The organism is Paenibacillus sp. 453mf, from assembly GCF_900116105.1.
GTDB classification, from domain to species: Bacteria; Bacillota; Bacilli; order Paenibacillales; family Paenibacillaceae; genus Paenibacillus; species Paenibacillus provencensis.
Map to the genome: position 1 here is coordinate 1905224 of NZ_FPAC01000001.1, position 57671 is coordinate 1962894.

Genomic DNA, 57671 nt, shown 5'->3' on the forward strand with positions numbered 1-57671 from the left:
TGATGAGGATTTCGGCAAGCCGGTTACGATTGGAGACAATGTCTGGATCGGCGGTCGTGCTATTTTTAATCCGGGGATAGCGATTGGAGATAATGTCGTCGTTGCCAGTGGAGCGGTTGTCACCATGGATGGGCCGGACAATGTCGTAGTTGGAGGCAACCCTGCCCGCATCATTAAGCAGCTTGACGTATAAGTTTAATAGCGACTCATAGATTAGACCCAGGTGCTTTATCAAGCACCTGGGTCTATTTGTATAACAGAATCACTGGGGTAATGGTTCTGATCTTCGATCTAGAAGACGCAGTATCCGAGCCCGGTTATATCGAAGCGAAAATATACAGGGAAGGTTGGCTGCCAGTGCATACAGGATCATCATCCCAACCATAGGTGTATTCCATAGGAAGAACAATGGAGCCGGCAGCGGACCGGCATTTACAATCCTCGCTCCGCGTTTAGCTGCAATTTCAGCTGTACGATCTGTCGATTCGTCATCTACAACAATGATTTCATCGGTTGGATTCACCTGCTCTTGCAAGGACTTCAACAGCCTTCCAATATTCCTCTCTTCATTCCGAGCGGGAATCATCACACGCTTCTGGTCATTGGGTTCGCAGCTTTTGTGGAATGCCCCAGGGATTGCTCTTGATCGTTCAGCCCCTGATGCAGCCCTCTGTTTCTTGGCAACAGTCTAAGCTCTGACCATAGCAAGATGCCGGAAATCAGGCCAGCCAGTATCCAATTTAGTGACACCATATTGTGCCTCCTCCAAGCTCTCGGCAGGAAATCAAACCTCACCTGCTGTTTATTTCATCGCACTTCCGGTAAGTATGGTAATTAAGCATTTTTACTTCAATTATGATCCGTACATCACCCTATGTATACAGTGTGACGAGATCAGATAAGGAGAAGAGGAGAACGTTTATGCGCAAAAAAGTAATTGTCATCGGCGGAGGATTGGGCGGCCTATCAGCGGCAATGAGACTTGCAGCCGATGGTCATGAAGTTACAGTTCTTGAAAAAAACGAACGTGCCGGGGGCAAGCTGAACATCCGATCAGGTGCAGGTTACTCCTTCGATACAGGACCGTCTATTTTGACAATGCCTTGGGTACTGGAACAGCTGTTTGAAAGTACAGGACGCAAGCTGTCGGACTATATGAAGCTCGTACGGATTGAGCCACAGTTGAGAACTTTTTTTGAAGATGGGGTATCCATTGATGTGACCAGTGATTTGCCGGAAATGCTGTCTACGATCAAGGAGATTTCAACAGAAGATGCGGCAGATTTCCTGAAATATCTGCAGTACTGTCAGAAGCTGTACGATATGAATAGACGCAGCAGCTATACGAGAAGTCTCTCGGGTCTTGAAGAGCTTCGCGGCATGCATTCGATCAAAGAGCTGCTCGCGATGGACCCGCTTCGCACGATGGCGCAAAGCACCGACAAATTCCTGAAGGACAAGCATTTAAAACAGCTGTTTAATTTCTTCATTATGTATACCGGCTCTTCCCCTTATCGTGCTCCTGCTGTCCTGTCACAGCTTGTATATGTACAGCTCGGACTCGGGATCTATTATGTGGATGGCGGGATGTTCAACATAGCTAAGGGAATGCTGAAGGTCCTCGATGAGCAAGGTGTAACTATACACACCAATGCCAAAGTAACGAAGATTAACACGAAGGAAAAGGTAGCAACAGGCGTAACACTGCAAGACGGAACCGTGCTGGATGCAGACCTTGTGGTCTCTAATTTGGATGCCATTCCAACCTATCATTCGTTACTGAAGGATCAGAACGGAGCTCTGAATTCAGCTAAAAAGCTGAGTAAATTCGCGCCAACGGTATCTGGGCTTGTTCTGCTCTTAGGGATTAACAAGAAGTATGAGCAGCTGCTCCATCATAACTTTTTCTTCTCCCAGGATCCGGCGAAGGAATTTGACGACATCTTTAACAAGGGGATTCCTTCCGACGATCCAACCGTATATATCGGGGTTTCCAGCAAATCGGATGCCACTCAAGCTCCGGAGGGAAAAGAAAATTTATTCGTCCTCACCCACGTTCCGCCGCTTAAGCCGGGTAAGAGCTTCGAATCCAATACAGAAAGGTACCGGGAGCTGATACTGAATAAGCTTGAACGAATGGGACTTAAGGATATACGTCAGCATATCGAATTCGAGTACACTTTCGTTCCCGATGATCTTCAGCGGTTATATGGTGCAAATGGAGGATCCATATACGGAGTAGTCACCGACCGGAAGATGAACGGAGGATTCAAGGTTCCAAGTCGCAGTGATTTGATTGAGAATCTGTATTTTGTCGGCGGTTCTACACATCCTGGCGGAGGCGTTCCAATGGTTACTTTATCAGGTCAGCTAACAGCAGACCTCATCAAAGAACAATACACGAAAACAACGAAGTCAGGGAAAGCCAAAAAAGCGAACTAACCCTGTATTATGAACATATGATCTGATCCTGTGCAAGATCGTATGTATGCTATAACAAATAAGGCATGAGACTCTTCCCTGAAGGAAGATCACTCATGCCTTGATTTTTGGCGATTTAACTATTCCTTGCCTGTATAACGGAAATAAGAAAAGTCTGCATAGCTTCCCATGAACTGATTCATATCATGAGCTGCAATACCGACGAAGTTCCCAGTGAACCCTCCTGATAAAAATCCGATATGATGCGTCTCACCGAGCTCATTCCATTCGCCTTCACCCGTTCGGTAATAGAACTGTCCATTTACACCAGACACATTGACAGCGAGCTGTACAGCCTCATCTTCTTCCAGCTTTACAATGACTGGCTCCAATGTAAATTCATCTTTTTCACAGCGCATGAGCCGAAGCACCTTGCCATGCTCCAACTCTTTCGTCACATACGCAAACCAATAGTTGTCTTCGTTCAAATACAGCATGAGCCCCGCCATTTGAAGATACATCGCTGGCTCATACTCTACTTCCGTTTCGGCACGAAAATGAGTATCTGCCTGCCGAACAGCCAGGATGTGATGCTCGAACAGACTTTGAGCCGATTCTCCTGCATGAATTCTTAAATAACCCGGTCTCTCTGATAAATTGCACCAGCGATCGTCCGCCACTATACGCAGTGTATTCCACTCGGGTCTCAACTGAGCTCCTGTAAAATCATCCTGGAACTCCGTGCTTCGCTTCCCTCTAACAGCAACACCTTTCGGAACAGGAACCTCTGTCTGGGGAGAATGACCGCCAGTAGTTAATCGAAGCCAACCCTCCGAGTCCCAATACACTTGCTGTAATGCCGTTTCTCTGCCCAGAATGGGGAACTTTCCTTCAATCGGCCGAGTGCATAGATGAGCCATATACCACTCGCCTTCGGGTGTCTCAACCAGGCTCCCGTGCCCTGCACATTGCAGCTCAAGCTCTGGGTTATCACTTGAAGTCAGCATTGGATAGTGAGGATCAACTTCGTAAGAACCAAGCAGCTCCGTAGACCGGGCTACAGTAACTGCATGTCCGCTGCCCGTCCCACCTTCTGCTGTGATTAAGTAATAATATCCGTTTCGTTTATAGATATGAGGTGCTTCCGTTTTCTTAAGCGGAGTACAGTCAAAGAGCTTAACAGGATCACCAATCAGTTTCTCCTGCTTCGGATCATATTCTTGAATGACAATCCCGCTTGATTTGTTCCCCTCGGTAATTCGATAATCCCACAAGCAGTTTAACAGCCATTTTCGCCCGTCGTCATCGTGATATAGGGACGGATCAAAACCACTGCTGTTTAAATAGATGGGCTCCGACCAAGGTCCGCTGATAGACTTGGATGTAATGAGGTAATTATGGCTGTCTTTAAAGGGACGTTTCGTGCTCTTCACATCGGTATACATCAGATAAAATAGGCCGTCATGGTAGCTAAGCTGTGGAGCCCAGATACTGCAGTTCTTGGGATTACCCTTGAGATTCACCTGATTTGTTAAGACATCTGTGCAGAATTCCCATTCCGCCAAATTATCGGATTGATAGATCCGAACACCCGGAAGCCATTCGAAGGAAGATACCGCAATGTAATAAATATCGTCGACACGGATCATACACGGGTCCGGATTAAATCCGGGAAGTATCGGGTTCTGAATGGTCTTGGTATTCATTTCTTTCGTATTGTTTGTAATCAAGCTGCCGCCTCCCTATACAAAAATGTTTGTAGACTACAAGTGCTTGAGTAAAAATTCCTTCCAGTAATAGCGCATCTCTGCCGTTTCCATATGTCCCGATCCCGTCTCCATATGCTGCCAATGCTCAGGATACCCTGCCTTCTCATATGCTTCATGCAGGCCTTCAGCCAGCAGCATCACTCCTTCGTACGGGCATAGACGATCATCCCTCCCATTCAAGCTCAGTCTGGGGCGCGGGACGATCCTTTCCTGAATGGAAAGTGTTGTGAAATGCTTAAGCAGCCCGGGAACATAGGAGTAAAATCCGTGATGATCAAGGCCCCTCTTCTGAATCAAGGTATGGGCATCCACCTGACCACAAATATCGACGATCACCTTGATTCGAACATCCAGTGCCGCAAGCCACCACGCCATAAGGGCTCCCATAGACATGCCGATGGTACCGATGCGGCTTGCGTCTACATCCACTCGTGTGCAAATATAGTCAATCAAGCATTGATTATCACGAAGCATTCTGCCCCACAGCACTTCTCCCCGCCACAGCATTTCTTTGACAAGCTCGCTTTCTGTTCTGCCTGAGCGCTCATTGAATCCGCGCATATCCATACAGCAGGCGGCATATCCCATAGAGGTCAGTGTCTTGGCAAAGGAAGGCTGCTGCAGATAATGGCTGCTCGTTACAAATTCCTTGCGCCCTCCAGCATAGTTGCCGCCATGGGAATGGTTGAATATAACCATAGGAAACGGGCCTTCCTGTAGTAGCGGCAAGGCGAAGGATACAGCGACCTGCTCCATTCCATACAGCTCTAATCCTACCGTCTGCAGTAGATAGCCTTCCTTCTCTTCTTCTGCCAGCAGGCGCGAATTCGTTACTCCCCCTTCAGGCAAGTCGCCCAACAGCTGCCACAGTGGATCCACTGGTGATGACTTCATACCGGATTCTCCTGTGAAGGTAATACTGTTACTTCCTGAATGAGTTCTTCGGTTCTGCCCACATTCCTGGACTCACAGCCCTCAAGTTTAACGGCTTCTCCATTCTCAACGTAAAAAGCCGGTCCTTGATGATTCTCGATGGTCACATGCCGGAACCGAACATCCCTTACGTTCCCGAGGAAGAACCCGCGATTGTTCATTTCCTCAACACCTGCCATCATGGCAGGGACAGCCGGTGCTGCATTTTCAGCCATGGAAATATCAATCTGATCAAATGTAATTTCAGAGACATACTGCTCTGCCAGACCATAGATAAATCCGGCTGCTGCGTGAACGTTACGGGCGGTAATCCCTGAGAAATGAATCCGTCGAAATCGTGGAGTTTCCATCGTTACAGGATAGGGATTTTTGTCCCAAACATATTTGTCTGTGCCGCGAGGACCGCAGAAGTAATACAGATTTAATATGAATGGACAGATCACATCCTCCATAACGATATTGCTTACGCGAATATCTTCAACTGTACCGCCCCGCCCCCGTCTTGACTTGAGACGAATTCCCCGATCCGTATGCTTGAATACACAGTTTGTAATCACCACATTACGCACATCACCGCTCATCTCGCTGCCAATAACGACAGCTCCATGTCCGTGCACCATGGTACAGTTCGTGATTGTGATGTTCTCGCATGGAAATCTGTCTGCGGTATCCTCCGTGCCTGCTTTGATGGCAATACAATCATCGCCTACATCGATGTGGCAATTGCTGATTCTGACGTTCGAACAGGATTCGGGATTAATGCCGTCCGTATTCGGTGAATCGGCTGGATTAAGAATGGAGAGATTATCGATGGTTACGTCATGACATAGGATCGGATTCACGGTCCAGCTTGGCGAGTTGATTAGCTGCACATCCTTGATCGTTACTCGGTGGCAGCTGTCAAAGCTGATCAGCTTCGGTCTTGGATACGTCAGCTCTTCCGGACGATTCCTTTGCTTATCCCACCATTCCGCACCATTTCCTTCGATCCGGCCTGTGCCCGAGATCATTACATTCTCCAGCTGCTCACCATAAATACAGGAAGCGTGTACCTTCCGTTTAACACCTTCCCAGCGGGAGGTAACCACCGGATAATCCTCCGGTTTATCACTGAAGGATAGTTCAGCACCTGGACTTAAATACAAATGGATATTGCTTCTTAGAATGACTGCTCCAGTAGCATAGGTACCCGCAGGAATTACTACCGTTCCCCCACCTGCTGCTTCTGCAGCAGCTATAGCAGCAGCAATGGCCTTCGTTGACAGCTCACTGCTGTTTTTTCTTGCTCCGTAATTATCAATGTTATAGATGGTCATTGCTGGGCTCCTCTCGTTACAGACATACTTGACTCTCCTGTCTGTGCCAGCTCTTCATATTCAGCACAAGCTAAGAGGAATGCACCAAGTCCCTTCTGATCATTCGTAATAATGGGCTCGCTAATGTAATAAGCATAGGTGCCGTCACGACGGTCTGCGCCTCCGAGGCCTGCCACTTGACAAGTCTTGTTGAGGTTCAGCCAGCCTTCCTTGGTTTCTAATATAAATTCAGTAATGAGTCCCTTAAGAGCCCGGTGCAGCGGGTTGTTCCATTCGGAACCGAGAATCTCCAATCGTATTCCCTTCGCCATCGCGTAGGTGAACATGCTGGAAGCCGAGGCTTCCAAATAATTGCCTTTACGATCAGACTCATTAAGAACCTGGTACCATACTCCGGATGCATCGTCCTGAAAGTCTGCAACTGCCGTAAGCGTATCCTTGAATATCCGTTCAAGCTCGTTATAATCAGCATGATCCCTAGGCAAAATTTCAAGAACATCTGCTATAGCCATGAGGAACCAGCCTAGTGATCTGCCCCAGAAATTCGGTGATAATCCGGTATCAGGATCGCACCATGGCTGTACACGTTTCTCATCCCAAGCGTGAAATAATAACCCGGTTCTTTCGTCTCTCGTGTGCTTCTCGCATAGAATGAACTGCTTCGTTACATCACTAAGATCCCCCTCAGACTCGAAAGTGAGCAAATATTCCAAGTAGAACGGGGACCCCATATATAAGCCATCCAGCCAGATTTGATAAGGATATATTTCTTTATGCCAAAAAGCCCCCTCGGAAGTCCGGGGATGCGTCAGCAGCTGGTTCCGTAATGTTGAGGCGGCATGTTTGTATTTATCATCACCCGTCTCCTTATATAGGACATAAAGAAGCTTGCCGTTATTCAAGTGATCAATGTTATGCTCGTCTTGTCGATAGCCCCGAATCGATCCATCCTCCTGAATGAAGTGATCCATATTGCTCTTAATGTAGTTGAAATACTGCTGATCACCTGTAGTTCGCCACAAATGTTCAAAGCCTTTGAGAATAACTCCGTAATCATAGGACCACTTCTCGTTGTATCCTTTATCTTCATACAGCCTTGGTGTCCGTTCCATAATGGACTGTGCCATTCTCACTGCCCAGCTGATCTCGCTCATGCGCTGTCATCCTCCTATAAAAGTAGATTCCTTCATGATAGATAAGCCGCTCCGAGAATCAAATCGACCCTGTTGAAGAACGGAGCGGCCTTAATTAGTTAGTGAGTCATAAATCTAGTAAGATTAGCCCCTTAATGAGCATCTTGATTGATGGTCGTATAATCCCTCTGAGATTTTAGCGAGCTATTATTGACCGTGAACTGCCTGGTAAGCAGCTTCGTATTCAGTAATAATTTGATCACCGCCTGCTTTTCTCCAGCTGCTGACAGCTTCATTAAACTGATCAAGGTTAATTTTGCCTAGAATATATTTGTAAGTCGCATCCGTAATCGTTTTTTGCAGCTCAGATCCTTGTGATGAGAAGGTAGCTGATTCGAGCGAATACAGAGGGTTCAGCACCGCAAACGTTGAATTCTCCTCGATCAAACGGTCCGATTCCTTCTTCAGTGGATCGTTGTCATGGATTTCATAGCCTGTTTCGTTAGGACGGGAGGATGCGAATGGCTGAACCTCTTGCTGCCACAATTCGGTGTTGGTAATCGTTACCGCTTTTTCTTCGTTCACCGTGTAATGCGTTCCTTCAATACCGTAGGTCATCAGCGTGTATACTTCCTCGGACATGAGATCATCCATAAACTGCAGGAGACGTTTGAGCTCAGCTTCGTCCTTGACTTCCGATTTAGGAAATGCCAGCAATCCTCCAACCCCATTGGATATAGACCAGATTGCCCGATCGGCTTCATTGCCTGTCGATGTAATGTCATTTACAAGCGTAAGCTCCATATCGTCCTGAACGCCCTTGGCCATATTGAGCAGGTTCTTACTGTCAAATAGAGCACCTACATAAATACCGGCTTTACCTTGAGCAAAATTTTGCTGCTGATCTGTCTTCGCTGTTACAGCGAAGTCTTGATTGATGTAACCGTTCTCATAAAGCTCTTTCATGTAATCCATCGTTTTCACATAGCCCTCAGTTTCGAACTCAGGAGTTACCTTGCCATCCTCCCCTACACTCCATACACTTGGTGTGCCAAAATAGGAGCTCAAGGTCTTGAATGCGCCATAGATAAGATCACTGCGGTCCATAAAGCCAGTAGTATCCTTCACTCCATTCCCGTCGGGATCCTGCTCTGTGAAGGCTTTTGCCACCTCCATTAATTCATCCGTCGTCTTAGGAACCTCTAGTCCTAATTTATCCAGCCAATCCTTCCGAATAACGACACCATTTCTAGCTACTTGCTTCTGCATTGGAATTCCGTAGAGCTTGCCTTCAATGGATGCAGAATTGCGCATATCTTCTGAAATGGTGGCTAAATTCGGATATTCATCCAGGTAAGGACCGACTTCCCAGAACACATTCGCTTTGAGCGCGTTGCGAACAGCCGAGTTCTCCATGAGTGTAATCGTTACAATATCAGCCAGGGAATCGGAAGCAAGCGATGTATTAAGACGCTCTTCCTTCGATGCATCCGGAATCCAGGAGAATTCAATGTTGGCATTCGTTGCCTCTTCAATTTTGTTCAGTACGGTATCGGTTGGTGGAGAAGCCGTATGCAGAATATTCAGCCATGTAATATTTGTTTTGCCATCTGCATCAACGGACGGCTCTGAAGAACCGGACGTGTCTCCTCCGCAAGCACTAAGCACAAGTCCACCCGCAAGAGTAAGCGCTAACAATTTAGATAATTGTTTTTGTTTCATGTACATATCCCCTTTTTATATATGATAAAAAAAGATTAATACACACCGTCTTCTCCAAACTTTTTGGCCAGCTTGTTGGCAATGATGACGAGAATGAGTCCTACCAGCCCTTTAAACAAACCTACTGTGGTACTAAAGCTGAGTTGTCCATTCTTTAGACCGGCAGTATAAACATAGGTATCAAAGATTTCTCCGACTTCCCGATTAAGGGAGTTCAGGAGCAGAAACATATGCTCAAATCCCAGCTCAAGCGTGTTGCCGATCTTAAGAATGAGCAGTGTAATAATGACGGGGCGAATAGCCGGCAATGTAACGTGCCAAATTTTGCGAAGCCTGCTCGCGCCATCCATCTCAGCCGCTTCATAGAGCTGAGTATCCACTACTGTAATGGCTGCCAGATAGATAATTGTAGACCAACCGATCTCTTTCCAGATGATTTGACCGATGTACATGGGTCGAAGCCATTCCGGTGAAGTCAAGAAACTAATCTTCTGACCGCCTAGTGCAGCAATGATCTCATTCACAACTCCGCCGTCCACATTAAGAAATACATATGTAATGGAGACGATGATCACCCATGACATGAAATGCGGAATGTAAATAATCGTTTGGATGGAGCTCTTAAACAGCTTGTGTCTGACTTCGTTCAGCATAAGTGCAAGTATAATAGGTAATGGAAAGAAGACGACAAGCTCAAGTGCAAATAGAATTAATGTGTTGCTGAGGAGCATGGCGAATGTCGGTTCAGTGAACAACCTGATGAAATGCTTGAATCCGACCCATGGACTCCCTTGAATGCCAAGATAGGGCTGATAATCCTGGAAGGAAATAATGAGCCCGCCCATTGGCAAGTACTTGAATACAACAAAGAACAAAAATCCGGGTAAAATCATTAAATACAGCAGTTTGTATTTCTTCAAAAAATGAAAGGGTTGAAACATCTCTTTTTTCTTACGTGTGCCCACCTGATATGAAACGGCCGGGGTATCTGCTTCCTTCAATCGCTGTCGACCTCCTTGAAAAGTACTTCTTCAACATTCATGATGCTTGAATCGGTTGTTCGAAGCCAAGCATACCCTCTTATGATCCGTTACGTATATAATCATCAGCTATATTCGCCGCTGGAATGCAGGTTTATCAGGGATCAATGTAGCTCATGATCATTATTTAATATCAGGATTATCGGTGTGCGGAATGTCTTTTTACCGTGAAATTAAAGCCGTAGGACATGATTATATACGGAATTTTATCTCCTTGATAAGGTGTATATATCTCAATATTACTTACACCCGAAATAGAAGGAGGTCCTCATCCTATGGCTGCAACTGCCAAGAAACCCGCCTATAAAAAAGAGTCGCTTGGAAACCGAATATTCAATGTAGTCAATTACACGCTGCTTGCACTGATCGCTCTGGCTTGTCTGCTTCCCTTCATTAATGTACTCGCAAGCTCATTTGCATCTACGCAGGAGTTGGTTGAGAAGAAGATCGTATTATTCCCAACGACGTTTTCCTTGGATGCATACAAGTACATCTTCTCGACCTCGACGATCTTCCAAGGTCTTGCGGTATCGATCGGTACAACGATCGTGGGAACGGCTGTGAGTATGCTCCTGACTGCACTGATGGCTTATGGCTTGTCCCGAAAATATTTATATGGAAGAAGCTTCATCAACTTTATTGTTGTGTTCTCCATGCTGTTTAGCGGCGGGATGATCCCTACCTTTCTGGTCGTCAAAGCGGTCGGCCTGATTGATTCGTATTGGTCGTTGATCCTGCCAGTCGCTATCAATGCTTTCAACCTGATCATTATGAGAAACTTCTTCCAAGCACTGCCGGATAGTCTTGAAGAGTCTGCCAAGATTGACGGAGCGAATGATTTCCGAATTCTTGGGAGCATTATGCTGCCGCTCGCCCTTCCGTCGATTGCTACACTGTCCTTGTTCTATGGGGTTACGTACTGGAATACTTATACGAATGCTATTTTATACCTGACAGATTCGGACAAATGGCCTTTGCAGGTCCTTCTGAGACAAATCGTTATCGTCTCCAGCGGCATGGAAGGCGACAGCTCTGCAGTGGATATTATCCCGCCTGCACAGACCATCAAGATGGCCGTCATTGTAGTTGCTACACTTCCTATGCTGATTGCCTATCCGTTCGTACAGAAGCATTTTACAAAAGGGGCATTGCTTGGGGCGGTAAAAGGATAGATAAAGTAAAAGCAAAGAAGTTCGGCTTATGCGCATCATTTTCATGCTCGCGCTCTCCGAACTTCTTTTGTTTGACACAAGCCTAAATAGTCATGCCTGTAGCTTCATTTTTCGATAAGCCCCGGGTGTCACATGCTCTTTCTTGCGAAAGGATCTAATAAAATTTTGAGGGTTCTGATACTGTAACCGCTCGGCAATATCCTTAATGGTCATGTCCGTATCCACCAGCCATTTTCTTGCGATATCCAATCGATAGTTCATCAGGTATTCCGTAAATGTCATGCCGTATTCCTTCTTGAAGATGCTGCTTAGATAGTTAGGACTGTAGTGCAGTCTTTCACTGATGGATTCCAGCGACAGTTCCTGGTCGTATTCAGCCCGGATGATGGATGCTATACGATCGGCGATCGACCTGAATTGGTGGTTTGTCTTCTCCTTCATGCATTTAGCCATGGGCAGTATTACTTCATCCACCAGAATGCGTTCAATCTCCTCCGGATTGCGTATATTCAATAAGCGGTGGTACAAATCAGCGTTATCCGGCGTTAGCAATACTTCAGCGCCTATGTGCTGTTCAAGTTGAATCAAGTTATTTACGAAACGCATCAATGTTACTTCCAGATTCATCGGGTTCTTGCTGTGCTTCATCATATCAGCGAGCAGTGGATACAGTGCACGAAGAACGGCTCCTTCATCACCCAGCCGAATTGCATCAAATAGCTGCGTCTCATGCACTGCTGGATAATGAAGAACCATAGGGCCTGAGATGACCGTCGAAATATCATCAAAGAAGATAATGGACTCTTTTCCTAAATTAAGTCTCTGATGAAGGGCCTCTATGCTCATCTCACAAGCTTCACAGCTCTTTAGGAGGTCGTTATAACACTGACTTACACCGATACTGACAGGCAGTCTCAAATATTCCCTTGAGGATCGTATAATCTGCTTGGCATATGTCATGATTTTTTTACGGATCTCCTGATCGCTATCACCCTCGAACATTAGAATCGTTGCTTGAGTTCGCTCATTCTTAACAACAGGAAGCAGTCTCCCTTCCTGAGGGACAATATCCTGCACCAGATTGTTCACCGCGAGCAGCAACACGTCTTTATCAGAGAGCTGTTTGTCATGGTAACGGTCCATTTGAACAAGCATGGTCACAAATACGGTGTTTTCTTGGATTCGATACCCGAAACGTAACAGACTGCGCCAAGCCTCTTCAGATGTTAGACGGTTATGCAGCAAATTAAGAACAAACTGTGTTTGCAGCTTCGGTTTCTCAGCCTCCATTAAATGCTCCAGACTTTCCTTCTCTGACACGATCGAATCAATTGATCTGATGATCCAGTCTACCTCATCCTTCATCATTGGTTCAGAGCTATTAGCTAAGCTGCGCTGAATCTTGCGAATCGGCTTAGACAAATATACGGACAAGAAGTAAGCGATGATAAAAATTAGTATCATAATGATTAAACCCATGACAACGATACCGATTCGTGTAGCAGACATCGCTTCACTAACCGCCTTATCATCCAGCAGCGTAACAAAAGTCCAGTTATTATACGAGGATTTCGCATAAATCACATTCACTTCTGCCTCCCCCGGGATCGCTAACTTCCCTGTTTGCGGCCGATTGGCGGTTGAATCCATGATCTGTCTGATTTGGGAATCACTCAGCTGAGGGTGTTCCGTGTCCGCAGAATACAGAAGCTCGCCTTGCTTGTTCAGGATATAAACAGGTGTATTGGGTTGTGACTGGAGCGTGTTATTGAGCGTCTTTAACGATATCGATGAGAGTGCGATCGCTTGCTTGTTGTTCGAGAATACAGGCAGGGTATGTACAAATTGCATTCCGTCCTCAGTTTTTACCCAGAACAGATCCTCGCTTTGTTCGTTTATATATTTATTGTACAGTTCATTTTTTTCTTCTTCTGTTAATCGAGATAAGGAACCATTCGTAATGCTCCAGTCTTGCTTAAGGCTGATTAGAGAGTACTGAACCCCATCCAGCCCGAGTGAGGCGATGTAATTAAGCTGGGAGTTTACCTCCTGATAGGTTTGGAATTCCTGCTCTGTGAGCGGGTTGTTGATAACATCTGTGAAGGATTTGGTTGTACTGTACGTGTTAAAAGCATATTCAATCGTCTGGATCTTCTGTTCAAGTGTATTACGAATTTGTGATATCAGGCTCTGCTGACTGTCTCCGATCCGATCAACGACTGAATTTGTAGTCGACACATAAATATAACTGCCAAAGGATATCACGAGTCCCAAGCTCAGGATGAGAATAGGAATGAATATATTATAGAATGTCTTGCTCTTTCCCATTATTTCCTCTCCCTTAACCCCAGAGATTCTTTTTACATTAATTTCAATTATAGCGCTTTCATATCAATTTCGACAAACCTTTTTCCTCGGACTGCTGAAAATTAAGACTTCCAGGAGCAAAATCTATGATCTAGGCATATGCTGAAAAAAATATGTTAGCGAAATGAATGGGAGGAACAGCAGCTTATGAAGACCAATCCAGTCTTGCAATCTCCATCCCTCAATTTAAGCGGGGATTCCAATGCCGTCACTACTTACAAGAGAGATGCGCATAATTACATTACACAGATGTTTGCAGAGCAAATGCCTGCCATCGAAACCGGTTTTTTCAGTGCACATATGAGTAAGAATATTATAATTCAGCCGCACTGGCACACGAACGTAAATGAACTGGTGTATGTCATTAGCGGAGAAGTCGTAACCTCCGTGTTCGACCCTTTCACCCAAAAACTTATGTCTTATCGGCTAAAGCCCGGTCAAGTCTCCATGTTTCCTAAAGGATGGTTCCACTGGATCGTGTCCATGAAGGATAATACACATATCCTTACGATATTTGATGAACCTACACCTGACATCGTATACGGTTCTGATTTCCTACGGTTCACACCCAAAGAGATTATGAAGCTCGCTTACTGTGTGAATGAAGAAGAATATGCGGAAGCTGTCGCACCTATTCAAGAATCGGTTATTCTCGGTCCACCACCTGGCTGTAAAAAAACAAAGAGCAGCACACAAGGAAAGAACATCACCCATCGTACTGTGAATCAATCACAAGAAATGCTTGCACAGGGGAATAACATTCCTGCCCAAGGTGTTTTTCATCAAACAAGTTATGGTCCTCAGGGGTATTCGGACGATGATTACGAATGGGTAAAGGCCAGTCCATATCATTATTATTATCCACATGGTTCTTCGCACTATCAGCCGTAATCATTCGTAATCATCCAGAACCTTCACAACCGACATCAACCGCTCTTTCATTACCCGTAATACGGTGTGAAGCTGCGGTTTTTATAATTCCATTTGCACTGAGTCCAAGGTAATAAATAATTATAATGAGCTTATAGTCTAGATTCTTTCATCTAAATTCAGTAGAGTATTGATGTTGATACTACTGGAGAAGGAGCATCCCATCCCATTATGAAGCAAAATAAGTATGATGAATCGTCTTTTTTCAACGAATACAGCCGTATGCCCCGCTCTACAGGCGGATTGGAGGCAGCTGGGGAATGGCCTGAACTCAGAAGAATGCTGCCGAACCTTAAGGATAAATCAGTGCTTGATCTCGGTTGTGGTTATGGCTGGCACTGCCGCTATGCAGTGGAGCAAGGAGCTAAATCTGTGCTTGGCATTGATATCTCGGAGAAGATGCTGGAACGTGCAAGAGGTCTGACAGATCATCAGCATATTGAATATAGAAGAGTTGCGATCGAAGATCTGAATGTGGATGACGAATCTTTTGAAGTGGTGATCAGCTCGCTGGCCATACACTATATTGGAGACTTTGAATCCCTAGGCCATAAAGTACATAGAATCCTGACTCCCGGTGGCCATTTTGTTTTCTCCGTGGAGCATCCGATGTTTACAGCACTGGAAGCACAAGATTTCTATTACGATACCACAGGCACTAAATTACACTGGCCTGTAGACAACTACCACCTGGAGGGTGTACGTGAAGCTGATTTTCTAGGTCATGCCGTTATGAAATATCACCGCACCGTTTCCACCTACGTAAATGGACTCTTGTCTGCAGGTTTTCGGCTGACTCAAATATCTGAGCTGAAGCCGACAGCAGAGATGCTAAGCTCCAATCCAGCATATGAAGAAGAGCTACGAAGACCAATGTTTATGTTGATCTCTGCAGTTAAGGAATGGTGAAAATACATAGGAAAGGACCTCATATCTTCAATTAAAGTAAGAAATGAGGTCCTGATGTGTAAGTTGAATTATACTTTAAGTATTCCCGTACAAATTAATTTAAATGAACTTTAATAACACTTCCGGATTGTGCAGTTACGCTTCCAGCGGCTTCGTTTGGTTCTACACTCTTCACTGCATCAATACCAGCCGGAATCAATACAGGAGTAATCACCGGGTATCCTGCAGCCTGAATTGCGGCCATGTCAAACTCGATCAGAAGCTGACCTGCTTTTACTTCATCCCCTGTGCTGACATGAGCTTTGAAGCCTTCACCCTTCATTGAAACGGTGTTTACACCGATGTGGATAAGCACTTGTACTCCCGTTGTGTGCTCCAGAATAACGGCATGCTTGCTCTTCTCAATCAAATGAGCTACTTTGCCGTCAAACGGTGCTACAACCTTACCTTCTGTCGGCTCAATGGCTACACCTTCACCCATGGCCTTCGAAGCAAATGCTTCGTCTGGAACATTCGCAAGTGGAACTACCGTTCCTGTCAGCGGGGCTGCAATATCAAGAACATCCATTTTTTCTGCGGCCTTGCCTTTTAACCATTTAAACATCGAATCTCCTCCAATAACAAAACATTCATTTGTATATATTATATTTAGGTAAAAATCTCTCCGTCATTCATCATAACATAATTCCGAAAAACGTTCGAAAACAAATCCTGTCTTTATCATGAATTTTTCTTATAGTCATTGTAATCATTTCCAGATCAAGTGTAATGATTTCATTTACGGCTATCTCATACTCAAGCTGTGCTTGTTATTTGTGATAAGGAGCATAGTTCACCTTGTCTGCTAGGAAGCGACCGTCCTTATATTTGTACTCAATCTTTACATCTCCCGAAAAAGTAACGGTACTTGCCGAAGCCCCAAGACGAGCGGTAAGCTTTCCATTTTCGATGAAATAATAGACGACTGCACCGAAGCCAAGCTTAGAATAGAAATAATCCGGAGGATGTCCTGTATATTCCTCAAGTGTGTGCTTTATTTCCTCTTGTCCGTTTATTTTCACAGACACAGTGACCTGTCCATCCTGCGTTGTAATAGAGGAATCAATCCATTCGTTAGTAATTTCCTCGTAGGACTGAATAGAAATTTCCTTCAGTGTTTCCAGATCTACAGTATGGACTTCCTGCTGCATGAGTCCTGTCCCGTATCCCAATGTATTGATGACTGCAAATTCTGCCCGCTCGTCATTCGTGAGATCTTCTACATGAATAACAGGCTTGTAGCTCCAGTCCCACATTCCTTCCCATTCCATAAAAGGATGAGACTTTCCATTAACTATAAGGTTCATTCCTTCAACGTGATCATACTTATTCACCTGTGCCGCTTGTAATTGAATTTCTTCATGCCGGGGAGCAGTCATTGTGTAGTATTGGTTCGTGGTGAGATATAAGATTCGGTCCATCTTATCAAACCGCATTTCTGTGTCTGAGATCTCGCTCAGGAATGCAGCAGGCACCATTACGCGATGATTGATTAATTGAACCTCTTCTTTTAGATGGTACACATCCCCTGCATATGAAATCTTCGTTACACCCGGCTCGAGGGAAAGGAATTGTCCGTTCATCTGCACTGTAGCTGTCTTGTTTGTATTATTCCACTTGATTTGAACTTCCGACAGCTTATGAAGCATGGTGATTGGAACCATAATCGTACCCTGCTCAACATAAGAAGAAGTTGCCAAGCTTACTGGTTCGTCATCAATAAACACTTGTATCGAATTGTTAGCCTCTGCTAATGCCTCATGATGGGGAAATACGTGAACAGTAGACAGTAATGCAGTGATCATTCCCGTTAGGGTGATCCGTTTCCAGTTCATCAGTCCGCCTTCTTTCATTATAGAGGTACGGGGCTTCGACATATATGGATCATATTCTCTTCCCTCTAATTAAACCATTTTAGGAAAAGCTATTCTGTTGGTCAATGCTCATTGTAGAATTACCACCGATTCAAGGCTCGCATAAGCTTGAGAGCATGATAATTATGGATTTAAACATATTAAGTGTTATGTTAACTGAATCAATTTCATACTACCTTTAGTTGCTTAAATCAAGAGTATATATAGTTTCATATCCATAAAAAAATCAGCCGACCTGGTCAAGGCTGCACTCCTCCTTAGTCTTCTTTATCCAGGAGTAAGCCGTCAACGGTTCGACTGAAATTATGTTTCGACTGCTGTGTTGTCCCTCACTGATCTGCTTCTGCAGGCTCCTCATCACTTCGATACTCCAAAATATCTCCTGGCTGACACTCTAACGCCTTACATATCGCCTCCAGCGTCGTTAGTCGAATCGCCTTGGCCTTTCCATTTTTTAATATGGAAAGATTGGCCATCGTTATCCCGATTCGCTCGGAGAGCTCGGTAACACTCATTTTTCTCTTCGCCAGCATTACATCAATATTTATTATTATGGCCATGATATTCCACCTCAGATGATTAGGTCATTTTCAGATTTGATCTCGATCGCCTCTTGCATAAGCTTCTGAAGAACTGCGGCGAATACGGCAACCACCAGGGAAGCAAAAATTAATACCAAACCAATGATGATCACACCTGGCGCGTCGTCTTTCTCAGCCAACAGATAGATGAATGGCAAATTGATCACATATAGAATGCTTATTGAGAAAGCACAGATTTTTATCAACTTTAATGCATTAACTGCTATTATCGAGAATGCCTTGTTCTTGTCAATGTAGCTAAGCAGCCGCATCGCTTGATAGAGCCCAATACAGAAAGGGATCACTGACACATACATAATAATCACGATCGGATATAGAATATGTGCAAATTCTGGATTCACTGGATTACTTACCAACCAAGGCAGACCAACAATACATAATGCAAGCACTGGGATTCCGATAAGAAAAACAGCTGCTTTTAAAAATAATGTTGAACCTCGTTTCATACAAACACCTCACCAAATTTTTATCTTATTGAATCTAACATAACATTTATCGTTTTACAATAAATTTTTATCCTAATTTATTATATAATTATCGTAAATGAATTATTGTTTAATTTTAACCCGTCCTTATTCCGTATTTTAATTATTGATACATGTACATGTTGATTTGGTTGGAATGTGCTAGATACGAATTTTTTATTGTTATGAATTTTTCATATGTTGAAATAAATAGATTATGAAATTCAGAGGTTGTTCTATTGGGAAGTCATTCTGTTATTGAACCTTTTCACACAAAAAAACCGCTCCTCTATGCAAGGAAACGGTTTAGTTAAATATCATTTATTTTGATTTGTAATGATCTCCCAACGATTCTCGTACTTCTCCAAATTTGGATGCAGCTCTCTTGGCGTATCATTCAAGATTAATCGAACCTTCTTTATCCATTCTTCGAAGAAGGAATAAGAAGCAAACAGGTTGGCATAGAGTGGCGAGATGTACAGAAAATATGGTGCAGGATAATGCTCCGTTAAATGCCGCAGTGCAGCCTCCATCGGTGTATACTTTTTACGCTTGCCCTCCCAGCCTTCAACCATTATGAGTCTGTGATTTGACTGCTCACGCTTCCAATCATGCAGCCGATCCTCTCTCTTATAGAAGGGCTGTGTACTGTGCTTCAGCATGCGCTTAATGGTGGCATCGTGAAGGGGATAGAGAACCAGCTTCTTGAACTTTTTGGCTTCTGTTATATCTAACGCGTTTACCAGCTCCCTGTCCTCTATTCCGTCAAAGTCATCATAATAGATCAGGGTTCCTTTGGTCTCGTCCTCCTTTGGTTCATATCCGTATGGAACGGAATAGACTTCCCTTGCCATTGCTTCCCCTCCCTTCTACAGTTATATCGTTATTTTAAACCAATATCGAGCAGCTCAGTCATGTAGTGAAGAATAGTCTATACATGGATCGTTCCTCTCCATTTCTCGATCAGCTTGGCCATCCGAAACAGCAGTGCTATGAACAAAAGATAGAATACAAGCTGGATTAAAGTAAATATGAATATAACCGTTAACATCGTGTCATTCATATTAAATGCCAAGGGATACATAATCATGAGAAGGGCTTGAAGGCCGAGCAATCAGAGTCATTGATGTAAGGAACAGCATGAATAGCAATAAGATCGTGCTGTTTAACGAGGGAACGAGTTGTTAATATTGTGTGGCATGGTGCATTTGATATAAGACCTTTCCCCATATTGAAAAAAGGCCCGCTGACAGTCAGCGGGCCTTATCTATTCTACCAGATCGATATGATTTTAGTATGCCATCCATCCAGCATCTGCACTAATTACAGTTCCGTTCACGAAGCTGGCATCATCGGATGCGAGGAACAACGCGACTTGTGCGATCTCTGCTGGTTTACCGATACGTGGATTGATTGCCAGTCCCGCTTGGGAGCGACCCATGCCATACTGACTAACGCCCGTCATGGAAGCGCTGATATTCGTTTCTACTCCACCTGGAGCAATAGCCACACATCTGATTCCTTCTTTGGCATACATGAAGCCTGTATTCTTCGTGATGCCAACAACGGCATGCTTGGAAGCCGTATATGCAGCACCTGCACGAGCACCTTGAAGTCCGCCAGCTGATGCGATGTTGATGATAACACCACTTTGCTTCTCCATGAAGATTGGTAACACTTTGCGTGTCGCACGCATTACGCTCGTTGTGTTAATAGCGAAGATACGCTCCCATCTCTCATCTTCAACCTCACCAGCCGGTTCAAAGTTGTCCATAATTCCGGCATTGTTCACCAGAATATCTACAGTACCGTATTTCTCAACCGTTGTATCAATCAGTGTATTAATATCTTCTAGAGAAGCGACGTTCGTCTTGATCGCGAAAGCCTCTCCACCTGCAGCTTTAATCGCTTCAACCGTTGCATTCGCACCTTCTAGATTCAAGTCGGACACGACTACTTTTGCCCCTTCTTGAGCATACAGGATCGCCGTTTCTTTCCCCATACCGGAAGCTGCTCCCGTAATAATAGCTACTTTGTTTTGAAGTTTCATATTGAATTACCTCCTGTATTTTAGAATGCGTTTACATGAATATAACGAACAATTGTTCATTAACTTGTTACAATTATAGTATAATAAATGTGTAAACGATTATTCAATCATCAAAAAATCATTGATTTGTATACTAACATACAATTACATAGCTAGATGTCTATTTACACAATCTATATCTCGCAAGGAGGACAGCAAGATGAACGATAAGCATGATTCTATTGATCGTAGAATTATTAAATCCAAGCAAGCACTGAAGGATGCACTCATTCAACTGATGAAGAGAAAAGAGTTTAAAGAGATTTCGATCACAGACTTGGTACAGGTTGCTAATCTTAACCGGGGCACTTTCTACAAGCATTTTCAGTATAAGGAGGATATATTAGACGAAATATTAGATGACGTCATTCAAGACTTGATTGAATCTTATCGCGATCCCTACTTGCATGTTGAAGTACTGGAAGTGAGAAATATGACATCTGCTGCCGTAAAAGTATTTGATCATGTTTATAAATTCGCTGATTTCTACGTTTTAATCGTTAAGTCAGATAAATTATCGGGATTTCAAAATCGCATATGCAATGTGCTGAAGAATTTAGCTCTGGAAAGCATAGCAGAGCAAAGGCCTCATGCGAAGATTAATCCCGATATCCATGCCAGCTATATTGCTTATTCCATCTTCGGGATCATCATTGAATGGATTAATGGAGGACTTTCATTCAGCCCCGAATATATGTCCGAGCAGCTGCTTGAGATTGTAAGCTTGAGATAAGCAATGACTGGGGTTAATGACAGTAATGGAGCTCAAATAGAAGCTCACACGTTCCACATTTCTTGGACGGGGCTTCTGTTTCAACATGCTATATCAGAGGTAATGACGTACATATTTACGCTGACCAGCGTGCATACTATGTCAAGAATGGAAAGGGTGATTATTGTGACTCACGATAAAACCGATCGCGGAGCTGGCGTGGAACCGATCCCGGATTCTGACGAGAACCATAAGCCTTTTGACGTGCTTGATCAATCCGGTTCCATTACCAAGGCCAACTTGACCGAAGATATACTGGAGGCGCCGGATGAGGAACAAGAAACAAAAAAGCGATAAGCAGGAAGCGCGGGATATATGGCTCTCATCCGCTTATCGACGCAGCTATTCCGCGCTTCATCATTCTCATAAGACACACAAGCCTGCTGACGAATAGCAGGCTTGTGTGTTTTTTTAATATTATGAATATTTATAGCTGAACTCATACTCCCCTGAACCCGCTCTAAGCTCTACCCCTTCAGATGTACTTATGATCTCAAATATCCCTTCCACTTCCTCTACGGAAAGAACGCTCTCCATAAGCTGAGCGAGATTTGCTCCTTCAAGAATAATCTTAGCTTCTGTATTCACAGGGATCTGAATTCGGACTGTTCTATGGCCCTGATCCTCTTGCCATGAGGATTCAATAATTCCATAAGAAGAATCCAGCTTAGCTGAAGCATAATTCAGCTGTCCTGCTGCAAATCGAGGGTTGATCCGTATCTTCTTGTAAGCGATATCCGTATCCTCCATATCCAGACCCGCAAGATACCGATACATCCAATCGCCGATCGCACCATAAGCATAATGATTATAGGAGTTCATGTCATCACTCCAGAACGTGCCGTCGGACTTAATCCCATCCCAATGCTCCCATATCGTTGTGGCCCCTTGCGCAATGGAATACAGCCAAGATGGATAACTGTCCTGCAACAGTAATTTGACCGCTGTCTCATGGTAACCATTTTCAGACAACACAAAGCACAGATAAGGAGTCCCTACAAATCCTGTCGTTAAATGATAATCGTTCTGTACAACCATTCGGTTGAGTTCACTTGCCGTTCTTCTCTTCGTGTCTCCCTCAACGAGGCCAAACATCAGAGCAAGTACATGGGCAGTCTGCATTGGAGCAGCCAGCCGGCCTGCAGGAGTGACAAATTCATTCTGATAAGCTCTTCGCACCTGATACAGCAAATCACTGAATTCCTTCACGTCTTCTGTTCTGCCCAGAACAACAGCCGCGTTCCTAACAAGATCAACAGAATACGCGTAGAAGGATGTTGCAATCAGATCGAGCGGCGTTGCACCCACATAGCTGTTCTCCTTCGCATCAAGAGCAAGCCAGTCGCCGAAATGATGACCTGTATTCCACAAATATTCGTATTCACCTTCACCTCGAATATAATTCACCCAGGCTTTCATACTGTCATACTGCTCTGACAGGAGCCTGATGTCTCCATAGCATTGATATTGGGTCCAAGGACAGATGACAGCCGCATCTCCCCAAGCTGCCGAAGTATCTTGATTCCATTTCAGAATATTCGGAATCGTAAAGGGTACACTTCCGTCTTCCCGCTGATCCGCCGCCAGATCTCGCAGCCATTTCGCGAAGAAGGGGGCCACCTGATAATTAAATGCTGCTGTACGTATAAATACCTGCGCATCACCCGTCCAGCCGAGACGCTCATCCCGCTGTGGACAATCGGTTGGAATATCGACAAAGTTGCCCCGTTGTCCCCAAACGATATTTTGCTGAAGCCGATTCACCCGTTCGTCAGAACAGACGAATTGTCCCGTCTGAACCATATCAGAATGCATAACTTCCCCAGTGAAGCCCTTTATAAGCACCGAATCAGCAAGCTCCTCAAGTCCTAGAATTCGGACATATCTGAATCCCATGAAAGTAAAGGCCGGTGCGTAGTTGTCTTCGCCCTTCCCCCGTGCAGTATATTCTACTAATTGCTTGGCACTACGCAAATTGCCGGTGTAGAAATTCCCTTCCCGATCCAGCACCTCCGCATGATACAGGGTAATCTTTGTTCCTGCATCCAGGTTCATATTAATCCGGATCCGTCCAACCATGTTCTGCCCCATATCAAGCACCGTTTCACCACGGGGAGTATGCAGAACCGACACAGGACGAATCGTTTCCGTTACCTTCACAGGCCAATTTTCTTGTGCTATCAGCGGATTATAAGGCAAATCTATTGGAAAAGCATTCTCCCAAGCGCTATCGTCATATTCATATTTGCTCCACCCCGCGTCTTCAAGTCTTGCATCATAGATTTCCCCATCATATATGCTCGTGTAGCGAATAGGTCCTTCCGATGTCTTCCATGTCTCATCAGTCAGAACAACCTCCTCGCTGCCATCGGCATATTGAACATGCAGCTCAAGAAGTGCTGCGCGATGCGCTCCATAAGCGCTCCGAAATCCCTTCTCCCAGGAGATACGTCCCGAATACCATCCATCGGCTACGCGAATACCGATCCCATTCCCACCTGCATGCAGATAACGGGTCACATCGTATGTTTGGTACTGATGCCGATGATGATAGCTGGTCCAGCCCGGCGCGAGCAGCTCCTCCCCCACTCTTTCACCATTCAAATGCAAGTCGTATAACCCTGCTGCCGTAGCATATACTCGGGCTGATACGATATTTCCCTTCAGCTGGACTGTTTTCCGAAGCAGCGTAACAGGTGGCGAATCAGGCCACTCCTCACTCTGCGGGACAGTCGACCGCTGCATCGGCATAATCCAATCTGCCTGCCATTCATCAAAGTGAAGAAATGCCGTCTCCCACCATCCTATACTGCTCCAATCGGAACAATTGTCTTCCTGATCCCATACCTGAACTCGGTAATAGTAGCGTGTTCTGGACTGGAGAGTGGGACCGGCATATTCAATGTGAAGGGATTGATCCGATTCGACTCTCCCCGTGTCCCATAAAGATAAGCTGAAATCAGCCACATCTGAAACGACAAGCTGATACGCCTGCTGCTTGATCCCTCTTCTCTTTGAAATCAGCTTCCAGCCAAAACGGGGAACGAACTGATCGGCTCCGAGCAAATGCTCACGATACTCACAGGTCACTTGGCTCACTGAGAGTGCTGCTTGTTGATTCATCATGCTCTCCTGCCTTTCTTCTATTTAATCGTAGCTACTTCTAATCCCTTCCCTTGTGTTTTTCCCTCTTTCATTTTACGATGAATGATAGCGCTTTATATAGTGTAATCAGACAAATCATCCTGGCTGATCGGACATTATTGGAGGAGAGTCGATAAGATGAGTGCCAAACGGAGAATTGATTTGATGAGAGGCGAATCTTTTTTTTCACAGGGTTTACCGTTATATCTTAATCGCAGTGTAGAATCTTATGAGTTATCCGAGCATCAGCATGATTTTTTTGAAATCAGCTATGTTGCTGAAGGCAGCGGCACGCATATGCTGAGTGGCATCAGCCTTCCGGTTAAGCAAGGTGATCTCTTTCTCCTGCCTCAAGGTACGTCACATGTCTTCAGACCTCAGGGCATAACAGGCAGACAGCCGCTCATTGTCTACAACTGTATATTGGCAATTGATGAATTTAGACACACGGTGGCTCCCATTCCTGGAAGTGATATGCTGGACTCCCTGTTAACGATGGATGAGTATCGTCAATATTCTGATAAATATGGGGAAGTTCTAATTCTTTTCCAGCAATTACACCGAGAGTATCAAGTAAACCGACTTGGAAGAGAACTTGCCCTGTACAGCGGCATTTTACAGCTGCTCCTACTGATCCATCGAATGGAAACGGCAGAGAATCTTAGAGAAGGTGAAAATTCCATACATCTGGAAGCCGTGCTGAGTGAGCTGCATGAGAGATATAGCTGCCGAATAACCGTGCAGGAGATGGCTCATAAAATGGGGCTCAGCGAGCGGCAATTTCACCGGGTGTTTAAACGCCATATGGGGACGAACATGACCGATTATTTACAAAATGTAAGAATCCATGCGGCAAGGCGCTTGCTTCGTACAACCTCGCAAAAAGTCAGCAACATCGCAGCTGCTGTAAGTTATCAGGATGTGTCTTATTTCAATGCTCTATTTAAGCAAAAGACAGGCTGCACTCCACTTGAGTACCGTCGGATGATCTGAAATCCATCTTAAGCGAAATACAAATACAATCTAGCCGCAAAAAAACAGTGCTTGTACGGACAAAGGTGTCTTCATCCAAGCACTGTTTTATAAGGATCTTCGTTTGCGAAGCAGCTCGCGATAGGTCTAATTCATTCGGTCTCAAGGCTGACTAGTTCAGACTTGCTTGAAGTTCACCGAGGACTTGCTTTAATCGCTCCGGGTAATCCGTAATAATACCGCTTACTCCAAGCTCTACCATACGTTTCATATCCTCTGTCTCATTTACTGTCCAAGGATACACCGCAAGTCCTTTTTCCAGAGTCACTGCCAGTTGGTTGTCTGTGAGCTGCTTGTAGTAAGGATGAAGGGAATACGTATTCACTCCAACGGCATTCGGCAAATATTCAGGATGCTGAAAATCCTGATGATATAGAAGTCCAAGCTTAATTGAAGAATCAAGAGCTTGAAGTTTCTGCAAAGCGCCAAAGTGGAAGGAAGAAACAACGACCTGCTCGGTCCGGTCATATTCCCGCAGGAGGGTTACGAGCTTCTGCTCGATCCCCTGTTCCAGTCCCCCTTTAATTTCCACATTAATCATCAGATCCTTAGGTGCTAGTTCAAAAACTTCTCTGAGCGTAAGGATCTTCTGCCCTTGAAACTTTGCATCGTACCAGCTCCCAGCATCGAAGCTTCTCAGTTCATCCAGGGTCATATCCTGAACCGCTCCCGTACCATCTGTCGTGCGGTCAATCGTGTAATCATGAATCACCATGATTTCCCCATCCTTGGAGAGATGAATGTCCAGTTCAAATGCATTACAGCCTTGCGTAAGAGCAAGCTCGAAAGAAGCCAGTGTATTTTCCGGTGCAACTCCCGCCGCTCCCCTGTGTGCGATAATGATTGGCATTGTAGAATTCATTGGTCACACTCCCTGATTGTCATTGGATAAATTGGTTTATTGCTTAATTACAGACCTATGCGGACATGTAGTTCATGTTAAGTATATGGAGTTCAGGAGATGAGTTCTACCTTTTTGTGTTAAAAGACATTGGTACCTTCGGAGCAAACTTTACATTTCATCGATGTTATAGAACCGGGCACAATTCCCTCCCAGGATGCGGCTCCTCCATGAGTCAAGCTGCCCAAAATCCGGCTTCCATATCCGTAAAGGCTGATGGATGTCCATAAAGTCTTTAATCTCATGTTCCTCGAGCATGGAGCTTATATTTCCTCCATTCCGTTCATCCCAGCCCATTTCCCACATCTTCTGAGTGATACCTGACTAATATCCGTTAAAACAACACAAACAAATATTATTAATCTGTAAATTTCTTTACTCAGTAAATGACATTCAGAAAAAATAAACGTAAGACAGACTCATGTACTCCTGCAGTCCGTCTTACGTTATCTATTTTTTAAACCAGCTGTATTTTTTCAAACTTGAATTTATTCCAATATACCTTTAGGCTATTAAATTTAATTACCCTATTCCTGCTTCTTGCTTCGTGAGCCGATCCTGTGCAAAATTCCAATTCTTAATGCGTTCATACTCCTCCATGGTGATTGGCAGCACGGTCCCGTGCTTGAAGCCATATGGGAAGCTGAAGCTTTCATCGGAGCGAATAAACCTCCCGCTGTCGATATCATCCGCTAGAAAAGGAACATAACCTTGTCCTTCGCCTTCTACACCGAAAAAGTCTAGCAGCAGGCACCATCTGCCGTCCTTTACCTTAAATGCCGTTGGCGCTTCATAGGCATGATGCCCCAGCTTCGCCATTTCTTCATCAAACGCTTCAATACGGGTATGTTCACCAGTAAGCGTATTGCCCTTCTGCAGAATGATCCCCTCGGGATCCTTCTCGCTTTTTAGAAAACGATAAAAGGTCCCGTTCTCCTCATAAATTGCAGAATCAATAATCCCGCTGCCGTCTTTGCGGCACAGCATCTCCGGCTTCGAGAAGTTTACGAAATCTTTCGTTCGGGAGTAATAAATCGCCTTATGCCCGAAATTATTAGAGGCATGTGCAGAAGACCAGTGCAGAACATAGTCATCGTTCTTGTGGTCATAAATGACATCGGGTGCCCACAGACAACCAAAGTCCTCATCTCCAAGCTCAATCATTCTCTGTTCGGACCAGTTCACCAAATCCACCGATTCCCATAGAGACAAGCACTTGCTCCCTTCTCTTGAAATGCTGGCCCAGCTGCTCTTGTACTTCGTATTAAAGCCATTAGCAAGACTTAAATCCGTTGCAATAATGAAGAACTTCCCTTCTCTTGTCCTTACAATGGTATGATCTCTAACCCCTTTATCTCCCAGTTCGCTCCACAGCACAGGGTTACCATCGTTGACTTGCTCCCAGTTCAGGCCATCCGTACTCAGGCCAAAATAAATCTGTTCACCGTCCGGTGTTTTCTTCTCTTTGAAATGTACGAATAGATAAGCATCCATTATAATTTCCTCCTCTAGTGATTTAATAGAATGACCCAAATCGTTATTCTTAGAATAATTATTCCATGCTTAATTTCTAATCGGCCTCATCGTTCGAAGTACACCATAAATACCATTCAAATCTGCTTCTGGCTTAAACATAACGACAACTTGACTGCTCTTATTGATCATGCCTTGCGGAATCTGATATTCCTTGGTCACAAACTCTCTTCTACGTTCATAGCCGGTTTCTTCTCGCGCGAGAAGCTGATCGTTCACATAAATATTCATGGCACGATTATGGTTGATGAGGAAGTACATCACCTGAAGCACATTCACATCATCTGGATCGACAGCCAGCGTATAACTGAACCAGCCCTCCCCGTTTGCAAGTCTGCCATTCTGACCATCCCAAGCTCCGCTGAATGTATTCACGCCCTTGATCTCATGCTGGAGTTCATACTGATCATTACCTACCTGAACGCTATCAATGGTTGCCTCCTTCGTCAGGACCTCAAGCCTGCCAAGCTCCAAATGGCGTCTCAGCTCCTCCGAGTCTGATTCAACAATGTTCCAGTAGATGCCGTATCGTTCCTTATGCTGCTTATAATGAGGTGTAAAAATTAACCGTTCATCCTCATCAGTGTTCTTTAAACGAAATTCCATTCGATTCTCATCTTTAACAACATGCTCTTCGATGGATTGTATCCATTCTTTAGGAGTAATCCCGTTAGGAATGATAAAGTCCTTAACCCGCATTCGCTTCGTCGGCACTTGCACCATGATGCCCGTGCTTGACAGCGTCATATCTTCAATGCCTAGAGCTGCGCTAAGCACAAACGGACCATACTGGAAGCCCACCGCTGCCGGATTGTCAGGGAGTCTGCAGGCAAGCACCTTCATGGGTAGAACTAAATCCAGGACATCTCCACTGTGCCAGACCCGTTCTACCTCAAGATAATCATTACTAATCTGAGGTTCAAGCCGCTTGCCATTTAATAGAACAGATATTTCACCCTGAATCCAGTGGGGCACTCGAATATAAAGCTTCATCGCCTGGTCTCGTCCATCTGTCGTTTCAATGATAAACTGTACATCATCACGCTCAGGAATACTGGCGGTTTGCGTAATTCGAATATTCTTCTGTACATAATCCAGCCTGGAACTAATAAATTGATTCACGTACAGCTCATTGTCATTGTAAAAATAGATGCTGTCATTCAGCTTCGTAAAGCTCTCCATCCCCGTACCTGTGCAGCACCAGAAGTGCTCAAACGGAGAGCTGTATATTTTGAAATAACCGGTAGCCATCGGCTGAAAATACATTGTCATTCCCGTCTCGGGATTTTGTGAGGATAGAATCGCATTGAAGTAGCTCGTTTCATAATAATCGGCATACTTCTTTTCCCGGGTAAGTTTGAACAGCTCACGAGTCAGCTTCAGCATGTTGTAGCTATTACACGTCTCGCAAGTGATATCCGTCCGTCTTGCATCCAGGATATCTGGCTCTCCAAAATGCTCCGATTCACTGTTGCCGCCCGTCATATACGTGTGATGATATACTACGATATCCCAGAATTTCTTGGCTGCCTCAAGATAAAATTTCTCACTTTCACCCAGCGTACGATAACGGTTAAGCGCTCCCAGGAATTTAGGGATCGTTGTATTTGCATGCTTGCCTTTTAATATATCTACACCCTGAGCGATGGCTTCGAACAATGGAATTTCATCAAATTTATGTGCTGCCTCCAGGTGCTGTGGATCTGCTGATATTTTATAAAGATCATACAAGCAATCATTCATTCCACCGTATTCAACCGCAAGCACTGTCGTTTGCAGCTCCTGAGACCAGCGGGAAGTACGTGCTGCAACCCAGTCACCTAATTTACAGACAACCTCTTTGGCATCTGCCGACTCTGTTGCGTGGTAAACGGCTATGAGCCCGGCAATCAGCTTATGTATGGTGTACCATGGAACCCAGGCGGGCTGTCTCTTCTCTACGTTATCGATCAAGCTCTCCGGAAATGCAGACAAATAACCGCTTTCAAATTGACACACCTTAAGTTCTGATATGATGTAAGTCAATTTCTCAAGCATCGCCGGATTGCTTGTTTGCTCATAGGCCTGAGCACATGCACTCATGTAATGCCCGAGGGTATGTCCCCGAATCTCGGTATTCTCCCAGCCCGGATATTTGGCAGCCTTGGGAGTAAGGCCGCAGGTTTCGCGAAATCCAGCAAGCAGTCGGTCCAAGTCATAGCTATGTAAATAGTGGAGCTCCTTCGCAAATGCATTGGCATAATACTCCCCCGTCAAGCAAACCTGATCTAAGCGAAAATCCTGCAATACATGACTCTTCACTGCTTCTTCCCTCGTAGACATTCTCTTATCCACCTTCCACACTCTACTTAAATGGTTCAAGCTTGCTATTTCAGAATAGCCTGTTAAGCTGCAGGAGTGAAGTGGAGAAACGTTCGAATTCGTGTACAAAAGTCAGGTGATTGCGTATTGACGCAGATGAAACGTAAGTGATAAAAAATAGTATCAATCAACGAGTAGTAACTACTCTTGAAAATAATCTATAATAGGAATGTCAGATTTAAGGTGTTAAAAGGTTAGATATAGTCGGTCGGAGGATATACATCGATGGTTGGATACGCTTTTAATATAGAGAAACCCTTAATTTTGCAAATGACAGGAAAATTCGTCTCTCCTTCTCCAGACTGGATTCATATGAGCAGGATACTAATGGATTACGAGCTGTTCGTTCAGACCAAAGGCGAGCTGTATATCGCAGATGATCAGGAGAAGCATGTACTGCAAGAGGGAGATTTTCTGCTCATGCCGCCAAGAACGAAGCAATTCGGCTATAAGAAGTCCGACTGCAGCTTCTACTGGCTTCATTTTACTGCAGACCATCCGTCTTTCAATGCGATACCTGTTCGTGATTATCAGCCTGCCCAGAACCATATATTTATCCCGTCTAAAGGGCATTTGCGAGGCATGGACAAGATCGTCATTATGATGAAACAGCTGCAGGATTCTATGCGTAGTTATCAGAATACGACACTTGGCAATTACATGGCAACTACTATACTGTGTGAACTATACCATCAATCCTATGCTGCAGAGAATGTGCTCGGCAAGAAGCTCAAGCAGCTGCAGCTCTATAATGATGTTGTGGATTATATTAGCTGGAATCGGTTTGAGCCGCTCAAGGTATCTGAAATTGCCGATCATTTTGGATATAACTCCAAATATCTGTCTCATCTGTTCGCTTCTATTGCCGGAGTTACGCTCAAGCAGTATATCGTGCAGCAGAAGATGGAAGCAGCAGCCTTTCTCCTGACCGATACGAATCAAACGGTACAAGAAATTGCAATGCAGCTGGGGTACCATGACAGCCAGCATTTTATGAAGTCCTTCAAACAGATGACGCATCTAACACCAACGGACTTCCGAAACGCCGCTGCCAACCGGCTGTTGTATTACAGATGAATTAGTAGAGCTTGTCCCTTGAATCTATACACCCAGTTCAAATCCACGTACATGAGATGTTTAATCAGCTGGGCAGCACTATTATAGTAATTACTCGGCCCCCTGTAATCCAGCTCGTCTAGCGTCATACCCTGTGAAATCTGCCGAAGTCGCTCACAATTTTCTTCCACAGCCAAATACAACATACCTACGATCGGAGACATATCAAGGTCACTTTTTAAATCTTATAACATTGAATTATTCCTCCATTTCCAGTGATCATTAATATTTTTAAAAATTCCATTTCTCTAAAAAGCTCATATCAAAAAACACCTCCAAGATTGTCTCCGACCTAACGAAGTCGTTGAATGTTCTTGAAGGTGTTTTCATTTTATGCTAATCTTCTTATTCTTTCGTTGTCAATTTCAGTGGTGCCGCAATCACTTCTTCCACTTCATTGCCTTGAAGCACATCCGCTGCGGCTCGAACAGCGAGTTCACCTATAAGTGCCGGCTGTTGTGCCACCGTAGCGGTCAGCCCCCCAGCATTAATGGACTTGATCGCGTCCTCATTACCATCAAAACCAACAATGATTACATCTCGGCCTGAGCTTTGAATCGCTTCTAGTGCTCCGAGCGCCATCTCGTCATTATGGGCGAATACAGCCTCCACATCCGGGTTCCCCTGAATTAGATTCTCCATAACGTTGAGGCCTTTGGTCCGATCAAAATCGGCGGGCTGCTTAGCCACCACATCGAGCTGCTCATCGGCAATATTGTGGAAGCCCTGTCCACGCTCACGCGTCGCCGATGCACCTGCCACGCCTTCCAGCTCAATGACTTTCGCGCCTTCGCCCAGCTGCTCAATAATATACTGAGCAGCCATTTCTCCGCCCTTCACGTTATCCGAAGCTACGAGTGCTTCAACATCCCCTTGGTCTGCAGAACGATCCAGAGTAATGACCGGAATGCCAAGCGAATTCGCTGTTTGCACTACATTTGAAATCGCCGCTGAATCGGTCGGGTTAATGAGCAGTGCATTCACGCCTTGCTGAATCAGATCATCTACGTCATTGGATTGCTTCGCAGAATCATCCTGGGCATCTACAATTACAACCTCAATGCCTTGCTTCTCTGCTTCAGCTACGACACCGTCTTTTAAGGCAACGAAGAATGGATTATTTAAAGTAGAAATGGATAATCCGATTTTTATTTCATCTGTATTGCCGTTGTTATTCGGTTTAGCCCACTCCGGCGGCTGCATGGAACAGCCTGTCATAATGATCATGAGCACGGCGGTGAACAATAAGGTTAGTTTTTTCATCATGTCTCTACTCCTCTTATGCAGATTTCTTACGGTCAATCAGTACCGCAATGACGATCACGACACCTTTGACAACCATTTGATAGAATGAGGATACGCCAAGCAGGTTCAAACCGTTGTTAAGCACACCAATTATCAATGCCCCAATGAGTGTTCCTACAATGAGACCGCGTCCGCCAGTCAGACTTGTACCACCTAAGACGACAGCTGCGATCGCATCGAGCTCGTAAGATTCACCTGCTGTAGGCTGTGCTGAGTTAAGACGGGAAGTCAGAATGGCACCAGCTAGTGCAGCCATCATACCTGCAAGAGAATAGATCATTATTTTGACACGGTCGACTTTAATACCTGAGACAAGTGCAGCCTTCTCATTACCACCGATGGCATACGTTTTGCGTCCAAATGATGTTTTATGGAGAATGACCCACAGAATAGCAAATGTAATCATCATGGTGATTGCCGGAACGGGAATACCAAGGAAATATCCACGTCCAAACAATTGGAAAGCCATGCTGTCACCCAGTCCAGTAATTGGATTCCCGTTCGTGTATACAAGCGTTAAGCCCCGGAAGATCGTCATGCTGGCAAGTGTTGCAATGAAGGGTGCCATCTTACCCTTCGTAATCATGAGACCGTTCATCATTCCCATGATTCCGCCCAGCAGCACCCCGACAATGATGGCAAGGATCGGATCCAGACCCGACAACATTAGATTAGCGACTATTGCACTGGACAACGCAAGGATCGAGCCAACAGACAGATCGATACCACCAGTGAGAATAACAAAGGTCATACCAAATGCAAGCAGTGCATTAATCGATACCTGTCTGAGCAAATTCAATATGTTAAGCGGTTCCAAAAATCCCGGATTCATGATCGTCACGATGACGATGAGTAAGATTAGACCGAGCAGAGGCCCTAGCTTACCAGCAAGCTGAGACAACTGTAATCCTTTTTTATTACTCGTTTCGTTTGCACTTGTCATGTTATTGCCCTCCTGTTGCTAACGTCATAATTTTCTCTTGTGTAGCTTCATTGCGACTGAGTTCTCCACTGATATGTCCCTCGTGGACTACGATAATCCGATCACTCATACCGATTACTTCTGGCAATTCAGAAGATACCATGATAATGGCAACCCCGCGGTCAGTCAGCTCATTCATCAGCTGGTAGATTTCCCGCTTCGCGCCTACATCGACGCCGCGTGTCGGCTCGTCAAGGATCAGTACACTCGGTCCGATACCTACCCATTTAGCAATAACAACCTTCTGCTGGTTACCACCCGACAGATTTCTGGCCGCCGTTTCTGATGATTCTGTCTTGATCAGAAGCCGTTTGATGAGTGTATCCACAAATTCCTTCTCTTTCTTGCTGGAGATTAGACCTGCTTTGCCACTGAAGCTGAATAGATTAGGGAGCACCATATTTTCACGAATAGAAAAATCAAGCACCAGACCTTCATCCTTACGATCCTCCGTTATAAAGCCAATACCGTGCTTCACTGCATCATCAGGCTTACGGATATTCACCTTCTTGCCCCGGACCAACATCTCTCCACTATGAAGGGAATCAAGTCCAAACAGGGCACGCATGATTTCAGTTCTTCCTGCCCCCATCAGCCCTGAGAAGCCCACAATCTCACCAGATCTAACGCTGAAGCTTACATTGTCGAAAGCATCTTTGCGACCAATGTTTTTCACTTCCAACACGACCTCACCCGGCTTCGGGCTTCTAGCAGGATAACGTTCGGTGAGTTCACGGCCAACCATCTTCCGGACGACTTCTTCAAAGCTTGTTTCCGGTATTGGCTTGGTGTCCACGGTCTTCCCGTCACGCATCACCGTAATTCGATCGCAGATCGCAAAGATCTCCTCCATCCGGTGAGAGATATAAACAATGGAAACACCTTGTTTGCGAAGGGAGTTAATGACAGCAAACAGCTTCTCAATCTCACGTTCTGTCAGTGCGGCTGTCGGCTCGTCCATTACAATAACCTTGGCATTGGTCATAAGCGCTTTGGCGATCTCAATCATTTGCTGCTGTCCTACCGAGCACTCTCCCGCTTCCTGATCCAGTGGTATGCTGACAGCAAGCTTTTCAAACTGTGATTTTGCCAGCGTTTTCATTTGTTTCGTATTTAAAAATCCTACTTTACTGGTCAGCTCCTTGCCGATAAACAAATTCTCAAGAACTGTCATATCTGGCCAAATGTTCAGCTCCTGATGGATAAAGGCGATACCGAACTGCTCTGCTTCTCTAGGATTAGAAAAATAAGTTTCCTTCCCATCAATCAGAATCGTTCCTTCGTTCCGCTCATGTAAACCGATCAGGATATTCATCAGTGTAGATTTACCTGCCCCATTCTCCCCCATGAGCGCATGAACCTCACCTTCAACCAGATCAAAATCCACACCAGTCAGCACATTATTCGTGCCGAATGACTTATGAATTCCTTTCATTTGAATATGCATGTATGATTCCCTCCTCGATGTGGATCTGTCAGAAGTAAACACCGGACTGTAAAATGCAATTGGCATAAGGCTTTGCCTCACCTGTCCGAATAATAACCTTAGCATCCTGTGTCAGCTGCTTGAACAACTCATGCGAATGATATTCCACCAGCTGATTAGTAAACTTCTCTTCTATATATTGCAGTGCTTCCTTATTTTCAGATTTAATCTCTTCAGCCAGAATTACCTTCTCAATCTCCATATCTTCCGCAATGGCTTCAACCACTTCCATAAAACTAGGCGTACCCAGCTTTATGGAAAGGTCAATCTTGTGAACACCCTCTGGAACAGGAAGTCCAATATCGGCAATGACGATTTGATCGGTGTGTCCGAGATCTGCAAGCACTTTAGTAATATGGCTATTTATTATTCCTTGCTTCTTCATTTACAAGCTCGCCTCCACTTCCTCACGTGTCGGCATTCCGCCTTGAGCACCAAACTTCATGACAGAAAGGGATGCCGCACGATTAGCGAATTTAATACTATCTTGCAGGGATTGCCCTTCAGCCAGAGCAACAGCAAAGGCCGCATTGAAGGTATCTCCTGCACCGGTTGTATCGACAGCTTCCACAATATAACTCGGAACTACAATCTCCTCTGTTCCGTCGAAGAAACGAACTCCGTTCTTCCCTTCAGTGACAAACAGCTTGTTCGGATACTTGCGAAGCGAATCATGCAAGCTTGCTCCATCAAAAATGATTTTGGCTTCATGCTCATTAGGTGTAATATATGCTGCCTTCTCTATCAGTTCATCGCTCACAGGCCGGGCAGGTGCCGGATTTAATAAGAGTGGCACGCCAAGCTCAATGCACAGCGCTGCAACATGCTCCACCGTTTCTTCGGGAATTTCCTGTTGAATGAGCACGATGTCCGAGTTCCTGATTACTTCAACCGTCTGATCCACATAAGCGGGTGTCACCTCATCGTTCGCTGCTTTTACAAAGACGATACTGTTGTCACCTTCTGCCAAAATAATATGAGCCGTTCCACTTTCCATATCTGTAACCGGTTCCACATAGTCGACGATAACACCATTTTGTTTAAAATTGTTCAGGATGATTTCGCCGTAATGGTCATCACCCACACGCCCGATCATCGTAACCTCAGCACCGAGTCTGGCTGCAGCGACAGCCTGGTTAGCCCCTTTGCCTCCCGGCACGGTCTTGAAAGATTCTCCAAGCACCGTTTCTCCTGCACCAGGGCGTTTATTAGATGTCACGACGAGATCCATCGAGGAGCTGCCAATGACCGTTACTTTTGCTTGTTTACTCATTAGTTTCGTGCCACCTTTCGGGTTGTATTCCGTTCTATATACTCAACTGGAAACTGAATATAGTTCTCCATATTATGTTTGTTATCAATTAAATGGATTAACAGCCGGGCAGCTGCTCTTCCCATCTCATATGCAGGCTGTCTAATGGTTGACAGTGCCGGTGATAACAATCCGCTGATTGGAATATCATCAAACCCGACGATCTGCACATCATCTGGTACTCTCCTGCCTTGCTTTACGGCTTCATGAATCACTGCTATCGCTGCCAGGTCATTACTCGCAATAACCCCGTCCGTAGAAGGATAAGTATCAAATAGGTTCTTCGCCAGCACATCTACATTGTGAAAAGAAAAGGTGGAAGTCTGGATGACATGATAATCCATTCCTGCTTCTTCGAGAGCCTCTACTGCTCCCTGATATCGATCTTGAGCCGGTTTGACATGAGCAGGACCTTGCATGATCGTAACTTCTTTGCTGCCTCCGGCAATAATCGCTTCTGCTGCAAGTCTGCCTCCCTGTCTTCCATCTGCATATACCGAAGGTTTATCATGTGATGTCCTGTCAAGAAATACGACAGGCAGGCTGAAGGATGTGTACGTATTTGTATCCGGATTATTCGTCAGGGTAATCACACCGACCACATTATTTTGGGTAAACGTTTGCAAATAATCCAGTTCCTTCTGCTCATTCTCATCACTGTTTCCGATAATGATACGGTAATCATTCTCCCGCATTTCATCTTCAACACCTCTGGCTACCTGTGGGAAGTAAGGATTCGTAATGTCCGGAATCAGCAGTCCGATAAGCTTGGACTTTCGTTTATATAAAGATCGCGCTACTTCATTGGGAGAATAATTCAATGCCAGAATGGCATCCTCCACTTTCTTGCGTGTATCCTCATGAACATAGCCTGCGCTATTAAGTACCCGGGACACCGTGGCCACTGATACACCTGCTTGACGTGCTACATCTTTAATTGTTGCCATTTCTGTCACCTCGACTCTGTGTAACCGGTTACAGGTCTAAGATAACATAGATTATCTCATGTTGCAAGCTCAAAAATCTCCATCTATATTCTGTCATATTATTTCATGGTAAGATGGAGATAAGCTTTAAGTTTATGGATAGGAGGTTCTACGCCATGGGATTATTTAGAAAGATCACTTCCCTATTTGGTACGAATGAACACAAGCCTAATCGGAATAAGAGAATTGAAGCACCTGAATTTGTATACTCCCCCAACTTACCCGAACAATTAGGAATCGTCATGTCTGTTCATTCGTTGAACAGATTAGCTGCTCGTCTCGAAGAAGCATTAGATGATACATATATGAATCAGGTGAGAGATAGAGTTATGTCCAAGCATCGCTATACCGCTGAGAAATATAACTGGATGCTGCTTGAACTGAAGCGTTACTTTCTTCTCTGCTCTGTGCTCAAAAATGTGCCTATGTACAGTAATGATACAGACGTCATATGGCATGAAATGCTGATGTTTACACGAGACTATGAGGATTTCTGCCGGAAATTCACCGGTGATTTCATCCATCATCAGCCGCATACTGTACAGTCAAGCGAAGCCGAGCGTGAGAGTGAAAGAGCTTGGTATGATCTCATATACAGTCGTCTTTTCATAATTCATCCGGAGAATGAGCAGTTATCCAGACCTTTCTTCAAGCATCCTATGGAGGATAAGGTCCTTAAGAGACTAGAATATGATGCGAACGACGAAGTGATCACTTCCAGACTGCGAGTAACGAATGACCTGGATGTGAAGCAGCTTCAGGAGGAGCTGCTGCTTACGCTCAGCCACCAGATCAGAGAAGCCCATTTGCACATGGATGACTTGTTAAGACAAGATTCGCTGTCCGCAAAAAACAAACAGAATACCTCACCGAATTTGTTAAGAAACAATGCGGCGATGGACCCTATCCTCTCGATCTTGCTCGTATCTGCTGCTGCTTCTTATTTGTTCGAGGAAGCTCCGCCTTCTGAGGAAGAGCTTCGCAAAGCGCAGGATACCAGCGGTGGCGGAGGATATTACGGCTCCCATTCGAATGAGCATGAACGCTCTGACTCCGGTCACTCGAATGACACATCACCAAGCGATACCTCGGGAGGCGATTCGTCTTGTGGAGGTTCATCCTGCGGCGGGGGATGCAGCAGCTGAGTGCGTAGAAACACTCTTCTGTATTAGATGTAATATAGAGTTCTGTGTCTAAACAGTTATGTGCTTGTATAAAGGAGTGATGAGATGATTGGAAACAAAGATCAATTCATCTTTGTTCTGTTACGAAGAATTTTTTCTCGATACAAGGTTAGTATCTACATGTCACATAAACAAGAACATTTCTATTCAATCATTCACAAGCTAAACAGCCATCATGTTGATTTTAGAACACAAATAACGGATACCGGTTCCTCTGGAGTCAGTTTGGGCGGATTATCCGCACAGTATGAAATTTTCGTTAAGAGTAGCGACAAGCATTTAGCTGAAAAAGTGATTAATAATAAAATATAACTTCCGCATCAAAGCTTTTCTCTCGAATCAAAGGCTCCTCTCAGCTAAGTGCTGAAAGGAGCCTTTTGTATTTTTATTTAACATTAATAACTCATTTCAATTCGCACCGCTGTCGTTTTGAATCCCGGCATTTTACAGAAGGGGTCCAGTTCGCCGCGTGTGGCACGGTTCACATTTTGAACGCCTCCCCAGTGCATAGGCACAAACAGGGTGTCCTTTCGGATCTGTTCATTGAAACGGCACCGTACCTGGAATTCACCATATCGAGAAGTGATTCTTACCCAGTTCTGTTCTTTGATTATATAATGACGTGCCGTATCTGGATGAATTTCTACGAAATTTTCTACCTGTCGCGATGCAAGTCCCGGACTCAGCCTTGTTTGTACTCCTGTCAGATAATGAGACAGCACCCGGCCATTGGTCAGCATAAGAGGGTATTCCTTTGACAAACTTTCTTTGATCATTTTACTTTCTTCCGCTGTAAACACCGCTCTGCCATCGGCATGTGCAAATCGTTCTTCGAAAATTCTACCTATTCCCTCTTCGTCTACCTCAGGACAAGGCCAGTACACTCCTTCCTCCTTCCGCAGTCGATCATAAGTGATGCCGTAGTAATCGGCGATACCACCCCGGCTGGCGACTCTAAGTTCATTGAAAATTTCTTCTGCCGAAGTATAGTCGAAGTATTTGCCTTTACCCAGAGCCTTTGCGAGCTCCCGAAGAATCTCCCAATCATGTCTGCAATCTCCTGGGGGCTTCGTGACTGCTTCACGCAGGAGTACCCGTCCTTCCAGATTCGTGAGGGTACCTGTGTTCTCTATATAGGAGCTAACCGGAAGAACGACATCGGCCAAGCGCGCCGTTTCAGATAGAAACATATCCGCTACGGCCAAGAATGGTACCTTCTCCAGTGCTTCCTCAACGAGTGTTGCGTTAGGGTTCGAAACAATCGGATTTGAACCCATCACGAACAGCGCTTCAATGTCTCCCGAATGAACGAGCTCCATCATTTCATAGGCGGATACGCCTTTTCTAGGAATTTCACCTTCTTCAACACCCCATACGGAAGCAATGTAATTCCGATCCTGCTCATCCTCAATGGAGCGGTATCCAGGAAGCTGATCCGCCTTCTGACCATGCTCCCGGCCACCCTGTCCGTTCCCTTGACCTGTAATCGCTCCGTATCCGCAGCCTTGTCGGCCGATCTTCCCTGTAACGAGCAGCAAATTAATAAAATGTCTGACCGCGAGGTGCCCATCTGTCTGCTGTTCCACTCCTCTGGCCGTCAGCACCATACCTGTCTTCGCCTTGCCAAACATGTCAGCGGCAAGCTTCAGATTTTCTACGGATACTCCGGTGTTTTCCGTGATATACTCCCAATCGAGTTTATCAAGATAAGCCGTCAATTGTTCATAGCCGTTCGTTCTATTTGCAATAAATGCTTCATCCAACAGCCGCTGCTCCCTCAGCCATTTCAGCATTCCGTCTGCAAGCAGCATATCCATGCCCGGACGAACGGCAAGATGGAGGTTTGCCATAGCTGCTGTCGATGTTCTGCGCGGATCAATGACAATAATCACCGCACCCTTTTCTTGAGCTCTAGTAAAATACGGCATAAGTGTAGGCTGGCATTCCGCAATGTTGGTTCCCGCGAGTATGATACATTTTGCATGCTCAATATCGGCCAAAGGGAAGGTTAGACCCCGATCCATTCCAAACACCTTAGCACCTGCCGATGCAGCAGCAGACATACAAAATCGTCCATTGTAATCAATATACTTGGTGCCGATGCCAATCCGCGCAAATTTGCCGAGCATATATGCCGTTTCATTTGTCAGTGATCCACCACCGTATACGCCGACCGCATTCTTAGGAATAGACCTTATCTTGTCCGCAATACACTGAATCGCTTCATCCCAGGAAGCTTCCGTAAGTTTACCGTCCTTTTTGATTAGCGGAGCCGTAATTCGTCTTGCGCTTGTCGTATGCTGGTGAGCATTCATGCCTTTGACACAAATTCTTCCTTCGGAAGCTTTGTTCAGGGTCCCTTTGGATTCCGTCACATACTGCAGTACACGTGTTGTCGACTTAGAGACAAGCTCGCGAGATTCAATCGTCACCTCCGCTTTACACTGTACGCTGCAGAATGGACACTGCGTCGTTGCATGATGAACTGCACCTTGCAGCACCGAAGCTGTTTCTTGCTTAGAATTCGATACTCCTGATGAGCTAGCCATTGTCATGCTGACTCCCACTCCTTTTTTATCTGAACATCCAGATTCGTCGTTTATGCATATTCCAGCTGCTTATGTTCCATCTCCATGACCCGTTCTCGAATGCTCCCGATCCCTGTCCGCTCAACCCATTCCCACATTTTCTCGTTAAACCAGCCCTCTGTGCTATAGAGCTCCACTGTGAATTGAGCAGCACGTATGGCCCCTTCTCTGGTGTCCGTCAGGCATAACAGCTGTCCCTCCGCTACCGGATGCCGTGCATGACCTCCCACGTAAATCTCGTATCCAGCGGGACACGCTTGAATGGCAATATCATGAAGCTTTATCCCGAATACGGACTCCGCTTCCTCTGAGGCAGCAGCATATATTGAAGCAGGAACCCGCTGCTTAGAACACCAGCTTAGAAATTCCTCAAATGTATCTAACGGTAAGGAGCAATGCTGAGCTTCTTGAGATCGGTTTCGCTCTATGTAGTATGAAATCGTATCTTCACAGGTGCGGCATCCATCTATATGATCTGCAGTTAAATCAAGTGACTCACGCACTTCTGTAGATGATATAGCTCCTATAGTACTAATGAGTTGTATCAACTCCTCGTGTCCGGCTGACATGCAGGAGCAGATGCTATGATCTGTGACTGATTCGTGTTCTGCACCGCTGATTGGCATCGAAGCACCTGACAGCGTAACCTTCACAATCGCCTCCAGCATGGGCCTGCACCCACCGCATGATCCAGATGCCTTCGTCTTCTGCTTGATTTCATCCGCAGTCGTTAGACCTTCTTTTCCCATCACCTTCACGATCGCTGATTTGGATACTTGGTTGCAGGCACATACCGTCTCTCCTCCCGGCATCGAAGCAACAAGAGCCTCCATCCGGTTTTCGCCTGCAGGTGCAGATTGCATTGCCGTCAGCTCATGGACATCCGCTTGATGTTTAATGTATCCGAGCAAGGTCTGGGATTCGGTCGTATCTCCATATAAAATAGCTCCAATAAGTTTACCGTTACGCATCGTCACTTTTTTATATTTAAATTGCAGACGATCATATTCCTGAACTGCTACACTGATGTCTGGTCCAATCTCACCAACAGAGAATAGATCAACACCGGAGACCTTCAGCTTGGAGTAAGGAATCGAGCCCTGATAAGCTTCGGTTGTCATATGACATAGCTTACGTGAAAGGACTCTTGCCTGATCATATAGAGGCGCTACCAGTCCATAACAGATCCCCTGATGCTCGGCACATTCTCCGACGGCATAGATGTGCTTATCACTTGTCTGCATGTAGTCATCGACGATAATCCCCCGGCTCACTGCAAGTCCGCTATCTCTCCCGATGTCCACATTAGGACTGATCCCTACAGCAAAAACAATGAGATCCGCCGTCAGCTTACTTCCACTGGCAAGCCGAATTCCCTTGGCCCTGCCGTCTCCGATAATTTGAACGGTTTGTTGTCCAAGGCGGAATTTCATTCCTTGTGCTTCCAGCTCTGTCTGCAGCAGTCCTGCGGACATCGGATCCAGCTGTCTATTCATCAGATACGCAGCATTGTGAATAACTTCCGTTTCCATACCAAGGTTCAGCAGCCCTCTTGCAGCTTCCAGCCCAAGTAACCCCCCGCCAATCACAATGGCTTTCTTGAATTCCCTTGCGTAATCCATCATCAGGAGACAATCATCCATACTTCGAAAAGCAATAACGCCCTCCTGATCACTTCCCGGTATAGGCGGTATGAAGGCTGATGACCCCGTTGCAATCAGCAGATCATCATAAGTCAACTTCATTCCAGAAGAGGTTTCTATCTTTTTTTTCTTCCGATGAATCCGTGTGACCTTCTCTCCCGTGTAAAGTTTGATTCCGTTCTGTTCGTACCAAGTCCAGTCATGAATAATTATATCTTCAAATGAAGTTCCACCTTGCAGCACTTTGGACAATTCGATCCGATTATAGTTCGGTCTCGGCTCTGCACCAATCACCGTAATTTCATAAAGCTCATGATTTAGTTGAATGATCTCCTCTATGCATTTCATGCCTGCCATTCCGTTTCCAACGACAACCAACTGTTTCTTCATCTAGTAAGCCTCCATCCCTTGCCTATCTCTGTAAAGAAACCACGATATTGAATTCTGTTTCACGAAAATGAACAAAAAAGCCCCTTTTCCATGGTAAGAAAAAGGGGCTGCGCTGCCTCACGAAACAGCACTCCGTTGTGCTGAACTTATATATAAGAGAATATAGGACACCTGATCTCGTGTCAATATATTTAACACAAAATACTTTCAAATGATTACATTCATCTTTTTCAGGAAATTGCGTTAAGTATCTTGACATAATCAAAAGCAATTTCTATAATTCAGTGTACAGTCATTCAAACAGAGTACATATGTGATTCACAATGAAGTGAATCATGTGTCACGGCAATGAGGCCGCAACTCGAACCCTTGATTAGGGGCGAATTGCGGCTTTTTTTGATGTGGTTGAGTTTCGAGATTCAGAGCGGGTCTTAACAGCCTGCTGTTAAGATCCAACACTTTAATGGAACTTAACAGCCTGCTGTTAAACTCCAAACTTTAATGGAACTTAACAGCTACCATAATAGATCGATCCGGATAATTATACTGTTTATCCCCGATTTGATCTAAAAGAAAAAAAGGAGAGATTAGGATGGAGAAAAAAAGTTTCTGGAAAAGCGGGCATAACCCCACACTCTTCGGCGCATTTTTTTATTTTGACATCAGCTTCATGATCTGGGGTTTGATCGGCCCGCTTAGTGTTGTCATTGCAGGAGATTACCCCATGGATGCGGCTCAAAAAGCGAATCTGGTTGCACTTCCGGTATTAAGCGGCTCCATACTCAGACTGCTCTTCGGGTATCTGACCGACCACATTGGTCCTAAACTTACGGCGCAGATTGGAATGATCGTTACCTTAATCCCCTTGGTTCTCGGCTGGCAATGGGTCAGCTCACTGGATCAGCTGTATGTTGTTGCCCTGCTCCTTGGTGTGGCTGGCGCTTCCTTCGCTGCAGCGCTCCCGCTTGCAAGTCAGTGGTATCCAAAAGAGCATCAAGGCCTAGCAATGGGAATTGCCGGAGCAGGTAACAGCGGAACTGTACTCGCAACACTATTTGCGAATCGGCTTGCTACACATTTTGGAAGCTGGGAAGTCGTATTCGGACTCGCCATAATTCCCATCGTCATCGTATTTATCATCTTCACCATCTTCGCCAAGAACAGCCCGAATCGTCCTGCACCAAAAACCTTTGCTCAATATGCTAATGTCTTAAAACAAAAAGATGCAGTCATTCTCTGTTTATTTTATTGTGTTACCTTCGGCGGCTTTGTTGGTCTGTCCAATTACTTAACGATCTTCTTCAATACTCAATATGGTCTGTCTGCTGTACAGGCAGCCGATATTGCAACATTCTGTATTATTGCAGGCAGCTTCTTCCGGCCTGTTGGAGGCATGCTCTCTGACCGCTTCGGAGGTACTCGAATTCTGACATTCCTCTATGCAGGTGCTGCTCTAATGCTGGCAGGCGTTTCATTCCTGCCCCCGCTTCCGGTCGTTGTCGTACTCATGTTTATCGGCATGATGTGCCTTGGAGCCGGTAACGGTTCGGTGTTCCAGCTTGTTCCGCTAAGGTTCGGCTCCGAGATTGGTCTCATGACAGGAATTGTCGGTGCAGCCGGAGGACTAGGAGGTTATGCTCTACCGCTTCTTCTCGGAAACCTATACAAATCTGTCGGAAGCTACACTCCTGGATTCTTGATTCTAAGCATCGTCGCTGCAGCTGCTTGTATTCTTGTCGTTGCCATGAGCCTGCAATGGAGAAAAACATGGCTGCAAAAACAAGGCAAGAAGTCTGCTGCCATAGCTGCAGAAGTAAACGCATAGATTTCAAAGTTACGAATTAATTTCATAACTTATCAAATATTTTGTACTCAACAAGTAAATCATCATAAACATAATCAGCTGCAGAAAAAAGAAGCAGTAATCTTATCCTAAACAATAAGATACTGCTTCTCGCTTTTGTCATTTAACAGTCAACGTTCCAAAGGTCATATACATTCCGCAATTGAAATTGTAAGTCCCCGGCTCAAGTGTTGTATCAACGGTATAATAATTATCGCCTTTTTCCAAATATTGCAGCATATCAAAATCCTCAGAGACAAGGCTGGTAATATGAGTAAGGTTCGTTACCTTCTTAAAATTAATCTTCGTTGGTACCCCCTGCTTCACTTCAATGTGACTTGGAGAGAACCCCTGATCATTGATTTCAACAGTTACGACCTCATAATTGCTTAGATCCTCTTCTTCTTGTACAGTCTGTCCTCTGTCTAATGCAGACGGCACCATGCTGTTACCTTGGAAGAATATGATCAAACCACCTATAACAAGAACGGCTGCAAGCCCAATTGCCAAAAACGGCCACCATTTCACTAGCTTTTTGTTCATACGTAAACAAATCCTCTCGAAAAACATCTGATGTAATATGTCCTATATCTTAAGGATAAACCATATCTTCAATGATCTAAATAACCCTTTGTAGCTATTTCATTACATTCTTTTGTCTAAAATAAAAACATTATGTGAATGAAGCCTTAACATGAGGAAAAGAGAAGCGTCATCTAAGGACAGCTCCTCTTCTTCCTATTCCATATTATACACGTAAGTATTAAGGCTTAACCTAACTGATGCCAATCTGCGCTTCTTGTCACTGTTCGTTATTGTCAGTAATCCGCTTAGGGCCAGGTAGTCTCCCCGCATCTCTTAGAGCTTCTCTTAACAGAAACTCAATATGACCATTTACGCTTCGGAATTCATCAGCTGCCCAGCGCTCCAAAGCCTCATACGTAGCCTGGTCGAGGCGGAGAGGGAAGCTCTTCTTCTTACCTGCCATTAATGCGGCTCTCTCTCATTAATAGAGTGTGCTGGTGTTAATGACCGGCTGGGCAGAACGATCAGAAACGACAGCAACAAGCAGATTATTAATCATCGCAGCTTTGCGTTCCTCGTCAAGTTCAACAGCTCCTTCTTTCTCAAGCCGTTGAATCGCAAGCTGAACCATCGTTACTGCACCTTCCACAATTTTCTCCCGAGCAGAAATAATGGCAGATGCCTGCTGTCTTTGCAGCATCGCGCTTGCAATCTCTGTAGAGTATGCCAAATGTGTCAAGCGGGATTCACGTACATTAACTCCTGCAATCTCCAGCCGAGCCTGCAGCTCATTCGTTAACTCCATGGCGATCTCTTCCGCATTGCTTCTTAGAGAGAAGCCAGCTCCATCGAGATTATCATAAGCATATTTACTTGCCACATGGCGCAGAGCGGTCTCGCTCTGAATTTCTACAAAGGATTCATAATCATCCACTTCAAACAACGCCTTCGCTGAGTCCACTACGGAGAAGACAACAACGGCTTCGATCTCGATTGGGTTCCCTTCCACGTCGTTCACCTTCAGCATCGAGCTGTTGAAGTTACGGATACGAAGCGAAACCTTCTTCTGTACCAAGAGCGGAATTGTCATATAAAACCCACTATCGCGGATAACTCCCATATACTTACCGAAAAATGTAAGCACCATCGCTTGATTCGGCTGGACAACCGTCATTCCCGTAGCCAGCAAGACAGCAACTGCAGCAAGAATGGAGCCGTTAATATATCCGGCGGTTTCACCAGTAGCAAACGCATAAACTCCTGCAGCAATTAACACAAGAACAACAAGTAGGCCTACAAATCCATTTATACGAAATGCTTTTCTCTCCTGGAACAATAAACATCACCACATCTTTCCGCAATATTATTTTGATATATTTATGATATCACTTTTTACTTTAATTGTATACAAAACTTTATAAATTAATACTTTCGTAAAAACAAAAAAGCCCATCTCATTGATGGACTCAATATGTTATACTCGTTCCCCCAAAAATAAAACATCCAAGACTTGCTCATCCACTTCTTGCTGGTCGTTTATGGACACATAGTGGGACTTTGCTCCAGGCCTTGAACTGACTGTCCTTAATAACACGCCGTCTGCAAAGTGCAGCGCAGCTCCGTCATCCACACCATACCCCGGCTTCATCACTCCTTCAGATATGAGCTTGTGGTAGCCTGGTCTTCTGTGGACCTCCCCATCGTAGTGCGGACAGTGGCTTCCTTCTATGAAGCCCAAGCCATTCAGCTTATATACCGAAGCATGTAACGGATCTGTCGGACCCTCTTCAAACCAGCACATGGATCCTGCACTGAGCCCAGCGAGAATTAATCGATTTCAGCTCCCAAGTGCCGCACTAAAATAAGGAAACGCCCTTAGAAAAGCTTCTAGAGGCGTTTTTGATTGTCTGAGGACATGTTAATTTTCTATCAAAACTGAATTCAAGAAATTCATTTAGTAATGTAAATATGTTACAATAAATAGTATAAAATACATTAAATAGAATTTTAGGTCTTTTTATTCTTCAAAAATTTGGCATGAAGAAGCTATGAGTGGGAATACTAATTATTGAAAGGTGGTATTTTAATGATAAAAAAAATAGTTTTGACAACCTTTGTAATAACGATGATTTCTGGAGCGTTCATAACTATAAATTCAAAAAATTCAAATTCTGCAATCAATGCGGATAGTTCCTCCAGTTCAAAACCAACTGCTACAAATGAGACGATAACTACTACTGTTTCCTCGGGTACAGAACTAAAAACTCCAGAAGAGACTAAAGATTTTTATCCCTTAGATCTTAGTGACGTAGGTAAAATTACTACGCACCATGGTAGGTTTACCCGAGTAGTAGAGCAAACTATCTTCGATGAGTCTCAAATTGCACGAGAGATGAAGGAAATTGGTCCAAAGACAATGCAAATCATTCTTGATTACGGAATCTTTTTACGAGAAGAAGAATCAGAATACCGATCTAAATAAAGATTAAAGAAGGAGCAGTTGTCCTCGACAACTGCTCCTTCTTTTTTAGACTATTGTTACTCAACATATCCATTTCCAGATATAGGATCCGCACCTATAACATATAATAAAACAAACATATATGAACCATTTTCGTGGAAAAATAAAGTAAAAAGAGTGAATGATAAGCTCACTCTTCTGGTCGTATTATAACTGAATAATCATATGAATATCTTTGGGTTCCTTGCTGAACAGCTCGGCATCAACATTCTTCGTTAATTCACTCCCATTGCTTCGATAGAATGAAACGGCAGATCTTGTCTCTGTCGACGAGATGTACAGAGCTTTGGCACCTCTACGCTTAGCCTCTTCCCCCAGTCTGTTTAACAGCTCGGTTCCAATCCCTTGTCTTCTATATTCTCTGGTCACATACATCAGATCTACTTGCAGCTGATCCAGCTGTTCTCCTCTAGGTTTATGAGCAAGCACTCCGAACCCGACCAATATATCGTCAACAAATGCACCAACCGCCATCCCGCCTTGTTCAAGCTCGTAGAGGAATCTCTCCTCCATTTCTCGCAGTAATATATCGTCCCAATCAGGACACTCATGATCCGTCTTGATCTCAATCATATTATCATCGTCCATTTCATAGATGAGTTCAATATGTTCAGATCGATCAATTTCCTTCAATTGATGCACATCTTGGCATGTAAGAGCACGATAAGAGATCATGATTAATAGCCTCCGCATTTCCAGGATTAATAGTAACAGTAAATTGACCATACTGATTATATGATTCCAGCCTTTTAGACTGGTTGTATATGATCTAAGGTTAAAAAGTGGTTCAGTTCTTCAACGCTGTTCACGATATGAGTTGGCTCCGCTAGCCTCAACTCCTCTTCACTTCCATATCCAAATCCCACAGCAATGGAGTCGATCTTTGCTGAGCACCGATGATGTCATGTTTACGATCCCCGATCATTACCGTTTGTTCAGGTTGCAGATCGTAAGTCTCCATGAGATATCCGATAATTTCAGCTTTGGCAGATCGGGCTCCGTCCAGTTCGCTTCCACATATGTATTCGAAATATGAGCTAAGCTCGTAATGATCTAATATTTGCTTCGCATAAATTTCCGGCTTGGATGTGGCAATAAACAACCGCATCCGAGGATCATGGCTTAAACGATCGAGTATCTCTCTAACTCCAGGAAACACAGCGTTCTCGAAGAGTCCGGTAACACTAAAATATTCTCGATAATAATCTACAGCAGCTTCGATCTTCGCCTCATCAAATTGATAATAATCTTTGAAGGAAACACGCAGCGGCGGTCCAATAAATATGTCGAGATCATCTAAGCTATCCACGACAATGTTCATTTTGGCAAGCGCGTATTGAACCGACTTTGTAATGCCAAGCTTTGGATCGGTTAATGTTCCATCCAAGTCAAACAATAGATTGGTGTATGACATCTCTAATCTCCTTTTTCACACTCAAGTGTTAAACTCGCGTTGCAACCATTTCTCTAAGGTAGGAATTAATTCAATAAAGTTCTGGATTTCTTTAAGCGTTATAAGAACCTGCTCTTCTCCTCGCTGTTGTCCATGAGCATCCTTACATTCCATATACAAAGATCTTTTCAAGTTATACTCCAGCCAATCTAGCTTCCCTATCAATCCATTATACAGCACAGCACGCCAGTCTATCTCAGTTGAAACTGGGTGCTTTTTGTATCCTCTCATGAATGCTGTGAATTTCTCGGGTATCATTCTACCATTTGCATCTACAGACCAATAGAGTAACGTCTCCGTCATATCCTGCCATTGATTTATGTAACCTGCCGCTTCCCAATCAATTATTACAGGTATATTATGATTCCACATTATATTTTTTGGATCCAAATCTCGATGACTTATAACCCGATCCTTTGCACTTAACATCTTAAATGCAGCCGTTGCTAGAGCGTTCCACTCAAGAAGTAGATCCAAATTCTCTTCTAACATGTTGGCCCAAACTGCGCCAGTGGCCTTTCCTTTATCTGAATAGTAGCTCCAGTTAATAATGGAAACATCGGCAGAAGCAGGATCAACAATACCTATAACCGTAAAATCAACAGCATGAATCCTTGCCAGAAGATCCCCTACTATCTCACAATGACTCGGACGAATTTGAGCCAGGCTCAAACTTTTACCTTCAATCCAATTAAATACGAGCCAAAAGTTGGATCCAATTTGATGTACAGACTCGTCATCGACTGATATCACTGGCAATGCAGGTATTTCCTTAGCGGCAACCATCATAGCAATACGTTCAGAGTTTTTGTAATTCTGAAGTGCTGTAGGCCTCCGCATAATTTCAGGATTTAACATTTTTATAGCATACGTTCCACGGTCAGCCGCGACAGAATACATCTGATGCAGCAAACCGCCTGTAACCTGTCGTGGTTTCCCCTCAACTTTACCTAGTCGTAGACTATTGCATAGCTCCTGGATTTGAGAAAATATTTGTGCATCAATCATCGTCAAAAATTCTCCTGAGTTATATTAAAGTTTTGCAATACTTCGATCTGCTTTGGAGGAAACACTTTGCCTCTATGTAGATATTTTTCAAGAAACAATTGAACTTGAGTCAAGTGTTTGTTCATATCCTTTGTACAGATTAGACCTTGGCTAACCGCATCTGCATATTCTTCCAGGTCAATCAATCTGTAAGTCGGTCCATTGCCTTCAATAACTATATCTATGTATAAATCAGTTAACACGATCTCAGCGTCATTATTCATTTTGATATCAACTAAATCAACATACCATTCGTTTGTCCATCCCCAAGGTTCGTGAATTATTTTGACACCTTCATGGATAAGAATATAATGGCGAATGACTTTATTGGATAGTTCATCAAAGCGATCAAAGAATGCAACCTCGCTTGTTCCGTATCCTTGAAACTCACCTAATCGTGAAGTGACAGTGAGTGGTTTCAATATTGCCCCTCCTTATAATTTAGTGTAATCCAACTTGCTCATTATGTACTGTGTTATTTCTTCTGCATTGAGTGTTTCTGAATCAATATGTTCTGCGAACTCACTGGCTTTAAGGGCACTCAAGCATTTATCTGTCTGCTGAAACTGCCATCCGCCTACAGTATCTCCTCGAATCGTTAGCCTCTCATGTATCGATGCTTTAGAGGCCATTAGCGTGAAATGATATACTTTATCCAGCTTTTCAAACTCTTGTCTAATGTAATTGTAATTTTGCGGCTTGTATAACGTCATAGGAACAATGAGGTTTCTATCATACTTTAACTTGACCTGCTTCGTGACCTCCACCACGAGCACTCTCCACAAGTCCAAATCTTGAAAATCTCCGCTTCGCTCATGCTCCTGTCTCATAGAATCGGGTATTAACTCCCTCAGCAGATATCCAGACAACTCCGGATCGACAATCATGCTGTTAGGAATAAGCCTTGCTAAATTCTCTGCTTGTGTCGTCTTTCCTGCCCCGAATGCCCCATTGATCATGACGATCATTGCTTTTTCCTCCTGTTGATTATTTCAAAATTTAAGAGCTTATGATTTAGCTCTATTGTTAACGCTATTAATATCATCCCTTAAAATGGCATACATTTTTTGATCCACGAACTCCCCCTTTATTTTCAGCTGACCTCGTAATATCCCTTCCATTTTCATACCCAGCTTTTCCATCGCCCGTGCTGATCCAGCATTATTATCGCTGCACCTGCCCTCAATACGATTAAAACCGAGATGCGAAAAACCATATTCGATAATCAGACGCGTTGCTCCTGTAATTATGCCTTGATTCCAATATGGACGCGAAAGGGCAAACCCAATTTCGGTTCTCTCGTGAGTCAGGTCCCACTGTATAAATCCTGTTCTGCCGATCAGTTTATTCGCGTTCTTATCGATAACGCCCCAGTGATACGCTTCTTGAACATCATATTTGTATATTAATCTCTCTATAAATATCTTGGAGTCTGTAAAGGATCGATGCGTATCCCACAAGGTAAAAGTAGTCACAGCTGGATCAGAAGCCAGCTCATAGTATGCATCCACATCCGCCAGTGTTATTTTTCTTAATAACAATGTGCTCGTTTCAAACTCCGGTTCAGTCATAAATAGCTGATCTATGTTCAAGTTTGGTTCCCTCCGCTTCCCCGATCTGCAAAGATATTAACCTTCATATCATTCAATACTTCGATCGCCTCTTCTACAGGCAGCTTGGGTAATCGAAATTCCTCTTCGATTACTTGCCTTATCTGTTGCAAGGAACTTAAGAAATGAACTTCGATTTCTCCACTGCTATATTGAATACTAAATTTATTGTTCACTATAGAGACGCATCTCTTCTGATCCGTTTGATACAATTGACACCTGAATATGGATATGAATGGGGCAGCAGACATGTACGATTTTTTTATGACTTTACGAAAATCATTAATCGTTACTGCTTGGTTTGCATTAAAATGCCATGTCTTCCCATTTTGCTTCCCGTTCGTATAACGAATATATTTGAATTCATTATTATTCAGGTCCACCGGTAATAAGCATACTTCATCCTTACCAAAATGTGCTCCATTATCGTGTTTAGACTCAAAACGCACCGGTTTGAAAAAGGGAGCAGCAGCCCCGACATCCACATAATAGCGATGTTCATCAAGATCCACGATAATGCCGATGTGCTCTTTTCCAAGCATGATATGGTAACAGCTGAATCCTAACTCTCTTAATAAGGTTAACAAGCTGCTATTTAATGTATAGCATGTACCTCCGAAGTTATAGTCCGTATGATTAGTAGTAAACTGCTTTATGTTTGGAATTTCGCTATTCATACTCTTATTTTGATGCAGGGCGAGCAATTTGCTTATATTTTCAAAAGGAAACGTGTTCAAATGCACCTGACAAATCATTTCTAAAAACTTGTAGGACGGTTTCTGTAACGGAACATTAAGTATGGATAAATAATTGTTTACCTGATCACTTAATTTTAATTTTTCCATAAGCCTGCCCCCTTTAGATGAGCTATCGATCCGCTGAAATCTATTAAGTTGCCAGCCAGCTGCTTACAGATCACATACAGATTCTAGGGGAGTTGCTACTGGCTTTCAGAGTCATAACAAGTACTTTCAGCAATATGTATAATGCCACTAATGGTTTCAGCAATTTGATCAGAACGAGTTATATGATACAAATAATTAGCTTCACCTTCCAAAGGTGCTGCCACATCGGGATTCCTTTCCTCTGCTTGCTGTCTATTTAGCACCTCTGTAAAAGATGCTGCACTTCTGAATATGGCTGTATTCCGCTGACTATGAGCAACTCTCTCCTCAAGAACATGAGCTGGGAGATCTAAATGAACAATAACACTGATAAATCCCTCTTGATGAAACCTTGTCAGCAAACTTAATCGACTCTTATAGCTTCGATTCGAATTACATAGAATGAGATGATCGTCTGTCCGTTGAACCGCATAATCTACAATGGTTTGAGTGACTGCGAATTTGATATGGTTAGGGCCTTGCTTAGGCAATAAGCTTCTATAATATGTATTGATAAATGCTGCATGATTATCTTGGTCGATAACGAGGGATGGATGGAGCTGCTGCTCCAAAGCTGAGGCAAACGTCGTTTTTCCACTATGCGTCTTACCAACGGTGATAATGACTAACCTGTTCACTTGCATGCCTCCTTCCTAATTTTCCGAACATCTTTCGGCCCGAATTCCCGCATTTGTCAGCTACAAATATTTCTTAAATCCTCTACTCACTGACCCATTATAGCCGCAACGCTCAAAAAAGACATGGGCACGCTCCCTCTTTGAGCTGCTTAGAAGCATCAACTTGTGGCAATGAATCGTTCTACAGTACTCTTCTGCATAGTGCAACAGCTGTTGTCCTATTTTTCGACTGCGATGATTCTCATGAACAACGATATTTTCAATTAATCCGTAGGTCTTGAACCGTGTAATGCTTGCAAGCAAATATTTAAAGTTAAAGTCCCTACTATAGCCCCTTTTTCCTCATAAACAAGTAAAAAGTTCATAGGATCTTGTCTAATTCTATCAATTTGCTCTTCAACAACATTCATTTTCCTGCTGTTTGGAACAAGCATTCTATATAGCTCATACAGTTGATCCCTATCCTCTCGTCTAGCTTCAAGTATCATACTGAATCAACCCTTCATATTGTTATATGTGATTCGGCTCATCAAGGCCAGAAGTATCATATCCATTTTATTACAGAACAGCTTTACATTTAAAGCTCTAATATGGTCTAGTATTCTATGTCATAATTAGCGCATGAGTGATAGATTACAAACAATCAAAAGAACGACTTAGCATCGCTAAATCGCTCTTGTAGTAGCTATGGTGTTGTTATTCTGATCCGTCCTGATCATCAGACAGTAATTCCGCCCATTCCAGCAGCTGATCAAGTTCGGTTTGAGCGCCCTGCTGATCGGCCATTAGACTGTATCTGAGACCTTCCTCATCCCAGCTGATGATATTGATCTCTTTCATATAATCCCCTTTTTGACCTCTTACCGTGACCTTCTCTCCAAATCCGCCATCCTGAACATCATCTCCAGGAGATTTGAAAATAGACAGACTAAGCGGCGTCTTGCCTTGTACCAAGTAATTGATTGTGACTTCATTTCGATTCAGCTCTCCGCTTGCTTCATACATTTCTACGGATATTTGGTCAAAGCCTTCTGATGGCAATTGCAAGAAAGATTGACCTAGAGCCTCCTCTGCCTCTTCCACCGTTACCGGTTGCGGTCCCATATCGTCTAAGGCGATGATTTCGGCGTCCTCTGGAATATTCAGCTGAAATGTTTCTGGTGTAAATTCCGGTGACTTGTCCAGCAGAGTATAAGCGAATTCTGTCGTGATATCACCTGAGGTGACCTTGGATTTCACAACCATCCAATCTTTTGCATTCACCCAGTATTCCTGTGAACCGATCAAGGTGTTTTCATCCTTTTCTAATGGCGTCGCCTTAATATGATACACATCATTTTCGAGCCACTTCTCTTTGCCTACGGTTTCAATGGCATGTGTGCTCCGCATACGTTCGAGCTGGCCAAGCATTTTATCCTTTGGAGAGCTCTGCATCGCTTCGTTCTCAATAGATTTCATGGTGTAGGCTGTATTTTGGGCTTCCTCATACACGATAACTTGCTGTCCATCATTGACCGAGATGCTCTTGCCCGTATCCGGTGTAACGATCTCATTGCGGTTGTTGCCATTCTCTGCGTTATACCACTCTTTGATGGACATGCTCTCTGTTTCCTGTTCCCCATCAAAAAGACTCATCTCTCCTTCGGCATAATAAGACACGGGCTTATTGCTTTCTTGGATCGCTTTTTCCACCATTTCTTCACCCGTATATGCTAGTGCTTCTCCAGACTGACAGCCTGTTAAAAGCATCCCTGTAAGTAATACGGTTCCGAGTATCCCCATCGTTCCCATCGTCTGTTTCCCTTTACGTGTGTTCACCGTCGAATTCTTGATATATCTCATCAATCTCTCATCTCCTTATTGTTAAGAGGCAACCCGCATACAACCAGTGTTCCATACGGCTCCTCTGACAAAAGTTTGATCGTTCCTTGGTGCTGTTCAATAACTTTCTTCGCAATTGTTAAACCGAGACCAAAACTGCCTGAACCCGCTTGATTTCTGGAGCTCTCTCTTTGATAGAACGGCTCAAACAGCCTGTCCTGAATTTCAAAGGGGATCGACTCACCTTCGTTCTGAATAAGCAGCCATATGTTCTTAACTCGATCATCTAATAGTTGTTCAACTCTAGTTCTAAATGGCGGATTTATCCATTCCGGTACGCTGGAATCAGACGATAACGCTGCAAGATATAGCTTGCTTCCTGGCGGTGAATACTTGATCGCATTCGCGATCAGGTTATCCATCATCCGCAGGATCAGCTGAGGATCGAGTTCAACATTTCCACTCACTGAAATGGATGTTTCCAAATCGATGTTTTTTGTCGATGCCAATGGTTCATAACCGGCAAACAGCATTTCCATGAACTCCTCACTATCGACGAGAGCACGCTCTTTATTCAGTATTTTGGATTCAAGCGATGCATACAGGTTCAGATCATCCAGCATATGTCTCATGCGATCCACCTGACCCATCATGAACGCAAGATACTCCTGTCGTTCTTCTCTTGTTAGTCCATTCGTATCGAGCTCCTCGGCATATGCGCGAATGGAGGTGAGCGGTGTTTTTAGATCATGGGATAGAGCGGCAGTCATGAACGCTTTCTCTTCTTGCTGCTGTGAAAGCTTCTTACGAGAGGCTTCGATAGTTAGTCTCATGTCCTCAAAGTGGGTCATAAGCTCTCTCATCTCCCCGCCGCCTCGGTACATAGATGGAGGCACAGGTTCATTAGCAGCAAAGGAGCTCATCTGCTTCGTGAGTATACGCATGGGAAGAATCAGCTTGCGCCGGGTGAGGAGCAGAACAATAATAAATAAAACGGCTATAAATATGCCGAGGATTCCTGCGACCCATACCGTACGGCTTCGTATATCCTCTCTCCACTCCTGTCGAGCTAATGTAATCTGGTAGATTCCAGCCAGGCTGCCGTTCTCAAACACCGGTTTTTTCAATACATAGCTGCGGGGATTGATCTGCATTTCATACAAATTGCTATACAATCTTTCACTTGCTTGCACAAACCCTGTATATTCACCGTCTTCCATTGAAGAATAGATCGGCACACCATAGGGGTTAAACAGTTCAATCTTTAATGCGTCATTCGTGAGCAAATCAAGCTCTTGTTCATCCCATACCGTTCTCAAGCGAAAAAGCGCCGGGTTCTGCAAATAGGACTCCGCTGTGGATATCTCCGATGAAGCAGCCATATAATCAGTAAAAGAACGCTGCTCATCCAATTTACCAATCAGCTGAAACAGGACGATTCCAGCTGCGAGGGGAAGCAGCATAAGAATTAGAAAGGCAATCAGTAGCCATGTTCTCAGCTTCATTGGGGCTCACCGATAAAGCGATATCCGCTGCCCCATACGGTCTGAATATATTTGGGATTTCGGATATTATCCTTCAGCTTCATTCTCAGGCCTTTAATATGCACGGTTACCGTATTTCCGCCGTCTATCGCCTCCTGCTGCCATACATGTTCATACAGCTCACTTTTGCTGAATTGCCGTCCAGGATGCGAAGCGAGCAGCATGAGCAGCAACCATTCCTTGCTCGTGAGAGCGATAGGCTCATTTTCATACATAGCCTGTTTCAGCACGGGATCAATGGTTAGACCGCCATAATAGGTTAGAATATGT

At 44.3% G+C, this 57671-nt stretch carries 56 protein-coding genes and 2 pseudogenes (2 of these 58 running past the window's edge); 13 read left to right on the forward strand and 45 right to left on the reverse strand.

Going from position 1 to position 57671, the window contains the following annotated elements:
- A pseudogene (locus BM415_RS09115) lies at positions 1 to 193 on the forward strand (DapH/DapD/GlmU-related protein); its annotated part reaches 216 nt to the left of the window's first position; the annotation flags it as partial.
- A 69-nt stretch (positions 194 to 262) separates the two neighbouring features.
- Here the strand turns inward: BM415_RS09115 and BM415_RS25505 are convergent.
- Positions 263 to 544 carry a glycosyl-4,4'-diaponeurosporenoate acyltransferase CrtO family protein gene (locus tag BM415_RS25505; RefSeq protein ID WP_244533195.1) on the reverse strand — a complete coding sequence of 94 codons (282 nt, stop codon included), beginning with the start codon at positions 542 to 544 and terminating at the stop codon, positions 263 to 265.
- 41 nt (positions 545 to 585) lie between these two features.
- A complete protein-coding gene (locus BM415_RS25035; protein WP_170862411.1) occupies positions 586 to 753 on the reverse strand; it encodes a hypothetical protein in 168 nt (55 codons plus the stop codon).
- Positions 754 to 921: 168 nt separating this feature from the next.
- Here BM415_RS25035 and crtI point away from each other — a divergent pair, with 168 nt between their 5' ends.
- On the forward strand, positions 922 to 2442 hold the full coding sequence (gene crtI, locus BM415_RS09125; RefSeq protein ID WP_091157041.1) for a phytoene desaturase family protein: 1521 nt from the start codon (positions 922 to 924) through the stop codon (positions 2440 to 2442).
- A 119-nt stretch (positions 2443 to 2561) separates the two neighbouring features.
- On the opposite strand, the gene BM415_RS09130 is transcribed toward crtI, so the two are convergent.
- The 6 genes from BM415_RS09130 to BM415_RS09155 all read right to left on the reverse strand — a co-directional run bounded on the left by BM415_RS09130 (position 2562) and on the right by BM415_RS09155 (position 10235).
- Positions 2562 to 4127 carry a glycoside hydrolase family 43 protein gene (locus BM415_RS09130; protein WP_091159153.1) on the reverse strand — a complete coding sequence of 522 codons (1566 nt, stop codon included), beginning with the start codon at positions 4125 to 4127 and terminating at the stop codon, positions 2562 to 2564.
- A gap of 57 nt (positions 4128 to 4184) precedes the next feature.
- Positions 4185 to 5069, reverse strand: coding sequence for an alpha/beta hydrolase family protein (locus BM415_RS09135; protein WP_091159155.1), 885 nt, complete (start codon positions 5067 to 5069; stop codon positions 4185 to 4187).
- An 11-nt stretch (positions 5070 to 5080) separates the two neighbouring features.
- Positions 5081 to 6439 (reverse strand): glycoside hydrolase family 28 protein, encoded by a 1359-nt coding sequence (locus BM415_RS09140; protein ID WP_091157044.1) that lies wholly within the window; start codon positions 6437 to 6439, stop codon positions 5081 to 5083.
- Positions 6436 to 7593 (reverse strand): glycoside hydrolase family 88/105 protein, encoded by a 1158-nt coding sequence (locus BM415_RS09145; RefSeq protein ID WP_091157045.1) that lies wholly within the window; start codon positions 7591 to 7593, stop codon positions 6436 to 6438. The genes BM415_RS09140 and BM415_RS09145 overlap by 4 nt, the downstream gene beginning before the upstream one ends.
- A 186-nt stretch (positions 7594 to 7779) precedes the next feature.
- Positions 7780 to 9294: an extracellular solute-binding protein gene (locus tag BM415_RS09150; protein ID WP_091157048.1), complete on the reverse strand. Its 1515-nt coding sequence runs from the start codon at positions 9292 to 9294 to the stop codon at positions 7780 to 7782.
- 35 nt (positions 9295 to 9329) lie between these two features.
- Positions 9330 to 10235 carry an ABC transporter permease gene (locus tag BM415_RS09155; protein ID WP_091159157.1) on the reverse strand — a complete coding sequence of 302 codons (906 nt, stop codon included), beginning with the start codon at positions 10233 to 10235 and terminating at the stop codon, positions 9330 to 9332.
- Between the two features lie 374 nt (positions 10236 to 10609).
- On the opposite strand from BM415_RS09155, the gene BM415_RS09160 reads away from it, so the two are divergent.
- The gene (locus BM415_RS09160; protein ID WP_091157050.1) at positions 10610 to 11506 is read left to right on the forward strand and encodes a carbohydrate ABC transporter permease; all 897 of its coding nucleotides are present in this window, start codon (positions 10610 to 10612) and stop codon (positions 11504 to 11506) included.
- A 90-nt stretch (positions 11507 to 11596) separates the two neighbouring features.
- On the opposite strand, the gene BM415_RS09165 is transcribed toward BM415_RS09160, so the two are convergent.
- Positions 11597 to 13834 carry an AraC family transcriptional regulator gene (locus BM415_RS09165; RefSeq protein ID WP_091157058.1) on the reverse strand — a complete coding sequence of 746 codons (2238 nt, stop codon included), beginning with the start codon at positions 13832 to 13834 and terminating at the stop codon, positions 11597 to 11599.
- 186 nt (positions 13835 to 14020) lie between these two features.
- Here BM415_RS09165 and BM415_RS09170 point away from each other — a divergent pair, with 186 nt between their 5' ends.
- Entirely contained in the window at positions 14021 to 14764 is a 744-nt protein-coding gene (locus tag BM415_RS09170; protein ID WP_091157060.1) for a cupin domain-containing protein, read from the forward strand.
- Positions 14765 to 14974: 210 nt separating this feature from the next.
- Positions 14975 to 15712 carry a class I SAM-dependent methyltransferase gene (locus BM415_RS09175; protein WP_091157063.1) on the forward strand — a complete coding sequence of 246 codons (738 nt, stop codon included), beginning with the start codon at positions 14975 to 14977 and terminating at the stop codon, positions 15710 to 15712.
- 94 nt (positions 15713 to 15806) lie between these two features.
- On the opposite strand, the gene BM415_RS09180 is transcribed toward BM415_RS09175, so the two are convergent.
- The 6 genes from BM415_RS09180 to BM415_RS09205 all read right to left on the reverse strand — a co-directional run bounded on the left by BM415_RS09180 (position 15807) and on the right by BM415_RS09205 (position 20741).
- Positions 15807 to 16316 (reverse strand): PTS sugar transporter subunit IIA, encoded by a 510-nt coding sequence (locus tag BM415_RS09180; protein ID WP_091157066.1) that lies wholly within the window; start codon positions 16314 to 16316, stop codon positions 15807 to 15809.
- Between the two features lie 205 nt (positions 16317 to 16521).
- Entirely contained in the window at positions 16522 to 17586 is a 1065-nt protein-coding gene (locus BM415_RS09185; protein ID WP_170862412.1) for a stalk domain-containing protein, read from the reverse strand.
- Positions 17587 to 17954: 368 nt separating this feature from the next.
- Entirely contained in the window at positions 17955 to 18185 is a 231-nt protein-coding gene (locus tag BM415_RS09190; RefSeq protein ID WP_091157070.1) for a helix-turn-helix domain-containing protein, read from the reverse strand.
- 11 nt (positions 18186 to 18196) lie between these two features.
- Positions 18197 to 18673, reverse strand: a complete 477-nt coding sequence (locus BM415_RS09195) for a DUF2975 domain-containing protein (RefSeq protein ID WP_091157073.1) — start codon at positions 18671 to 18673, stop codon at positions 18197 to 18199.
- A gap of 335 nt (positions 18674 to 19008) precedes the next feature.
- A complete protein-coding gene (locus BM415_RS09200) occupies positions 19009 to 19545 on the reverse strand; it encodes a hypothetical protein (protein ID WP_091157076.1) in 537 nt (178 codons plus the stop codon).
- A 437-nt stretch (positions 19546 to 19982) separates the two neighbouring features.
- The gene (locus BM415_RS09205) at positions 19983 to 20741 is read right to left on the reverse strand and encodes an SDR family oxidoreductase (protein ID WP_091157079.1); all 759 of its coding nucleotides are present in this window, start codon (positions 20739 to 20741) and stop codon (positions 19983 to 19985) included.
- A gap of 199 nt (positions 20742 to 20940) precedes the next feature.
- On the opposite strand from BM415_RS09205, the gene BM415_RS09210 reads away from it, so the two are divergent.
- Entirely contained in the window at positions 20941 to 21513 is a 573-nt protein-coding gene (locus BM415_RS09210) for a TetR/AcrR family transcriptional regulator (protein WP_091157081.1), read from the forward strand.
- Positions 21514 to 21678: 165 nt separating this feature from the next.
- Entirely contained in the window at positions 21679 to 21849 is a 171-nt protein-coding gene (locus BM415_RS25040) for a hypothetical protein (RefSeq protein ID WP_170862413.1), read from the forward strand.
- A 120-nt stretch (positions 21850 to 21969) separates the two neighbouring features.
- Here BM415_RS25040 and BM415_RS09220 read toward each other — a convergent pair whose 3' ends face one another.
- Positions 21970 to 24678, reverse strand: coding sequence for an alpha-L-rhamnosidase (locus BM415_RS09220; RefSeq protein WP_244533196.1), 2709 nt, complete (start codon positions 24676 to 24678; stop codon positions 21970 to 21972).
- A gap of 156 nt (positions 24679 to 24834) precedes the next feature.
- On the opposite strand from BM415_RS09220, the gene BM415_RS09225 reads away from it, so the two are divergent.
- Positions 24835 to 25689, forward strand: coding sequence for an AraC family transcriptional regulator (locus tag BM415_RS09225; protein WP_091157087.1), 855 nt, complete (start codon positions 24835 to 24837; stop codon positions 25687 to 25689).
- A 151-nt stretch (positions 25690 to 25840) separates the two neighbouring features.
- On the opposite strand, the gene BM415_RS09230 is transcribed toward BM415_RS09225, so the two are convergent.
- From BM415_RS09230 to BM415_RS09245, 4 genes are all read right to left on the reverse strand, one after another.
- Positions 25841 to 26590: a glycerophosphodiester phosphodiesterase gene (locus tag BM415_RS09230; protein ID WP_091157090.1), complete on the reverse strand. Its 750-nt coding sequence runs from the start codon at positions 26588 to 26590 to the stop codon at positions 25841 to 25843.
- Positions 26591 to 26740: 150 nt separating this feature from the next.
- Complete coding sequence (locus tag BM415_RS09235) at positions 26741 to 26926, reverse strand: hypothetical protein (RefSeq protein ID WP_091157093.1); 186 nt, start codon at positions 26924 to 26926, stop codon at positions 26741 to 26743.
- Positions 26927 to 27151: 225 nt separating this feature from the next.
- Positions 27152 to 28123, reverse strand: a complete 972-nt coding sequence (locus BM415_RS09240) for a glycoside hydrolase family 43 protein (RefSeq protein ID WP_091157096.1) — start codon at positions 28121 to 28123, stop codon at positions 27152 to 27154.
- A 69-nt stretch (positions 28124 to 28192) separates the two neighbouring features.
- Positions 28193 to 30484: a beta-L-arabinofuranosidase domain-containing protein gene (locus BM415_RS09245; RefSeq protein WP_091157098.1), complete on the reverse strand. Its 2292-nt coding sequence runs from the start codon at positions 30482 to 30484 to the stop codon at positions 28193 to 28195.
- A 264-nt stretch (positions 30485 to 30748) separates the two neighbouring features.
- Here BM415_RS09245 and BM415_RS09250 point away from each other — a divergent pair, with 264 nt between their 5' ends.
- Positions 30749 to 31600, forward strand: coding sequence for an AraC family transcriptional regulator (locus tag BM415_RS09250; RefSeq protein WP_091157100.1), 852 nt, complete (start codon positions 30749 to 30751; stop codon positions 31598 to 31600).
- On the opposite strand, the gene BM415_RS09255 is transcribed toward BM415_RS09250, so the two are convergent.
- The 7 genes from BM415_RS09255 to BM415_RS09285 form a co-directional block, all read right to left on the reverse strand.
- Positions 31591 to 31803, reverse strand: a complete 213-nt coding sequence (locus tag BM415_RS09255) for a DinB family protein (protein ID WP_091157102.1) — start codon at positions 31801 to 31803, stop codon at positions 31591 to 31593. The two genes, BM415_RS09250 and BM415_RS09255, sit on opposite strands and share 10 nt — an antisense overlap.
- 181 nt (positions 31804 to 31984) lie before the next feature.
- On the reverse strand, positions 31985 to 32902 hold the full coding sequence (gene rbsB / locus BM415_RS09260; protein WP_091159158.1) for a ribose ABC transporter substrate-binding protein RbsB: 918 nt from the start codon (positions 32900 to 32902) through the stop codon (positions 31985 to 31987).
- A 16-nt stretch (positions 32903 to 32918) separates the two neighbouring features.
- Entirely contained in the window at positions 32919 to 33887 is a 969-nt protein-coding gene (gene rbsC, locus BM415_RS09265) for an ABC transporter permease subunit (RefSeq protein WP_091157105.1), read from the reverse strand.
- 1 nt (position 33888) lies between these two features.
- Positions 33889 to 35373 carry a sugar ABC transporter ATP-binding protein gene (locus BM415_RS09270; RefSeq protein WP_091157106.1) on the reverse strand — a complete coding sequence of 495 codons (1485 nt, stop codon included), beginning with the start codon at positions 35371 to 35373 and terminating at the stop codon, positions 33889 to 33891.
- A 28-nt stretch (positions 35374 to 35401) separates the two neighbouring features.
- On the reverse strand, positions 35402 to 35797 hold the full coding sequence (rbsD, locus tag BM415_RS09275; RefSeq protein ID WP_091157109.1) for a D-ribose pyranase: 396 nt from the start codon (positions 35795 to 35797) through the stop codon (positions 35402 to 35404).
- Entirely contained in the window at positions 35798 to 36685 is an 888-nt protein-coding gene (gene rbsK / locus BM415_RS09280; protein ID WP_091157111.1) for a ribokinase, read from the reverse strand.
- Positions 36685 to 37671, reverse strand: coding sequence for a LacI family DNA-binding transcriptional regulator (locus BM415_RS09285; protein WP_091157113.1), 987 nt, complete (start codon positions 37669 to 37671; stop codon positions 36685 to 36687). The genes rbsK and BM415_RS09285 overlap by 1 nt, the downstream gene beginning before the upstream one ends.
- 155 nt (positions 37672 to 37826) lie before the next feature.
- On the opposite strand from BM415_RS09285, the gene BM415_RS09290 reads away from it, so the two are divergent.
- The gene (locus BM415_RS09290; protein WP_091157115.1) at positions 37827 to 38855 is read left to right on the forward strand and encodes a glycine-rich domain-containing protein; all 1029 of its coding nucleotides are present in this window, start codon (positions 37827 to 37829) and stop codon (positions 38853 to 38855) included.
- Positions 38856 to 38939: 84 nt separating this feature from the next.
- On the forward strand, positions 38940 to 39206 hold the full coding sequence (locus BM415_RS09295; protein WP_091157117.1) for a hypothetical protein: 267 nt from the start codon (positions 38940 to 38942) through the stop codon (positions 39204 to 39206).
- An 83-nt stretch (positions 39207 to 39289) separates the two neighbouring features.
- Here the strand turns inward: BM415_RS09295 and BM415_RS09300 are convergent, their stop codons facing one another.
- Together BM415_RS09300 and nirB are read right to left on the reverse strand one after the other, a co-directional pair.
- Positions 39290 to 41449, reverse strand: a complete 2160-nt coding sequence (locus BM415_RS09300; RefSeq protein ID WP_091157120.1) for an assimilatory nitrate reductase catalytic subunit NasC — start codon at positions 41447 to 41449, stop codon at positions 39290 to 39292.
- Positions 41450 to 41493: 44 nt separating this feature from the next.
- Entirely contained in the window at positions 41494 to 43515 is a 2022-nt protein-coding gene (nirB, locus tag BM415_RS09305; RefSeq protein WP_091157123.1) for a nitrite reductase large subunit NirB, read from the reverse strand.
- A gap of 592 nt (positions 43516 to 44107) precedes the next feature.
- Between nirB and BM415_RS09310 the strand changes: the two genes are divergently transcribed.
- Entirely contained in the window at positions 44108 to 45340 is a 1233-nt protein-coding gene (locus BM415_RS09310) for a nitrate/nitrite transporter (RefSeq protein WP_091157125.1), read from the forward strand.
- A gap of 138 nt (positions 45341 to 45478) precedes the next feature.
- Here BM415_RS09310 and BM415_RS09315 read toward each other — a convergent pair whose 3' ends face one another.
- The 4 genes from BM415_RS09315 to BM415_RS09330 all read right to left on the reverse strand — a co-directional run bounded on the left by BM415_RS09315 (position 45479) and on the right by BM415_RS09330 (position 47711).
- Positions 45479 to 45901 carry a cupredoxin domain-containing protein gene (locus BM415_RS09315; protein ID WP_091157127.1) on the reverse strand — a complete coding sequence of 141 codons (423 nt, stop codon included), beginning with the start codon at positions 45899 to 45901 and terminating at the stop codon, positions 45479 to 45481.
- A gap of 259 nt (positions 45902 to 46160) precedes the next feature.
- Positions 46161 to 46346, reverse strand: a complete 186-nt coding sequence (locus tag BM415_RS09320) for a type II toxin-antitoxin system antitoxin (protein WP_091157130.1) — start codon at positions 46344 to 46346, stop codon at positions 46161 to 46163.
- 18 nt (positions 46347 to 46364) lie between these two features.
- Entirely contained in the window at positions 46365 to 47219 is an 855-nt protein-coding gene (locus BM415_RS09325; protein ID WP_091157132.1) for an SPFH domain-containing protein, read from the reverse strand.
- Positions 47220 to 47357: 138 nt separating this feature from the next.
- The gene (locus BM415_RS09330) at positions 47358 to 47711 is read right to left on the reverse strand and encodes a Type 1 glutamine amidotransferase-like domain-containing protein (protein ID WP_280142868.1); all 354 of its coding nucleotides are present in this window, start codon (positions 47709 to 47711) and stop codon (positions 47358 to 47360) included.
- Positions 47712 to 47969: 258 nt separating this feature from the next.
- Here BM415_RS09330 and BM415_RS09335 point away from each other — a divergent pair, with 258 nt between their 5' ends.
- Positions 47970 to 48365: a hypothetical protein gene (locus BM415_RS09335; RefSeq protein ID WP_091157137.1), complete on the forward strand. Its 396-nt coding sequence runs from the start codon at positions 47970 to 47972 to the stop codon at positions 48363 to 48365.
- Positions 48366 to 48551: 186 nt separating this feature from the next.
- Here the strand turns inward: BM415_RS09335 and BM415_RS09340 are convergent, their stop codons facing one another.
- The 12 genes and pseudogenes from BM415_RS09340 to BM415_RS09395 form a co-directional block, all read right to left on the reverse strand.
- Positions 48552 to 49079, reverse strand: coding sequence for a GNAT family N-acetyltransferase (locus tag BM415_RS09340; RefSeq protein WP_091157139.1), 528 nt, complete (start codon positions 49077 to 49079; stop codon positions 48552 to 48554).
- A 74-nt stretch (positions 49080 to 49153) separates the two neighbouring features.
- Positions 49154 to 49818: pseudogene (locus BM415_RS09345) on the reverse strand (HAD family hydrolase).
- A 21-nt stretch (positions 49819 to 49839) separates the two neighbouring features.
- On the reverse strand, positions 49840 to 50865 hold the full coding sequence (locus BM415_RS09350) for a phosphotransferase (RefSeq protein ID WP_091157142.1): 1026 nt from the start codon (positions 50863 to 50865) through the stop codon (positions 49840 to 49842).
- Between the two features lie 2 nt (positions 50866 to 50867).
- Positions 50868 to 51326, reverse strand: coding sequence for a DUF402 domain-containing protein (locus tag BM415_RS09355; protein WP_091157144.1), 459 nt, complete (start codon positions 51324 to 51326; stop codon positions 50868 to 50870).
- A gap of 12 nt (positions 51327 to 51338) precedes the next feature.
- A complete protein-coding gene (locus BM415_RS09360; protein ID WP_091157147.1) occupies positions 51339 to 51872 on the reverse strand; it encodes an AAA family ATPase in 534 nt (177 codons plus the stop codon).
- Positions 51873 to 51911: 39 nt separating this feature from the next.
- On the reverse strand, positions 51912 to 52496 hold the full coding sequence (locus BM415_RS09365) for a GNAT family N-acetyltransferase (RefSeq protein WP_211753656.1): 585 nt from the start codon (positions 52494 to 52496) through the stop codon (positions 51912 to 51914).
- Positions 52493 to 53359 carry an arylamine N-acetyltransferase gene (locus BM415_RS09370; protein WP_091157149.1) on the reverse strand — a complete coding sequence of 289 codons (867 nt, stop codon included), beginning with the start codon at positions 53357 to 53359 and terminating at the stop codon, positions 52493 to 52495. The genes BM415_RS09365 and BM415_RS09370 overlap by 4 nt, the downstream gene beginning before the upstream one ends.
- A 95-nt stretch (positions 53360 to 53454) precedes the next feature.
- Entirely contained in the window at positions 53455 to 54042 is a 588-nt protein-coding gene (locus BM415_RS09375) for an AAA family ATPase (protein ID WP_348272312.1), read from the reverse strand.
- Between the two features lie 257 nt (positions 54043 to 54299).
- On the reverse strand, positions 54300 to 54524 hold the full coding sequence (locus BM415_RS25045; RefSeq protein ID WP_170862414.1) for a hypothetical protein: 225 nt from the start codon (positions 54522 to 54524) through the stop codon (positions 54300 to 54302).
- Between the two features lie 208 nt (positions 54525 to 54732).
- Positions 54733 to 55878 (reverse strand): LolA family protein, encoded by a 1146-nt coding sequence (locus tag BM415_RS09385; protein WP_091157154.1) that lies wholly within the window; start codon positions 55876 to 55878, stop codon positions 54733 to 54735.
- Entirely contained in the window at positions 55878 to 57362 is a 1485-nt protein-coding gene (locus BM415_RS09390) for a sensor histidine kinase (protein ID WP_091157156.1), read from the reverse strand. The genes BM415_RS09385 and BM415_RS09390 overlap by 1 nt, the downstream gene beginning before the upstream one ends.
- Positions 57359 to 57671: the 3' portion of a response regulator transcription factor gene (locus BM415_RS09395; RefSeq protein ID WP_091157157.1), read on the reverse strand. The gene runs 425 nt beyond the window's last position; the window shows 313 of its 738 coding nt (coding positions 426-738); its start codon lies beyond the right edge, outside the window; the stop codon is at positions 57359 to 57361. Before BM415_RS09395 ends, BM415_RS09390 begins: the two co-directional genes overlap by 4 nt.

What these genes read in the sequence shown, in the direction of transcription:
- BM415_RS09190 (WP_091157070.1), bottom strand. Translation starts at nt 18,185, where the DNA reads ATGGCCATAATAATAAATATTGATGTAATGCTGGCGAAGAGAAAAATG.
- BM415_RS09240 (WP_091157096.1), bottom strand. Translation starts at nt 28,123, where the DNA reads ATGGATGCTTATCTATTCGTACATTTCAAAGAGAAGAAAACACCGGAC.
- nirB (WP_091157123.1), bottom strand. Translation starts at nt 43,515, where the DNA reads ATGAAGAAACAGTTGGTTGTCGTTGGAAACGGAATGGCAGGCATGAAA.
- BM415_RS09230 (WP_091157090.1), bottom strand. Translation starts at nt 26,590, where the DNA reads ATGAATTCTACAATGCCAATCATTATCGCACACAGGGGAGCGGCGGGA.
- BM415_RS09310 (WP_091157125.1), top strand. Translation starts at nt 44,108, where the DNA reads ATGGAGAAAAAAAGTTTCTGGAAAAGCGGGCATAACCCCACACTCTTC.
- BM415_RS09340 (WP_091157139.1), bottom strand. Translation starts at nt 49,079, where the DNA reads ATGATCTCTTATCGTGCTCTTACATGCCAAGATGTGCATCAATTGAAG.
- BM415_RS09250 (WP_091157100.1), top strand. Translation starts at nt 30,749, where the DNA reads ATGGTTGGATACGCTTTTAATATAGAGAAACCCTTAATTTTGCAAATG.
- BM415_RS09220 (WP_244533196.1), bottom strand. Translation starts at nt 24,678, where the DNA reads ATGATGAATCAACAAGCAGCACTCTCAGTGAGCCAAGTGACCTGTGAG.
- BM415_RS09130 (WP_091159153.1), bottom strand. Translation starts at nt 4,127, where the DNA reads ATGAATACCAAGACCATTCAGAACCCGATACTTCCCGGATTTAATCCG.
- BM415_RS09335 (WP_091157137.1), top strand. Translation starts at nt 47,970, where the DNA reads ATGATAAAAAAAATAGTTTTGACAACCTTTGTAATAACGATGATTTCT.
- BM415_RS09160 (WP_091157050.1), top strand. Translation starts at nt 10,610, where the DNA reads ATGGCTGCAACTGCCAAGAAACCCGCCTATAAAAAAGAGTCGCTTGGA.
- BM415_RS09290 (WP_091157115.1), top strand. Translation starts at nt 37,827, where the DNA reads ATGGGATTATTTAGAAAGATCACTTCCCTATTTGGTACGAATGAACAC.
- BM415_RS09200 (WP_091157076.1), bottom strand. Translation starts at nt 19,545, where the DNA reads ATGGCAAGGGAAGTCTATTCCGTTCCATACGGATATGAACCAAAGGAG.
- BM415_RS25045 (WP_170862414.1), bottom strand. Translation starts at nt 54,524, where the DNA reads ATGATACTTGAAGCTAGACGAGAGGATAGGGATCAACTGTATGAGCTA.
- rbsC (WP_091157105.1), bottom strand. Translation starts at nt 33,887, where the DNA reads ATGACAAGTGCAAACGAAACGAGTAATAAAAAAGGATTACAGTTGTCT.
- BM415_RS09145 (WP_091157045.1), bottom strand. Translation starts at nt 7,593, where the DNA reads ATGAGCGAGATCAGCTGGGCAGTGAGAATGGCACAGTCCATTATGGAA.
- BM415_RS09255 (WP_091157102.1), bottom strand. Translation starts at nt 31,803, where the DNA reads ATGTCTCCGATCGTAGGTATGTTGTATTTGGCTGTGGAAGAAAATTGT.
- BM415_RS09140 (WP_091157044.1), bottom strand. Translation starts at nt 6,439, where the DNA reads ATGACCATCTATAACATTGATAATTACGGAGCAAGAAAAAACAGCAGT.
- BM415_RS09165 (WP_091157058.1), bottom strand. Translation starts at nt 13,834, where the DNA reads ATGGGAAAGAGCAAGACATTCTATAATATATTCATTCCTATTCTCATC.
- BM415_RS09300 (WP_091157120.1), bottom strand. Translation starts at nt 41,449, where the DNA reads ATGACAATGGCTAGCTCATCAGGAGTATCGAATTCTAAGCAAGAAACA.
- BM415_RS09150 (WP_091157048.1), bottom strand. Translation starts at nt 9,294, where the DNA reads ATGAAACAAAAACAATTATCTAAATTGTTAGCGCTTACTCTTGCGGGT.
- BM415_RS09180 (WP_091157066.1), bottom strand. Translation starts at nt 16,316, where the DNA reads ATGTTTAAATGGTTAAAAGGCAAGGCCGCAGAAAAAATGGATGTTCTT.
- BM415_RS09175 (WP_091157063.1), top strand. Translation starts at nt 14,975, where the DNA reads ATGAAGCAAAATAAGTATGATGAATCGTCTTTTTTCAACGAATACAGC.
- BM415_RS09245 (WP_091157098.1), bottom strand. Translation starts at nt 30,484, where the DNA reads ATGTCTACGAGGGAAGAAGCAGTGAAGAGTCATGTATTGCAGGATTTT.
- BM415_RS09210 (WP_091157081.1), top strand. Translation starts at nt 20,941, where the DNA reads ATGAACGATAAGCATGATTCTATTGATCGTAGAATTATTAAATCCAAG.
- crtI (WP_091157041.1), top strand. Translation starts at nt 922, where the DNA reads ATGCGCAAAAAAGTAATTGTCATCGGCGGAGGATTGGGCGGCCTATCA.
- rbsB (WP_091159158.1), bottom strand. Translation starts at nt 32,902, where the DNA reads ATGAAAAAACTAACCTTATTGTTCACCGCCGTGCTCATGATCATTATG.
- BM415_RS09225 (WP_091157087.1), top strand. Translation starts at nt 24,835, where the DNA reads ATGAGTGCCAAACGGAGAATTGATTTGATGAGAGGCGAATCTTTTTTT.
- BM415_RS09320 (WP_091157130.1), bottom strand. Translation starts at nt 46,346, where the DNA reads ATGGCAGGTAAGAAGAAGAGCTTCCCTCTCCGCCTCGACCAGGCTACG.
- BM415_RS09185 (WP_170862412.1), bottom strand. Translation starts at nt 17,586, where the DNA reads ATGAACTGGAAACGGATCACCCTAACGGGAATGATCACTGCATTACTG.
- BM415_RS09285 (WP_091157113.1), bottom strand. Translation starts at nt 37,671, where the DNA reads ATGGCAACAATTAAAGATGTAGCACGTCAAGCAGGTGTATCAGTGGCC.
- BM415_RS09295 (WP_091157117.1), top strand. Translation starts at nt 38,940, where the DNA reads ATGATTGGAAACAAAGATCAATTCATCTTTGTTCTGTTACGAAGAATT.
- BM415_RS09270 (WP_091157106.1), bottom strand. Translation starts at nt 35,373, where the DNA reads ATGCATATTCAAATGAAAGGAATTCATAAGTCATTCGGCACGAATAAT.
- BM415_RS09375 (WP_348272312.1), bottom strand. Translation starts at nt 54,042, where the DNA reads ATGCAAGTGAACAGGTTAGTCATTATCACCGTTGGTAAGACGCATAGT.
- BM415_RS09385 (WP_091157154.1), bottom strand. Translation starts at nt 55,878, where the DNA reads ATGAGATATATCAAGAATTCGACGGTGAACACACGTAAAGGGAAACAG.
- BM415_RS09195 (WP_091157073.1), bottom strand. Translation starts at nt 18,673, where the DNA reads ATGAAACGAGGTTCAACATTATTTTTAAAAGCAGCTGTTTTTCTTATC.
- BM415_RS09170 (WP_091157060.1), top strand. Translation starts at nt 14,021, where the DNA reads ATGAAGACCAATCCAGTCTTGCAATCTCCATCCCTCAATTTAAGCGGG.
- rbsD (WP_091157109.1), bottom strand. Translation starts at nt 35,797, where the DNA reads ATGAAGAAGCAAGGAATAATAAATAGCCATATTACTAAAGTGCTTGCA.
- BM415_RS09155 (WP_091159157.1), bottom strand. Translation starts at nt 10,235, where the DNA reads ATGTTTCAACCCTTTCATTTTTTGAAGAAATACAAACTGCTGTATTTA.
- rbsK (WP_091157111.1), bottom strand. Translation starts at nt 36,685, where the DNA reads ATGAGTAAACAAGCAAAAGTAACGGTCATTGGCAGCTCCTCGATGGAT.
- BM415_RS09235 (WP_091157093.1), bottom strand. Translation starts at nt 26,926, where the DNA reads ATGGGCTGGGATGAACGGAATGGAGGAAATATAAGCTCCATGCTCGAG.
- BM415_RS09360 (WP_091157147.1), bottom strand. Translation starts at nt 51,872, where the DNA reads ATGATCGTCATGATCAATGGGGCATTCGGGGCAGGAAAGACGACACAA.
- BM415_RS09390 (WP_091157156.1), bottom strand. Translation starts at nt 57,362, where the DNA reads ATGAAGCTGAGAACATGGCTACTGATTGCCTTTCTAATTCTTATGCTG.
- BM415_RS09350 (WP_091157142.1), bottom strand. Translation starts at nt 50,865, where the DNA reads ATGATTGATGCACAAATATTTTCTCAAATCCAGGAGCTATGCAATAGT.
- BM415_RS25035 (WP_170862411.1), bottom strand. Translation starts at nt 753, where the DNA reads ATGGTGTCACTAAATTGGATACTGGCTGGCCTGATTTCCGGCATCTTG.
- BM415_RS09315 (WP_091157127.1), bottom strand. Translation starts at nt 45,901, where the DNA reads ATGAACAAAAAGCTAGTGAAATGGTGGCCGTTTTTGGCAATTGGGCTT.
- BM415_RS09370 (WP_091157149.1), bottom strand. Translation starts at nt 53,359, where the DNA reads ATGGAAAAATTAAAATTAAGTGATCAGGTAAACAATTATTTATCCATA.
- BM415_RS09205 (WP_091157079.1), bottom strand. Translation starts at nt 20,741, where the DNA reads ATGAAACTTCAAAACAAAGTAGCTATTATTACGGGAGCAGCTTCCGGT.